This window comes from Acidisoma cellulosilyticum, from assembly GCF_020621385.1.
In the GTDB taxonomy this organism is placed as follows: Bacteria; Pseudomonadota; Alphaproteobacteria; order Acetobacterales; family Acetobacteraceae; genus Acidisoma; species Acidisoma cellulosilyticum.
Window position 1 is genome coordinate 226,160 of record NZ_JAESVA010000005.1, and the last position, 57,671, is coordinate 283,830.

Annotated in this window: 44 protein-coding genes, 2 tRNA genes and 1 pseudogene (2 of these 47 running past the window's edge); 20 read left to right on the top strand and 27 right to left on the bottom strand. The window is 61.8% G+C overall.

The genetic code is table 11. The features are described 5' to 3' along the window. Window positions 1-950, top strand: the 3' portion of a protein-coding gene (locus ACELLULO517_RS15990) for an outer membrane beta-barrel protein (protein ID WP_227308410.1). 397 nt of this gene lie to the left of the window's left edge; 950 of the gene's 1,347 nt are visible here — the last part of the coding sequence; the start codon falls outside the window, past its left edge; it ends in the stop codon at window positions 948-950. Window positions 951-1,022: 72 nt separating this feature from the next. Here the strand turns inward: ACELLULO517_RS15990 and ACELLULO517_RS15995 are convergent, their stop codons facing one another. The 5 genes from ACELLULO517_RS15995 to ACELLULO517_RS16015 all read right to left on the bottom strand — a co-directional run bounded on the left by ACELLULO517_RS15995 (window position 1,023) and on the right by ACELLULO517_RS16015 (window position 7,282). Next, on the bottom strand, window positions 1,023-1,625 hold the full coding sequence (locus ACELLULO517_RS15995) for a polysaccharide biosynthesis/export family protein (RefSeq protein WP_227308411.1): 603 nt from the start codon (window positions 1,623-1,625) through the stop codon (window positions 1,023-1,025). A 61-nt stretch (window positions 1,626-1,686) separates the two neighbouring features. Then, on the bottom strand, window positions 1,687-2,460 hold the full coding sequence (locus tag ACELLULO517_RS16000; RefSeq protein ID WP_227308412.1) for a transglycosylase SLT domain-containing protein: 774 nt from the start codon (window positions 2,458-2,460) through the stop codon (window positions 1,687-1,689). After that, window positions 2,457-3,551: a glycosyltransferase family 4 protein gene (locus ACELLULO517_RS16005; RefSeq protein WP_227308413.1), complete on the bottom strand. Its 1,095-nt coding sequence runs from the start codon at window positions 3,549-3,551 to the stop codon at window positions 2,457-2,459. Before ACELLULO517_RS16005 ends, ACELLULO517_RS16000 begins: the two co-directional genes overlap by 4 nt. Further along, window positions 3,548-4,999, bottom strand: a complete 1,452-nt coding sequence (locus tag ACELLULO517_RS16010) for a hypothetical protein (RefSeq protein WP_227308414.1) — start codon at window positions 4,997-4,999, stop codon at window positions 3,548-3,550. Before ACELLULO517_RS16010 ends, ACELLULO517_RS16005 begins: the two co-directional genes overlap by 4 nt. 6 nt (window positions 5,000-5,005) lie before the next feature. Continuing rightward, window positions 5,006-7,282: a GumC family protein gene (locus ACELLULO517_RS16015; protein ID WP_227308415.1), complete on the bottom strand. Its 2,277-nt coding sequence runs from the start codon at window positions 7,280-7,282 to the stop codon at window positions 5,006-5,008. 233 nt (window positions 7,283-7,515) lie between these two features. Between ACELLULO517_RS16015 and ACELLULO517_RS16020 the strand changes: the two genes are divergently transcribed. Further along, window positions 7,516-8,388: a glycosyltransferase family 2 protein gene (locus ACELLULO517_RS16020; protein ID WP_227308416.1), complete on the top strand. Its 873-nt coding sequence runs from the start codon at window positions 7,516-7,518 to the stop codon at window positions 8,386-8,388. 9 nt (window positions 8,389-8,397) lie between these two features. Here the strand turns inward: ACELLULO517_RS16020 and ACELLULO517_RS16025 are convergent, their stop codons facing one another. From ACELLULO517_RS16025 to ACELLULO517_RS16065, 9 genes are all read right to left on the bottom strand, one after another. Continuing rightward, complete coding sequence (locus ACELLULO517_RS16025) at window positions 8,398-9,531, bottom strand: glycosyltransferase family 4 protein (RefSeq protein WP_227308417.1); 1,134 nt, start codon at window positions 9,529-9,531, stop codon at window positions 8,398-8,400. Further along, complete coding sequence (locus ACELLULO517_RS16030; RefSeq protein WP_227308418.1) at window positions 9,528-10,106, bottom strand: hypothetical protein; 579 nt, start codon at window positions 10,104-10,106, stop codon at window positions 9,528-9,530. The genes ACELLULO517_RS16025 and ACELLULO517_RS16030 overlap by 4 nt, the downstream gene beginning before the upstream one ends. Window positions 10,107-10,200: 94 nt before the next feature. Then, a complete protein-coding gene (locus ACELLULO517_RS16035; protein WP_227308419.1) occupies window positions 10,201-10,470 on the bottom strand; it encodes a hypothetical protein in 270 nt (89 codons plus the stop codon). Between the two features lie 149 nt (window positions 10,471-10,619). Beyond that, window positions 10,620-11,462: a response regulator transcription factor gene (locus tag ACELLULO517_RS16040; RefSeq protein WP_227308420.1), complete on the bottom strand. Its 843-nt coding sequence runs from the start codon at window positions 11,460-11,462 to the stop codon at window positions 10,620-10,622. 169 nt (window positions 11,463-11,631) lie between these two features. Beyond that, window positions 11,632-12,498, bottom strand: a complete 867-nt coding sequence (locus ACELLULO517_RS16045; RefSeq protein ID WP_227308421.1) for a response regulator transcription factor — start codon at window positions 12,496-12,498, stop codon at window positions 11,632-11,634. A gap of 1,226 nt (window positions 12,499-13,724) precedes the next feature. Continuing rightward, window positions 13,725-15,146: an FGGY family carbohydrate kinase gene (locus ACELLULO517_RS16050; protein ID WP_227308422.1), complete on the bottom strand. Its 1,422-nt coding sequence runs from the start codon at window positions 15,144-15,146 to the stop codon at window positions 13,725-13,727. Continuing rightward, window positions 15,143-16,372, bottom strand: a complete 1,230-nt coding sequence (locus ACELLULO517_RS16055) for an NAD(P)/FAD-dependent oxidoreductase (RefSeq protein ID WP_227308423.1) — start codon at window positions 16,370-16,372, stop codon at window positions 15,143-15,145. The genes ACELLULO517_RS16050 and ACELLULO517_RS16055 overlap by 4 nt, the downstream gene beginning before the upstream one ends. Continuing rightward, the gene (locus tag ACELLULO517_RS16060) at window positions 16,365-17,774 is read right to left on the bottom strand and encodes an NAD(P)/FAD-dependent oxidoreductase (protein WP_227308424.1); all 1,410 of its coding nucleotides are present in this window, start codon (window positions 17,772-17,774) and stop codon (window positions 16,365-16,367) included. Before ACELLULO517_RS16060 ends, ACELLULO517_RS16055 begins: the two co-directional genes overlap by 8 nt. A gap of 80 nt (window positions 17,775-17,854) precedes the next feature. Beyond that, entirely contained in the window at window positions 17,855-19,336 is a 1,482-nt protein-coding gene (locus ACELLULO517_RS16065) for an amino acid permease (RefSeq protein WP_227308425.1), read from the bottom strand. Window positions 19,337-19,483: 147 nt separating this feature from the next. Here ACELLULO517_RS16065 and ACELLULO517_RS16070 point away from each other — a divergent pair, with 147 nt between their 5' ends. The 6 genes from ACELLULO517_RS16070 (at window position 19,484) to ACELLULO517_RS16095 (ending at window position 26,427) form a co-directional block, all read left to right on the top strand. Continuing rightward, window positions 19,484-20,416: a DeoR/GlpR family DNA-binding transcription regulator gene (locus ACELLULO517_RS16070; protein WP_227308426.1), complete on the top strand. Its 933-nt coding sequence runs from the start codon at window positions 19,484-19,486 to the stop codon at window positions 20,414-20,416. Between the two features lie 126 nt (window positions 20,417-20,542). Then, window positions 20,543-21,721, top strand: coding sequence for a Gfo/Idh/MocA family protein (locus ACELLULO517_RS16075; RefSeq protein WP_227308427.1), 1,179 nt, complete (start codon window positions 20,543-20,545; stop codon window positions 21,719-21,721). A 565-nt stretch (window positions 21,722-22,286) separates the two neighbouring features. Continuing rightward, entirely contained in the window at window positions 22,287-23,180 is an 894-nt protein-coding gene (locus tag ACELLULO517_RS16080; protein WP_227308428.1) for a LysR family transcriptional regulator, read from the top strand. A 136-nt stretch (window positions 23,181-23,316) separates the two neighbouring features. Beyond that, on the top strand, window positions 23,317-24,330 hold the full coding sequence (locus ACELLULO517_RS16085) for an aldo/keto reductase (RefSeq protein WP_227308429.1): 1,014 nt from the start codon (window positions 23,317-23,319) through the stop codon (window positions 24,328-24,330). 76 nt (window positions 24,331-24,406) lie between these two features. Then, window positions 24,407-25,147, top strand: a complete 741-nt coding sequence (locus ACELLULO517_RS16090; RefSeq protein ID WP_227308430.1) for an SDR family oxidoreductase — start codon at window positions 24,407-24,409, stop codon at window positions 25,145-25,147. Continuing rightward, entirely contained in the window at window positions 25,147-26,427 is a 1,281-nt protein-coding gene (locus ACELLULO517_RS16095; RefSeq protein ID WP_227308431.1) for a multidrug effflux MFS transporter, read from the top strand. Before ACELLULO517_RS16090 ends, ACELLULO517_RS16095 begins: the two co-directional genes overlap by 1 nt. 134 nt (window positions 26,428-26,561) lie before the next feature. On the opposite strand, the gene ACELLULO517_RS16100 is transcribed toward ACELLULO517_RS16095, so the two are convergent. Then, a complete protein-coding gene (locus ACELLULO517_RS16100; RefSeq protein ID WP_227308432.1) occupies window positions 26,562-27,614 on the bottom strand; it encodes an NAD(P)-dependent alcohol dehydrogenase in 1,053 nt (350 codons plus the stop codon). 1,005 nt (window positions 27,615-28,619) lie between these two features. On the opposite strand from ACELLULO517_RS16100, the gene ACELLULO517_RS16105 reads away from it, so the two are divergent. The 3 genes from ACELLULO517_RS16105 to ACELLULO517_RS16115 all read left to right on the top strand — a co-directional run bounded on the left by ACELLULO517_RS16105 (window position 28,620) and on the right by ACELLULO517_RS16115 (window position 32,513). Further along, complete coding sequence (locus tag ACELLULO517_RS16105) at window positions 28,620-29,645, top strand: GNAT family N-acetyltransferase (protein ID WP_227308433.1); 1,026 nt, start codon at window positions 28,620-28,622, stop codon at window positions 29,643-29,645. Window positions 29,646-29,826: 181 nt separating this feature from the next. Then, the gene (locus ACELLULO517_RS16110) at window positions 29,827-31,041 is read left to right on the top strand and encodes a multidrug effflux MFS transporter (protein WP_227308434.1); all 1,215 of its coding nucleotides are present in this window, start codon (window positions 29,827-29,829) and stop codon (window positions 31,039-31,041) included. 146 nt (window positions 31,042-31,187) lie between these two features. Next, window positions 31,188-32,513, top strand: coding sequence for an MFS transporter (locus ACELLULO517_RS16115; RefSeq protein WP_227308435.1), 1,326 nt, complete (start codon window positions 31,188-31,190; stop codon window positions 32,511-32,513). Between the two features lie 84 nt (window positions 32,514-32,597). Here the strand turns inward: ACELLULO517_RS16115 and ACELLULO517_RS16120 are convergent, their stop codons facing one another. Beyond that, window positions 32,598-33,062 carry a hypothetical protein gene (locus ACELLULO517_RS16120; protein ID WP_227308436.1) on the bottom strand — a complete coding sequence of 155 codons (465 nt, stop codon included), beginning with the start codon at window positions 33,060-33,062 and terminating at the stop codon, window positions 32,598-32,600. Between the two features lie 638 nt (window positions 33,063-33,700). On the opposite strand from ACELLULO517_RS16120, the gene ACELLULO517_RS16125 reads away from it, so the two are divergent. From ACELLULO517_RS16125 to ACELLULO517_RS16135, 3 genes are read left to right on the top strand one after another with little or no spacing between them, the layout of a single operon-like run. Next, a complete protein-coding gene (locus ACELLULO517_RS16125; RefSeq protein ID WP_227308437.1) occupies window positions 33,701-35,290 on the top strand; it encodes a sugar ABC transporter ATP-binding protein in 1,590 nt (529 codons plus the stop codon). After that, window positions 35,277-36,299 carry an ABC transporter permease gene (locus ACELLULO517_RS16130; RefSeq protein ID WP_227308438.1) on the top strand — a complete coding sequence of 341 codons (1,023 nt, stop codon included), beginning with the start codon at window positions 35,277-35,279 and terminating at the stop codon, window positions 36,297-36,299. The genes ACELLULO517_RS16125 and ACELLULO517_RS16130 overlap by 14 nt, the downstream gene beginning before the upstream one ends. A 41-nt stretch (window positions 36,300-36,340) precedes the next feature. Beyond that, window positions 36,341-37,297 carry a substrate-binding domain-containing protein gene (locus tag ACELLULO517_RS16135; protein ID WP_227308439.1) on the top strand — a complete coding sequence of 319 codons (957 nt, stop codon included), beginning with the start codon at window positions 36,341-36,343 and terminating at the stop codon, window positions 37,295-37,297. A 102-nt stretch (window positions 37,298-37,399) separates the two neighbouring features. On the opposite strand, the gene ACELLULO517_RS16140 is transcribed toward ACELLULO517_RS16135, so the two are convergent. Continuing rightward, on the bottom strand, window positions 37,400-37,573 hold the full coding sequence (locus tag ACELLULO517_RS16140) for a hypothetical protein (protein ID WP_227308440.1): 174 nt from the start codon (window positions 37,571-37,573) through the stop codon (window positions 37,400-37,402). Window positions 37,574-37,877: 304 nt separating this feature from the next. On the opposite strand from ACELLULO517_RS16140, the gene ACELLULO517_RS16145 reads away from it, so the two are divergent. Further along, window positions 37,878-38,132: a hypothetical protein gene (locus tag ACELLULO517_RS16145; protein ID WP_227308441.1), complete on the top strand. Its 255-nt coding sequence runs from the start codon at window positions 37,878-37,880 to the stop codon at window positions 38,130-38,132. Window positions 38,133-38,168: 36 nt separating this feature from the next. Here the strand turns inward: ACELLULO517_RS16145 and ACELLULO517_RS16150 are convergent, their stop codons facing one another. Further along, the gene (locus ACELLULO517_RS16150) at window positions 38,169-39,728 is read right to left on the bottom strand and encodes an ATP-binding cassette domain-containing protein (protein ID WP_227308442.1); all 1,560 of its coding nucleotides are present in this window, start codon (window positions 39,726-39,728) and stop codon (window positions 38,169-38,171) included. Between ACELLULO517_RS16150 and ACELLULO517_RS16155 the strand changes: the two genes are divergently transcribed. Further along, entirely contained in the window at window positions 39,715-40,560 is an 846-nt protein-coding gene (locus ACELLULO517_RS16155; RefSeq protein ID WP_227308443.1) for a DUF429 domain-containing protein, read from the top strand. The two genes, ACELLULO517_RS16150 and ACELLULO517_RS16155, sit on opposite strands and share 14 nt — an antisense overlap. Before the next feature lie 81 nt (window positions 40,561-40,641). On the opposite strand, the gene ACELLULO517_RS16160 is transcribed toward ACELLULO517_RS16155, so the two are convergent. Beyond that, window positions 40,642-41,286, bottom strand: a complete 645-nt coding sequence (locus ACELLULO517_RS16160; RefSeq protein ID WP_227308444.1) for a hypothetical protein — start codon at window positions 41,284-41,286, stop codon at window positions 40,642-40,644. A gap of 292 nt (window positions 41,287-41,578) precedes the next feature. Between ACELLULO517_RS16160 and ACELLULO517_RS16165 the strand changes: the two are divergent. Further along, window positions 41,579-41,892 (top strand): annotated as a pseudogene (locus ACELLULO517_RS16165) (IS3 family transposase); the annotation flags it as partial. Window positions 41,893-42,140: 248 nt separating this feature from the next. Here ACELLULO517_RS16165 and ACELLULO517_RS16170 read toward each other — a convergent pair. Then, window positions 42,141-42,217: transfer RNA gene (locus ACELLULO517_RS16170), tRNA-Arg, on the bottom strand. 55 nt (window positions 42,218-42,272) lie between these two features. Then, window positions 42,273-43,277 (bottom strand): alpha/beta fold hydrolase, encoded by a 1,005-nt coding sequence (locus ACELLULO517_RS16175; RefSeq protein WP_227308445.1) that lies wholly within the window; start codon window positions 43,275-43,277, stop codon window positions 42,273-42,275. Window positions 43,278-43,323: 46 nt separating this feature from the next. Here ACELLULO517_RS16175 and ACELLULO517_RS16180 point away from each other — a divergent pair, with 46 nt between their 5' ends. From ACELLULO517_RS16180 to ACELLULO517_RS16190, 3 genes are all read left to right on the top strand, one after another. Further along, window positions 43,324-43,527 (top strand): zinc-finger domain-containing protein, encoded by a 204-nt coding sequence (locus ACELLULO517_RS16180; protein WP_227308446.1) that lies wholly within the window; start codon window positions 43,324-43,326, stop codon window positions 43,525-43,527. 24 nt (window positions 43,528-43,551) lie between these two features. Next, complete coding sequence (polA, locus tag ACELLULO517_RS16185) at window positions 43,552-46,350, top strand: DNA polymerase I (RefSeq protein ID WP_227308447.1); 2,799 nt, start codon at window positions 43,552-43,554, stop codon at window positions 46,348-46,350. Between the two features lie 215 nt (window positions 46,351-46,565). After that, window positions 46,566-47,123, top strand: coding sequence for a hypothetical protein (locus ACELLULO517_RS16190; RefSeq protein ID WP_227308448.1), 558 nt, complete (start codon window positions 46,566-46,568; stop codon window positions 47,121-47,123). Window positions 47,124-48,312: 1,189 nt separating this feature from the next. Here the strand turns inward: ACELLULO517_RS16190 and ACELLULO517_RS16195 are convergent. From ACELLULO517_RS16195 to ACELLULO517_RS16220, 6 genes are all read right to left on the bottom strand, one after another. Then, a tRNA-Ser gene (locus ACELLULO517_RS16195) sits at window positions 48,313-48,402 on the bottom strand. Between the two features lie 79 nt (window positions 48,403-48,481). After that, complete coding sequence (locus tag ACELLULO517_RS16200) at window positions 48,482-49,399, bottom strand: IclR family transcriptional regulator (protein ID WP_227308449.1); 918 nt, start codon at window positions 49,397-49,399, stop codon at window positions 48,482-48,484. Between the two features lie 215 nt (window positions 49,400-49,614). After that, the gene (locus tag ACELLULO517_RS16205) at window positions 49,615-52,731 is read right to left on the bottom strand and encodes an efflux RND transporter permease subunit (protein ID WP_227308450.1); all 3,117 of its coding nucleotides are present in this window, start codon (window positions 52,729-52,731) and stop codon (window positions 49,615-49,617) included. Between the two features lie 7 nt (window positions 52,732-52,738). Further along, window positions 52,739-55,975, bottom strand: coding sequence for an efflux RND transporter permease subunit (locus ACELLULO517_RS16210; protein ID WP_227308451.1), 3,237 nt, complete (start codon window positions 55,973-55,975; stop codon window positions 52,739-52,741). Beyond that, window positions 55,972-57,186 (bottom strand): efflux RND transporter periplasmic adaptor subunit, encoded by a 1,215-nt coding sequence (locus ACELLULO517_RS16215; protein ID WP_227308452.1) that lies wholly within the window; start codon window positions 57,184-57,186, stop codon window positions 55,972-55,974. The genes ACELLULO517_RS16210 and ACELLULO517_RS16215 overlap by 4 nt, the downstream gene beginning before the upstream one ends. An 8-nt stretch (window positions 57,187-57,194) precedes the next feature. After that, window positions 57,195-57,671 carry the end of an efflux transporter outer membrane subunit gene (locus tag ACELLULO517_RS16220; RefSeq protein ID WP_227308453.1) on the bottom strand. It continues 1,044 nt past the right edge of the window, so 477 of the gene's 1,521 nt are visible here — the last part of the coding sequence; its start codon lies beyond the right edge, outside the window; the stop codon is at window positions 57,195-57,197.

The following is a 57,671-nucleotide window of genomic DNA, read 5'->3' on the forward strand; positions in this document are numbered from 1 at the left end:
ATCTCAGCTATTTTCAGCTTCCGAATGACGATTACACCAACTGGAATATCGGCATCGGCGGCGGCTATACCATCGCCGGCGGCCAGCTGAAGGCAAGCTATTCCCATTCCACCTATAATCAGCTTGGCACGCAGATCGGCATGGCCAGCTCGGACCAGCCGTCCTTGAACGTCACCGATACGGGCGAGATTTCCTACGATTTCAATCTCGGTCGCGTCACCATCACGCCCTCGATCGATTTCAGCGCCTATCGCTTCGGCGACATCACCACGAATGGTCAAAGATCGAGCCAGACCTATCTCAACCGGGATGTGGTGGCTGGCGGCTTGGTCACGCGTTACGAGCTGACGGGCGGCACCGGCTTGCTTCTGGTCGCGAGAGGCAGCGGTTCGAACTACATCGACCAGACGGACGGGCAGGTGAATAATGACTCGACCAGCGGCATGGTGCTGGCCGGGCTGGACTATCAATCCGAAAATGTCTGGCGTTATTCCTTTCTGGTCGGCGTCGAAACCACCTCCTTCGCGGCGTCGCAATATGGCACCTATACCGTGCCGGTTCTGTCCGGCCAGCTTGTCTGGACACCGACCCCGGTACTGACCTTGATCGGCAATCTCTCGCGTTCGGTCGAGGATACGGATGTCACCGGCAATGCCGGCTATGTCCAGACCCAGGGCAAGCTCGTCGGCGATTATGAGTTGATGCGCAATGTGCTGCTGGAAGGGCGGGTCAGCCTGCAGCATGTCTCCTATCTGCAGGGTGGTACGCAGATGAGCGAAACGGTGGGCGGCGGCGTGACCTGGCTTCTCAACCGCAAGATGCAGCTATCGCTGAATGACGACTTTACCAATCAGAACGCGCCCAGCAGCGGCACGGTCGTCAGCACAGGTCAGCTCAGCGGTGCCTATACGCAGAATATCCTGATGCTGACGCTGCAATTCGCCTTCTGAAGCGTCAGCATTCCGCAAAAAAGCCCGCGCGTTGGTAAACGCGCGGGCTTTTTTTGGGGCTTGCCGTTTCGCTCAGAAATAACGCTCGAAAACGGTCATGACATCCCCGGGCTCGATTTCCGCACCACGCGGCGCGCGCCCTTCGACGGTCTGGCCGTCGATCTTGCGCAAGACGGAGAAATCATTGGTCTGGGCGCGATAGGTAAAGCCGCCGGCGATGGCGGCCAGGGTCAGCGCCGTCATCCCCGGCTCATAGGGATATTGTCCCGGCTTCACGACTTCACCGAGAATGAAAACCGGTCGGTATTTGGAAATCTCGACCGTCACGCTCGGGTTGTTGAGGAGCTTCCGCTGCTCAAGATCGGTCGCAATGATCTGGGCCAGCTGGTCCGTGGTCTTGCCTTTCGCCGGCACGTCACCCAGCAATGGCACCGAGATATTGCCGCGGTCATTGATGGTGAAACGGCCCGTCAGCTGGGTCTGGCCAAAAATCACGACGCGGACTTCCTCGCCCGTGCCCAGCGTATAGGTCTTGGCCGTGGTCTGCGGCAGCGGCGCCAGGTCAGAGCCGGGGGCGCAGCCGGCAAGCGCCAGGCAGGCCGCAAGGCCGATCGCCGGCAAACGCAGCGGAACGCTGCGCGATGCGGACAGGATGGGAGAGAGAAGGGTCATCATGGCCACCGCCCGGTTCCAGTTTCGTTAGAGAGGTTGGGATTTGTATTGTAACCACGTGCATTCAATGCGCGTCACTTAGCATAATGGGGCGGGTCCCGAGGTGGCGCTTGGCCAGGCTCGCCTTTGGCGGGACTGCGAGCCCGCCCCAATTGCCGCTGAGATCCGGCTGGCTGGGGGCGTTTCCGCCGCCGCCCAGCGTCGCATTCCAGGCCGTCTGCAATTCCAGCAGCCGCCTATCCTGGGGGGAGAGCGCCGCAGCTTTGCCGCTGAGCATAGCCTCCACGCGTTGCCGGTAGGGTAAGGCGAGCGCCAAGGTTTGCGAATGATAGCGCCCGGCGGCCTCGGTCCAGTCGCCCGTCTGCTCATGCAGGGAGATCAGGAAGCGTGCCGCGTAATTGGCATTATGCGTCGGGTCGAAGGCATCCGCGATCGTCCGGAAGGCATTGGGATGGTACATCAGATTGATCTGCATGCAGCCGACGTCGATCGAGGTGATGCCCTGCGCCTGCGCTTGTTCCACCCAGCCGATGGCGGCGGCTTTGGTCGCGAAGAAATGGCTCTGATTATCGGCCTGCACGGTCCAGGGCCAGGGACGACGGGTCGACCCGTTGCCCACTGGCCGCCCGGACTCCACTTCCGAGATCGCAAACAGCAGTCCGGCGGGCAAGGTATATTGCGCCTCGGCCGCCTGAACGGCATCGCCGCAGACCTGGCTCGCATCCTCCTGCCTGTCCAGCAGGCCCGCCTGAGCCGTGCTGACGGCACAGGGTGCCGCGAGGGAGACGCCGGCCGATGCGGCGAGCACGGAGAGGAATTTCAACGAACGACGGGTCATGCCGCCCGGCGCCCGGCGACATCGCACAGCAGTCGGGCCGAGGCCATCCAGCTGAGTTTCTGCGCACGCTGCAGCCCGCGCCTGGAGAGATCGTCGCGCAGCCCAGGCTCATCCAGCATGCGTTCGACGGCGCCGACCAGCGAGGCAGGGTCGTCCATGGTGAAATACAGCGCGTCCTCGCCGCAAATCTCCTCGACCGCGCCGCCGCGCGTTGCGATCACGGGACAGCCGCAGATCATCGCTTCCACCGGCGGCAGGCCGAAACCCTCATAACGCGACGGGAAAAGCAGGCAGGCGGCATTTTCGTACAAGGCCCGCAGCTCTGCGTCACTGGCGCGGCCCAAATGGCAAAGCGCTGCCTGATCCGCCGTATCCTGGAAGACAGCGCGATTGGCGCCGCCCGTCATGGCCACCACCATGCCGCGCTGGCCGAGCGCTTCGACAACCCTGTCCAAGGCGCCGAGATTTTTATGCGCGGCACGGCTGCCGACGACGAGGGCGTAACCGCCTGGCGTCAGGCCATGGCGCGGAAGCACCGTCTCATCGGCGGGGATACGCTTGATATGGTCGGCGCCCTCGTAAATCACCGCAATCCTGGCGGGATCGATGCCGAGAGAGGCCGCGATTCTGTGGCGGGAAAATTCCGAAACCGTGACGATGCGCGTGCCCATGCGGGCCAGCGCATGTTGCAGGCTCTTATACCAGAGGCGGAATTTCCAGGAATAGGAATAGGGCGTGTCGAAGACGCCGGCATCATGGATGACGACAATCTGGCTGCTGCCGCCGAGCAGCGGGGCGGTATTGCCGAGATTGATCAAGGTGCCGCCACGGGCCGCCTGCGGCAGATCGATCTGCTCCCAAAGCTGTCCTTTGCGACGTCCGACGGAGCGGGTTGGCAAAAAACTGTCTGACGCATCGCCGGCCAAAGCCCCCTCAGCCTTCAGCGGCGGGGTGAGAAGGGTGGTCAAAGGCCATTCGCCGTTCTGCACCAGGCCGTCGATCGCGCGCACAATTTCCGAGGCGAAACGCTGCACGCCCGTCACCGGCTGGGACAAGTATCGTCCGTTGACATAGACGGGACCGGTCATCATGCGAAACTGCCTCCCTTGTTGCGGCTCTCAGCGAGAATCGCGGAATTTGATTGCTTTATCGTAAAATTTTTCACGGAACGGCTTTCCTGCAGCATGCGGGCTGCTGTGCCCGTGACGCAGCCAAGCTGAAGGTAGAAGGCGATGTCGCTGATCGTCGGTGCGGAAACAAGGGCTGCGGCCAACTGACCGCAGAGCGCGGCGCCGAAACCGTCCAAGACCGCATTGCCCGGATGCTCGTGGTTCTGGCGGCCCGCGCGGCGCATCAGCCCTGTTACCTGCCAGGCGAGCGCAAGCACCATGAGCAGGCCGAAGATCCCGCCATTGGCGGACAGGCCCGGGATAAGGCTGGACGCCCGGAAACTGCCCCAGCCCACGCCCAACCCGTCCGTTTGCGTCAGCGTGCCTATGGCCGCGCCATCAAGCCCGCTGCGCTCCTCATAGGACTCGCTGTCTCCCTTGGATAGGGTTGAAGTGACAACTTCGTTCACCGCGTTCTGGAGCGATGGCACAAGGATGAGAAGCGGACCGACGATGACGATGCCGGCAATCGCCAGCATGCTGCCTTTTTTGAGCAGGCGCCCGATGGCCGCCGTATTGCCCGATAGAGCAGCGAAAGCGATCATCATCGGAAAGCCGGCGACGAGGGTCAGAAGGCCGGTCGTGGAGGTGGAGAGGAGCATCGCGAAGATCGACAGAATGAGCAGAATATCGACCCGCATGATCCGCCGGCCTTTCGCATTCAGCCAAAGGCAGCAGAAAAACAGGCCGGAGAGATAAAAGGCGAGGGCGGCCGGTTCCGAGAAGGTCGCCTGAATGCGCGGCACCGGGCCCAGCGATTGGTCGACGATGGCCCAGTTGGGGTTGGAATAGACCAAGGCCGCCGGGAAGGGGACATGCGCCACGCGATAGGCAAAATCCCAGAAGGTGATACCGATCACCAGATAGCCGCCCAGCAGATAGGCGCGGAGCAAGGATAAGTGCCGGAAACCGGGGCGCGTCACCAAAAGTGCGGCGCAGATGGCGACCATCGCATAAAGCGCCAGATAGAGCGTCTGCGTGACATTGCCCGAGGTGAAGCTCAGCGGCACATAGCCGGGATCGAGCAAGTCGGGCCTTTGCGGCCAGACCATGATGCGGCCCTGAAAAGCCTGCGGCAGAAACAGGATGGAGAGGACGGCATAGACGAGAAGACCGATGAGCGGCGTCATCGTCCTGAGAACCTGGCCCTCGCCGCTGTAGCGCATCCCGAGCGCATATTGCGCGCACACATAGGTCACGAAGATCAGCCCGGGCACCAGCGCCGGCTGCAACCCGAAACTGCCGAACAGGAAGGCGGCGCCGGCCTCGAAAATGGCCGAGACGAAGGCGAGTTGCAGCAGCCGGACCGGATTGGTTGCCCAAACAAGTCCCAGCGGCAGCAGCACGATGCCGAGTAAGGTGATTCCCATGAACGGTCAGGCGCGCGACGTGTTGTAGCCTTCGTAGTGCCGGAAGGGGTAAGACATCCGCCCGCCGGCCAGAACGGCCTTCTTCTGATTGACCTGCGTCATCATGACACCCATCACCGGAATGCGGCTGTCACGCAGCAGGCGGATCGAATCCTTCACCGCATCGCGCGGCGTCTTTTCCCATTGCACCACGGCTATGGTTGCATCAACATTTTGACCGAGAACCAAAGCATCCGCGATCGGAAGCACCGGCGGCGTATCCAGGATGATCAGGTCATAGCGATTGCGCGCATCGGCCAGCATGGCCTGCATGCGGGATGATGCCAGCAATTCCTGGCTGTCGGACCGCACACGGCCGGCCAGAATGACGTCAAGATTGGCTTCGGGCTGCCTTATCATCCGGTCGCTATTGCCAATGCTCAGGCCGGAGAGAATTTCGCATAGCCCTGGCCCTTCCGTGAGGCCGAGATAGCCGGCAAGGGAGGGACGGCAGAAATCGCATTCCAGCAACAGCACGCGCCAGCCGGCCGCGGCCATATTCTGCGCCAGCCGCGCGGAGAAAACGCTCTTGCCTTCCTTCGGCAGGGAGGAGGTCACCATCAGCAGTTGCGGCCGCGCGTCGCCAAGGACCCGCATCTGACCGCGCAGGCGGTTGAGCGATGCCGTCATCGCGACCTCCGCCGCAGCCCCGCGCCCGCCGCGCAGAACAGGGCGCTTGCGGCTGACCGCGGGCAGCATGCCCAAAAGCGGCAGACCGAGGACGCTTTCGATCTCCTCGGGCCGGCTGAAGCCGCCGCCGAGGCGTTCGAGCAGGATGGCGATGCCGACACCGACGGCGACCGCCAGCATAAGTGCCACCGCCAGGATCCGCGTGCGCTTCGGGGAGGAGGGCCCGAGCGGAGGCTCCGCGCCGGATACCAGCGAGGCATCAGCCTCCTGAATGCCGGCGACATTGGCAAGCTGGGCCGCGCGGGTCAGGAAGCTTTCATAGAGGTTGCGTGTCGCCTGGGCCTGGGATTCGAGCGTATTGAGGCCAAGCTCCGCCGCATTCTCATTGCCGACCGCCCCGCGCAGCTGATCCAGCTGCGCTTGCAAGGTCGCCTTTTGGTCGCGGGCGGCCTTCACCTGCACGGCGATACTGCGCGTGATTGCGGCCATTTGGGTGCTGATTTGATTCTGCAAGGTAAAGGCGCGTGCGCGCGCCGACCGCAATTCGGGATTGGCCGCTCCGAGCGTGGAGCTGAGTTCCGACGCGCGGGCTGAAGCGACCGCCGATTCCTGTACCAGTTCCGCGATGACGGGCGACGCCAGCACCGCCGGCAGATCGGACGGCGACATATGACCTTTCAACGCCGCCTGGGCCTGGACAAGCTCGCCTTCCTTCTCGCTCAGATCGCGCGAGACCTGCACCAATTCCGTGCTGGTCGCATCAAGCTGCTGCCGGTTGACGGTCTGCTCCTGCGCACTGCCGCTGTTGTTCTGGAGCGAGGGTGATGCTTCCGCCAGACCATGGGCCACGCGATAGGCTTCGACGGCATTGTCCTTCTGCTGCACTTCCTGCGCGAGCGAGCCGATCTGACCCTGCAGCCAGTCATGGGCGCGTTGCATGGCCGCATATTTTTCCTGCACCTCGAAGGCCAGGAACTGCTTCGCAAGCTCATTGGCGATGCGGGCGCTGACGGTGGGGTCGAGCGTTGTCACGGCAATGCCGAGCAGCCGGGAATGGACCTGATTGGAGAAGCTCATCTTGCCGCTGAGAATGCTGGACGCGATCAATTCACGGTCGCTTTGGGTCAGCGGCGGGCTGATCACCGGTTTGGCGATGTGAAGATCGACCATCCATGTCTGGACAAGGCTGCTGAGCCCGCCGGCATGCGGCATGAATTCGGGATCTTTGGTCAGACCGAGCGCCTGCACGACGCCGAGTGCCAGTGATGGCGAGCTCAAAATATCGATCTGCGTGCGCATGAGGCTCTCGGTGTCCTCGGCATCATTGGAGATGGCCTGAAGGTCGCTCACCTGCGTGCGCTGAGGGGAGATGAGCAGCGAGGCCTGCGCGGTATATTGCTTGGGCATCCGCTGAACCAACAGGAAGGCGCCCCCGAGCCCGACGATGAGGGCGAGGACGATGATCCATAGACGCCGCCGCAAGACCGCCCCCAGGCGCCCGAAGGGCACGGCAATGGGTTCGATGGCGGCCGTCGGGTCAATGACGGGTCTGGCCGCGACGTGATGGCGCTGGCTGGCCTCGATAGGCGATCGCTGAAAATTCTCATCCTGCATAGGCGAACTTGTCCTGCTGCGCGAACCAACTGGTCGTCAATCTCTCCACATAGATTAGCATCGGTGTTTGAATTTGCTCGGTCATTCCTGTGGAGGAGAACGAAGGGCGCCCCTAATCAATTTGGCTAGATCGACCTGGCCAGAACGCTAGACTAGCCAAGTCGAAATTTTAGCTTTGCACGGGCGCCTTGGACTAGGATCGAGGTCCCGCTTTGCAGGCAAGGGAGTTTACGATGACGCTTAATCTTGTGATCGGAATTCCGACCGTCGGTCGCGCGGATGTCGTTCGCGAGATCTTGATCGGCATTCTGCGTCAGTCGCGGCGTCCGGACCGCATCATCGTCTGCGGCAGCAAGCCGGCCGATGTCGTGGGGTTGGAGACGCTGGCCGGTGTCGAGATCATGCTGTCCCGCCCGGGACTGCCTCGGCAGCGCAATGCGCTGATCGCGGCGGCGCCCGAGGCCGATGCCATGCTGTTCCTGGACGATGATTTCGTCATGGCCGCGGATTACGTCGCCGCGATCGAATGTGCGATGGCTGATGATCCGACCATCATGGTCGCGACAGGCCGGGTGATCGCGGACGGCATCGGCGGGCCGGGCCTGCGCGTGGCGGAAGCAGAGCAGGCCATTCGGGCGGATCGGGCTGATCAGGATGTCATCGCGCCTGTCTTCTCCGGCTATGGCTGCAATATGGCCGTAAGGTTGGCACCGATGCGCGCCCATGCGATCGCCTTCGATGAGCGGCTGCCGTTGTATGGCTGGCAGGAGGATGTCGATTTGTCGCGACGCTTGGCGGCCTTCGGCAGCGTCGTGAAGGTGGAGGCAGCGGTTGGCGTGCATCTGGGTGTCAAGATCGGCCGGAATTCGGGCTTGCGCCTGGGCTATTCGCAAGTCGCCAATCCGCTCTATCTCGCCGGCAAGGGGGCCGGCTATCCGCTCGGCCGCGCGATCCAGCATATCGGCCGCAATCTCGCGATGAATATCGCGCGGGCGGCGCGCCCAGAACCCTATGTCGATCGCCGTGGGCGCCTGCGCGGCAATTTGCTCGCTTTTTCTGATCTCATCCGCCGCCGCATGGCGCCGGAGCGCGTGCTGGAGCTTTGATCCGAAGGGTCAGGCAGCCAAGGCCACAGGGGCCAGCGGAAATTCAATCGGCTGATCGGCGCAGCCGCGATAGGCCGCGTCGGCGAGGCGGGTATGCAGCGCCTTGTCGTCGGCGAGGCGCCGCAAGGCATCGGCCGCTGCCGTCACATCGGGTTCGGCCCAGTGGCTGCCACGATAGACGGCGGCCGCGTCGTCCACGGGCACCAGATCGTAGGGCACCAGGATGCTGTTCTCGGTCGTTGTGAAATCCATGTTGCCGGACCAACCGGTTGCGACGACCGGCACGCCATGGGCCTGCGCTTCCAGCATCGGAAGCCCGAACCCTTCGGAGCGATGAAGCGATAGCAGCACATCCGCGCTTGCATAGAGCGCGGATAGCGCGTCTTCGGTCATGAACTCTCGGATGATTTCGATATTTGGTGCGCTCAGCAGGCCGCCAAGCTGCGCGTCGAAGGCCTGCAATTCCTCATCCTTCGCCGAAATTTTCAGCAGCAGTCGGGCGTCGGTCGATTGTCCGAAAGCAGCTACAAAGGCGCGTACCGCGCCTTCCGGATTCTTGCGCGACAGGCTGGACCGGCTGTCCGCCATGGTCAGCACGGTGAAGGGCGCACCGTCGATACGAAGGCGGGCTGGCTCCGGCGGCAGGTAATGCGGGACCACCTCGACCGGTTTCCGCATCATGCGCACCAGGCTATCGCGTGAAAAACGGCTCGGCGTCCAAATTTCGTGCAGGCTGTCGTCGCAACCGGCCCAATCCGGCGGCGGATCGGGCAATTCCCAGGCCCAATAGCCGATCCGATAGGCGTCGCGGGCATGCGGCATTACCGCGCCGATCAGGCTGGCCGTCTGCGGTGCGCCCGAATGGAAAATATAGGCCGTCGCTGGATCATGGGGCAGGCGATAGAACGGATTGCGCAGCCCGGGCGTCGCATCGACCATTGTGGCGTCGATCCCGAGGCGGCGCAGCGCCTGCCATTGCAGAAAGGCGCCGCGCGTAATGCCGTTCTGCTTGCCATAGGCGGCGACGATCGCCACGCGATCGAAGCGCCGTGGGTTGATCCCGGTGCCGAGCCTATGTTTGGTCCAAGCGGAGCAGCCAGCGAGATAGCCTTCTCTCAGGTAACGTTTCAGATTGCCGCTCATGCCTTGTCCTCCGTCCCGGTCGCGCTGGACGCGAGCCGCAATGCCGGTCTTCCGGCGCCGACACGCGCCGCGCCGCGCCGCGTGTTTCCGTCTGAACCGACCAGCGGGTGACGTCCCGACATCGCATTCCCGGTTAAGGATGCTTCCGGCATCACCCGTTCCTGTGACGGCTCGCCTTGCCGAACGGGCAAGGACTTCCGTGTATCCGGCCCGTCGGCAAGCAAAAGGTTGATGGGCGCGAAGGTGCCGCCTTGATGAGCGAAGGCGAAAGACGAAATGGCCAGATCTATGCCGGTCGACTGTCTGGAAAGATGGCCGCTGGCACCGAGACGAAGAGAGTTTTTGACATTCGCCATCTGGTCGCCTGCCTCATCCCCGGTCACCAGAATGATCGGCTGTTTAAGATCGGCCGCACGCAGAGCCGCAATATCCTGCGGCAATTGATCGCCCATCGTCTGGGCATGCAATACGATCAGATCGATCTCCAATCGGGCCCGTTTTTCGATAAGGCTGCCGATGTCGTCGAACGGTACTGCCAGGATCGGCGATGCGCCTTGCGAGAGTGCTTTGCTCATGCATTCTCGGGTCAATTGACATTGATCCACCCAGGCTACACGGATGCGTCCCGGCATCACCTTACCCAGGCTAATGGTCTTGTTGACATGCTCGTTATCCCAAAACCAGGCTTTGCAGGGCTGCTGTCTTTGCAACAGCTGCTATTGACGCATCGGGCTTTGCCGAAAATTCCCTGAATCGTTTACCGCCCATCATTGCCCAATCAGCGCTCTCGTCTTGCTTAAGATAGCTTTGGGAATAGAAAAATAGGCCTCCTTGAACAAGGCTTGGATCTATAATCACTAAAGGCAATAGTCCGTTGAAGGGACGAGCCGAATGGCGGAAGCCAGTATAAGCGGCCTTCGCCAGCACGCAGGCCAGCAAAGGGTAAAGCGCATCCGCATCGCCTGCTTCCCGGCCAGATATGCGGCCGGATCAGCGCAATGGGATGAGCGCCTGGATCAGCTTTTTACGGGATGGTTTTGAAAAGTGGTGGGCCGCCCCAGCGGCCCTGAGATCGTCGAATGACGGTCTTAGACGGCCGAGCGGGTTTCGCTCTCGGGGTACAGCTTCAGGGCATTGAAGGCGGCCTGCGTCCGGTTCGTGGCACCCATCTTACGCATGATATTCCTGATGTGAACCTTGGCCGTGCTTTCGCTCATACCCAATTCGTGGGCGATGATTTTATTGGCCTTGCCCTGCTGGAGCTGGGCCAACACATCCCGCTGCCTTGCCGTCAGACGGTAGGGCGCGTCCTGGGCGATTTGCGGGGCCTGCGCTGCGGTTGCGTCAGACAGAAGAATATCGAGCGGGGCAAAGGTGCCGCCGGACTGCACGAAGCGGATGGCGGAGAGCGTCATGCCAAGGCCCATGCTCCGGGTGGAGATGAAGCCACTGGCGCCGGCGCGAAGCGCGTCACGGATGGTGTTGACCTGATAGCTTTCTTCCAGATCGGACAGGACGATCACCGGAATGGTTTCGAGTGCTTCGCAAACCGTTGTGATTTCCTGCAGGGACGCGTCATTCGCGCGATGTGAATACAGTATGACGACATCGACGTCCGCATCATCAGTGGCGAGAAAATCCTCCACAGACGCAAAGGTCTGAACCGACAAATCTGGTTGCATATCCGACATGACTTTCGACAGGCAGTCACGTGTCAGGGCATAGGAATCGATCCAGGCAATAACGGTAGCCTGACCGCGGATCTGATCGGAGGATGAGCCGCTATCGTCCGAATGGGCAGAGTTGCTGAACAATGTTTCAGCAGTCGATTGCATCAGCTCCTCATTCGATTGGCTGGTTTGCGGAAAAACTCGATCGAATTGACGAAACGCTTGACCCATTAGCTGTCTCCATAAAAAAATGCTGGTCATACAATTAAGTGCACTAGCAGCATTTGCACTAGTCAGATTTTATGAATTAGCCTTCTGACTAGTTTGATTTTTGACATTGCCCGTTTGAGGAAAAGAGCTACCCCATTAGGCGTCACGGACTGGTGAATAAAGTTAACAAGAAGTTGATTTATTAACGAAATTGATAAATCTATGCGGATCTCTCTTTGAGAAAGTCCTCGGCGCCCATTGCAACTTTCGTGCGATTGGCGACGCCCATTTTTTGCATAATGTTACGAACATGGACTTTGACTGTGCTCGCGCTCATGCCGAGTTCCTCGGCGATCAGCTTGTTCGGCTGTCCCAGGCGGATAAGCTCCAACACGGCAAGCTCGCGCTGCGTGAACCGCCCGTTCTCTGTTGTCTTTCGGATTCCGTTGGTATTTGACGGTGCTCCTTCCATGAACAGGAAATCTCGCGGCACGAAAGTGCCACCGGAATGGACGAGGCTGATGGCCGAAACGACCATCTGCAATCCGGTTCGCCGGGTAAGAATGAAGCCCGCCACATTTTGGGATAAAACATGGCGCACCAAGGCAGGGTCAAGCGTCGATGCGTCTGACAGAACCACAAGGCGTGCCGCAGGATAGGCAGCATGCAGAGCTTCGATCGCATGAATGTCGACCGTCTCCTCTGCGTGCGAATAATAGACGACCAATTCCGGCTTTAATCCCTCCTGGCTGAGGCATTCTTCCAGGGATTTAACAGCGTGAATCATAAAACCTGGTTGAGCGACCATGACTGCATTGGTAATGCATTCGCGGCTTAGCCGGGCAGCATCGACCCAAAGCATGGACAAGGATGCCGCATCAAGCGACAGCGAGGATGCATGCTCGTCCAGCCCGATAGTATGATTCCGGATTCGCTCAGAATCGTCGGATTCCATGTTCACAGCATTGTATTCCTCAAACCAATTCCCGGTGGCCTCTCCCGGTAGGACGTCATCGGGAGAGCGCGGGAGCGTCATGTTCTTGCAGTCGCAGCCATCCTGCTGTTGCGCTTTCGGCGAAAGCCTCAAACGGGGCTCCTTTCATCCGCCTTGTCTTCGTCCTTAGGGCCAATCGGCCCTGAGACTTACACCTAGGATAGGGTTTTGGATGCAGGAGAGACGAAATTTTTTATGTGACCAGCCTATCCCTGGCTAAAAAGAGCCCCAGTGTGGCGGATTAAAGGCGTAAGCGTAAAAATTTATTGGCCTTCTCACGTCTAGCCAGAGGGATTGCCTTTTGAGCTAGTGCGAAAACACTAACCCTTTTGACCGATAAGCCTCAGGCATTATTATTTAACACAAATGTGTGAATTCTATTTTTTGGAATGCTGGCACTGACAAGATCGCAGAAATATTAGAGTCTGATTGCCAAAGTCATAAAAGAGATGATTGCAAAACTAAACGAACATACATGCGTCGTATGAGCGATATGCTTGTCATTTTTCCAAGAGACAGTGGCATGGTCTGTAATTCTCTCAATAAAAATGCCGAGTTTTTGATCGATTTTCGGTGTTTTTATTTTGGTTTTGTGAGGAATTTGAAGGCCAGATCAGGTGATTCGCACAATTATATTTAAAAGTTGAGATCAAGAGGCTGCGAACACCAAGCCGGCTCCGCAACCATGCCGTCAGACGCCACTGATTTATGGCATCAATTTGTTAATGCCGTCAGAAAGGCAGTGCCAATTCAAAAAATATCGGTGAACAGACAGGGATAACCTGCGACGGCGTCATAGAATTCCTTGTCTATCTATTGAAATCCTTCAAGAAAATATCTCTCGTTGCGGCGAGGGCTTGTGTTTGGCGCGCAAGCGGGTTCACCCCGTCGTGAGATATCTGTCCTGCCGTCCGGGCTGGAGAAACTTGGGCCGGGTGCATTGCGACGGTCTAGCTTGACGATTCGGATAGACGCGACCGCTGGCGGCAGGTGTCGTGCAAATTTCGGAATCAAATCCAGCATAATAGGCAGTGACTTGATTTTTTGTGATCGTCATCAAATTGGCGTGTGCTGATGGGGTTGCGGAATGATCGCGCTACAATCGGCACCGCGAATCGCAGGCTCGCAATGCCGAACGTGAATTGACAGTCCTGATAGGAGAGTTTGCCAATTCGTTTAGCTTTGAACTAAAGCACCTTGATAAAGTCGTGTTGCTTTTCTTGAAACGCGGCAACCAAAGAAACTGCACGCGCTGCAATTTCAGCCAGCGTGACGGCACCTTCGGCAATACCGCTTCGCCAGGCTCCCTGTCGCCAACCTTACCGTCGCCAGCCTTGGCTCCGGGAGACGGCATCGGCGAAGAGCGAGGTCCAGCCGGACCCTTCGCCCGTCTGCGGCGCGAACAGCCTGCCGCTGTCCCGCAAGACAAAGGGTTTGGTGATGTCGCGCGGGCAGGCGAGCGTCGCGCAGCCAAGCGCGGTCAATTCATCAAAATCCATGCGCAGGACGTCACGGTTCAGGACATCCGCCAGAAACTGGGAAAAGTAATTGCTCCGCGCAACGCCGCCATCGATGCGAATGGCACCGGCAATCGGCAATTGGCGGTCAATCTCCCGGATCACCTCCGCCGCGCGCAGCGCGACACCTTCCAGAACCGCTTGCACCATGTCGCGCCGCGTCGTGCCGCCCGTCATGCCGATCCAGACCGCGCCCGCGCTGCGGTCCCAATAGGGGCAGGCGAGACCGGAGAGGGCGGGCACGAAGGCGAGGCCGCGCGCGATCGCGGGCGGGGCGTCGAAGGCAGACAGCTCATCGAAATCGGCGAACAAGCCCAGCTGTCTTGCCCATTCCACGGCCGCGCCCGCGTCATAGACGCCGCCATCGACGGCATAGGTCGTCTGTCCCGCCAGCCGCCAGGCGGCGGTGGGCAATAGCCCGCGCTCGGGTCGTTTGACGATGGTCTGTCCAGTGACCGCCAGCGCGAAAGCCCCGGTCCCGAAGGTGATCTTGGCGTCACCCGGCACGCGACAGCCATGGCCGTACAGGGCCGCTTGCTGGTCCACGAGAGAGGCGCGGATCGGCCCCTGCGCGACCCGGCCGAAATCGCCGGCGCTGTCCTGGATCGCCGGCAGGCAGTCCATCGGCACGCCGAACAGATCGCACAGAACCGGGTCCCAATCGCCGGTTTCCAGATTCATCAGGGATGTGCGGGACGCTGTCGTCACATCCGTGACGAAGCGGTCCGTGAGATGATGGAGAAAAAAGGCATCCGTGGTGCCGAGGCAAAGGCGGCCGGCGCGATGCGCCGTTTTCACCTCAGGCAATTCCGTCATGAGCCAGGCGAGCTTGCTCGCCGAGAAATAGGGATCGAGCGGAAGGCCGGCCCGCGCCAGCGTCTCCGTCAGCGCACCGGCAGCCGTCAGCGCCGCGACCATCCCGGCCGTGCGATTGTCCTGCCAGACGATGACGGGCGACAGCGGCTGCTTCGTGACCTTATCCCAGGCAAGGCAGCTTTCGCCCTGGTTGGCGAGGCCGATGGCCTCAGCCTCGCCCGCCGCATCCAGACAGGCGCGAAGATTGGCGAGCAGTTCAAGCGGGTCATGCTCGACCCAGCCGGGCTGGGGGAAGCTCTGCTGATGCCGGACGGCGTGGACGATGCGCGGCGGCATCCCCGGTTCCAGCACCAAAGCGCGCGTGCTGGTGGTGCCCTGGTCCAGCCCGATGATCCGGGGACTGGTCATGTCAGGATCTCCGCGACGATGGTCCCGGTCAGATTCGCCAGATCCAAGGCGCCGATTGGGATCAGAATGCGCCGCTCCGGCAGGGCCGTGAGAGGCCTTTCGTACAGGGTGACGTCGCCGTGTCGCAGGCGCAGCCGCCCGGTGACGCCTTGCGCCACCCGCAACTCCAGCGTCTGCTTGCCCAGGGCCTTGCTGGGTGAGGTCAGGCGCTGCGGCAGGACCAGCTTCAGATTATCGCCGGCCCTAATCTCCAAGCTCGCCGATGCCGATGGCAATCGGCCTTCCAGATCGGCCGCCAGACAATGCGCGATGCGCTGTCCTTCCCGAAAACTCCAGCCAGCGGTCTCCACGGCGCGCAGGATATTGCCGGCCGCGAAATAGCGGGGGTCCGAGCAGCGGCCGAACTGATCGATCGCCGGGCCCTGGGTTGCCGGGTCCAGTGTCAAATGGCTGGCGCGGATCAGCGAGGCCTCGGGCAGAAACCGCCCGGTCAACAGCACGCCGTCACAGGCGATATCCCGCGTCGTACCGCCATCCGTGCTTTGGAGGGTGACGGCTTCGACGCGGTCAGTGCCGTGAATGGCCGTGACAGCGCATCCCAGGAACACCGGAATCCCCAGCAGTCGGGGCAGCAGCGTCAGCGGAAAGCGCGCCGTCGGGCGGGCATTCGTCTCGATGACGGCGGCAGGACGAATGCCGTGGGACCGACAGGTCGCGATCGCCGAGAGGCTGACAAGCTCGCTGCCCAGAATGACGGGGCGCCGGAAGGGGATCAGCCCTTGCAGGGCGATATAGGCTTGCAGCGCTCCGGTATTGAGGACGCCGAGCGGCCGGTCGCCGGACAGCAGCCTGGCCGAGCGCGGCGTTTCCCGCACGCCGGTCGCGATCAGCACGCGCTTCGCCTGCAAGCGTTGCCGGCCGTTCGGCGTGGCGATTTCCAGCACCCCATCGGGCAGAAGCTGCGTGACGCTATGCAGAAGGCGGATCTGCACACCGATCGCGCGGGCGTCGTCCGCCAGCCGTTGCGCATAGCTCGGCCCGGTCATGATGCGGCCGAATTCGCGTAAGCCGTAGGGCGGGTGGGCGCAATGGCGCGGTACGCCGCCGGCCTCGCTGTCCCGCTCCAACACCACGACCTGCCGCAGACCGCGTTTGCGCAGCGCGATGGCGGCCGAGAGGCCGGCCGGGCCGCTGCCGATGATGGCGACGTCGATCATCTCACGCATCGACCGAGCCGATCGCCAGAGGGGTCGTGAAACGGCCCTGGGTCAGGGACGCGATCCTGGCATGGCAATAGAAACCCTGGCAGCGGCCCATGCCCGCGCGGGTGCGGCGCTTCAGGCCGCTGCTATCGCCGGCGGGCAGCGGGCCCGTCAGCGCGGCCTCGATCTCCCGCTTCGTCACCAGCTCGCAATGGCAGACGATCTCGCCGTAACCCGGCCTGGTCCAGTCGCGCGCTTCATGTTCGGCCAGGACGGGCAGGGCAACAGTAGGCCAGATGGCGTTGGATTCCGGCCGTTTATGCGGGTGCCGCTCGTTATAAAGCTTGGCGACATGCTGCGCGATGCCGAGCGCGCCGGTCAGCCCGGTGGAGCGGATGCCGCCGGCGACGATCAGGTTGTGGGCCGCGTCATGGCGAATCTGATACTCGGAATGCGCCGTCGCGGGCCGCAGCCCGGCATAGGTGGCGGTGACAGGCATATCGGCCAGCGCCGGCAGAATGGCCTGCGCCTTCGCGATCAGCTGTTCCAAAGTCGCCTGTTCCACGGTCGCGTGGATGCGGTCCGCCTGTTCCTCCGCCGTCGGCCCGACCAGAAGATTGCCGAAGATCGTCGGCGTCAGCACAATGCCCTTGGTGCGTTCCGTCGGCACCGGCAGGATGATTGCGGAGAGCAGGCGCGCTGCGGCCTTGTCGAAGACCACGAACTGGCCCTTGCGCGGCCGGATGTCGAAGGTTCGGCCAACCTGCAGCCGGTCGTCCACCACGTCGCCCCAGAGACCGGCGGCGTTGATGACGGTCTCGGCCAAGACAGCGCCCCTATTGGTCTCCAGCGTCCAAGCCTGACCGTCGAAACGACCCGACAGCACTTCCGTCTCGCGCAGCACCGTCGCGCCATTGGCAATCGCCTGATGAAGATAAGCGAGCGGTGTCGACCAGGGGTCGATCAGGAATTCGCCCGGCACCAACAAGCCGCCGAGCAGAGTGCGGGATAGATGCGGCTCCCGCGCCAGCACCTCGGCAGGGCTGAGCGGGCGCACATCGGTGACACCATTCTTCCAGGCCTTGGCGGCGATCTGGTCGAGCTTGGACATCTCATCCTCGGTCCAGGCGGCAAGGATCGCGGTGCTTCGCAGCAGCGGCAGGCCCAGGCGCTCACGGATGTCGAGGAATTCGGCGTAGCCCGCCTGCATGCATTGCCATTCCAGGCTGCCGCTGGGCGCATCGAAACCCGTATGCAGGATGGCGCTATTGCCCTTGCTGGCGCCGGCCAGAATATCGGCGGCCTTCTCGATGACAATCACGCGCGCACCCGTCAGGGCGAAGCGGCGGGCGATGGCGCAACCCACGACACCGGCACCGATGACCGCGACATCCTGGCGATCTGCGGAGTGGAGATGACTGTTCATAGCGTCGATTCAATCTGGTGAGACAAGCCGATTGTCCAAGCCGCCTGAGCGTGACGGCCTGGACAATCGGGGCGGCAGGGTCAGACCTCGCCCACGGCCTTTTCTTCGGCCGCGATTTCCTGGGCGCGGGCGGCAACCGCGGCAGCACCGATCGGGGGACCGGGGAAATGCTTCCGCGCGACGCCGAACCAGACGATCGCCAGCAGCACGAGAAGACCAATGAAATAGCTGTCCAGAATATCATTGGGCGGGCGCGTGCCGATATAGATGATCACCAGGCCGCCAATCAGCCCGATGACCGCCAGCGGCTTGGAGAAGACACCGAGGCGGAAAGGCCCGAACTCGGTCCAGGTCTTGCCCTCGGCAAACAGCCCGGCCGCGATCGGCATCGTATAGGAGATATAGAGGAACATCGCGCAGCCCGCTGCCAGCGCCGCGAAGGCGGGGGAGTAGAGGGTCGCGGCGATCGACAGCACGGCCGTCAGCCAGATCGCCGGAACCGGCGTGCGGTGCTTGTGGCTGACCTGACGCCAGAACTTATGGCCGGGCAGACCGCCGTCACGGGAGAAGGCATAGACCATGCGCGAGGTCGAGGTGACACCGGCCAGCGCGCAGAGGTAGTTCGCCACCACGATGCCGATATACAGAATATCCTTCAGCACCGGATTGACGGGCAGGGCGGCCAGAAGGTTGAGGATGACGGCACCACCATCGGCGGCGGACTTCACCGGATCGGGCATGGCGAGGATGAAGGCAGCCGCCATCACCAGACCGAAGACTGCCGACCAGATAATGGCGTTCAGCATGCCCTTCGGCACATTGTGCCGCGCGTCGATCGTCTCTTCCGACGTATGCGCGGACGCATCGAAACCGGTGACGGTATAAAGCGGATAGAGCAAGGCGAGCAGGAACAGATAAAAGGGGTTGGCGCTATGCGGCACGATATTGCCGCCCGGCGCACCGGAATTATTGTGGAAACTCACCAGCCGCGACAGATCGATATGCGATGCGCCGAACAGCATGGCGAGCGTCAGCAGAATCGCCACGACCAGAATGAGATAGCCTGAGAAGTCGATCAGCTTCGTCGTCGTCTTGATGCCGAAGTGATTGAACAGGCCTTGCGACAGCGTGATGATGACGACGGCAATCGTCTGCTGCGCGAATCCCCAATGGGACGTATCGATACCAAAAATATTGCCGAGTATGAGGCCGATGAAAAGATTGTAGACGCCGACATTGACGGAGGCGATCACGAAGATCAGGCCAAGCATATTGAACCAGGCGGTGGCCCAGCCCCAGCCGCGTCCGCCCAGGATCGATGACCAGTGGTACAGCCCGCCCGCCGTCGGATAGGCGGAAGCGATCTGCGCCATCGACAGGCCGACGATCAGCGCGAAAATGCAACCGACGATCCAGCCGATGATGGTGGTGAAACCGCCGCCGGTGCTGAAGCCGACCTGGAAGGAGGTGATGCCGCCCGCCAGGATGCAGATAATCGAAAACGAAACGGCGAAATTGGAAAAGCCGCCCATCCGGCGTGACAATTCCTGCGCATAGCCCATTTTGTGAAGTGATTCCGCGTCCGCGGCAAGTATGTCCCTGTCCGAAGGGCTAGACATTGGTGCGACCTCTCAAAAGAAATGCATCTTCCAACAATAAAAGCTCTGATGATTTTGGAATTGTCTATATAATGCCAAGTCGTATCGAAAATGCGGCCAATCCTGACGGACGGCAACCTGTCGTCGCGCGAGCTTGACCGTTCGGTCATATCGAATCAGCAAATCACTGCCCGTTCAGTCATCTACTTGACACAATTCGGCAATGCAAGCTCCCTATATCTAAGCGGTGGGATTTTTCTGGAGCGGGTTTTGAGTCCGGTTGAGCGAAGAAACGCAATTCTTGACATGAGCCGTCTGGGCGAGAGTCTGGCGGTCGAGGAAATTGCCGGTCGCTTTGGCGTGTCTCGCGAAACCGTTCGCCGGGATCTCGCGCGTCTTGACGATGCCGGCTTGTTGCGCCGCGTTCATGGTGGTGCGGTTGTGCCGCGACCGGGCAACGAGCCGCCCTTTCAGGAGCGGCAGAAGCTGAACATGGAGGCGAAGCGGCGCATCGGCCTGACAGCCGCCGGGCTCTTCCAGCCGGGCGACAGCGTGATGATCGATACCGGCAGCACGACCGAGCAATTCGCGATCGCGCTCGCGGCGAAAACCGATATCACCGTCATCACCAATTCCAACCGCATCGCAACGTCGATCTCCGCGGGGGCAGGGCAAAACCGCATCTTTGTTCTGGGTGGCGCTTTCCGTGGCGATTCCGGTCAGATCCTGGGATCGCTCTGCATCGAGCAACTGGCGCATTTCAACGCCGATCATGTCGTGCTCGGCGTCGGTGCCCTCGGCGCCGATGGCCGGGTCATGGATTACGATGTCGATGAGGCTTCCTTGGCGCGCGCCATGATCGCAAGGGCACGGACAGTGACGATTCTTGCCGATCGTTCCAAGTTTGATCGTCAGGCGCTTATCACGGTTTGCCGGTTTGAAGCGGTGACGCGGCTGGTGACGGACCTGGCGCCCTCAGGTGAGCTGGCGGAGATGCTGACCTCGTCCCGGGTGGCGGTCATCGTGGCGTCTGCGGAGGATTAGGTCGGGCAGCTAGGTGCAAGACAGGCATCCCAAGACGGGCATCGCAAGACAGGCATCGTTGAACAGCGACTTGCCGCGGTCGGGAATTCATTGGACGATCCGGGAAACGTTCAAGGAACAAGAAGAATGGTTTCTCCCGGCACCGTTTCACGCCGTCTCCGTCTGGGTATGGTCGGTGGTGGCCCCGGCTCGCTGATCGGACCCGTGCATCGTATCGCCGCGCGGTTGGATGACCGTTTCGAACTCGTCGCCGGAGCGCTCTCCTCGGACCGCGATCGTGCGCGTCAGGGGGCGGCCGAAGTGCATATCGCGCCCGACCGCAGCTATGACACATGGCAAGCGATGGTGGCGGCCGAGGCCGCACGTCCAGACCGCATCGACGTCGTCGCCATCGTCACGCCCAATCACTTGCATCACGGTCCCGCCAAAGCCTTCATGGAAGCGGGCATCGATGTGATCTGCGACAAGCCGCTGACGCTGAATACGGCGGAGGCCGAGGATCTGGTCAGGGTGCAGCAGCAGACCGGCCGCATTTTCGGCGTCACCCATACCTATGCCGGCTATCCGATGGTGCGGCAGGCCCGTGCCATGGTCGCGGCCGGGGCGATCGGCCGCGTGCGGCTGGTCAATGTCGAATATGTGCAGTCCTGGCTGACGGAGCCGCTGGAGGCAACGGGCAATAAGCAGGCGGGCTGGCGCACCGATCCTGCCTTCTCAGGCGCCGGCGGTTGCGTGGGCGATATCGGCACCCATGCCTATCATCTTGCCAGTTTCGTCAGTGGCATGCTGCCGGACGCGATCTGCGCCGATCTGACGGCCTTCGCGCCAGGCCGGAAGCTGGACGATAATGTCCATATCCTCATGCGCTATGGGTCAGGCGCGCGCGGGATGATCTGGGCCACACAGGTCGCGCCGGGCAATGACAATGGCATCCGGGTGCGTATCTATGGGGAGACGGGCGGCATCAGTTGGTTTCAGGAGCAGCCGAACGACCTGCATTTCACCCGCTTCGGGGAGGCGCCGCAGCGCCTGGGCCGCGCCGGTGTGATGCTCGGTGGTATTCCGCGGCCTTATGAGCCAAGGGCGGCGGTTGGCCATCCGGAAGGGTATCTGGAGGCTTTCGCGCAGCTCTACACCGATATGGCCGAGCAGATGACGGCGCGAAATGAGGGCCGTGCGGCAGCGCCGGACAGCCTGCAACTTGCCACCATCGGTGAGGGGCTGATCGGCATGCGCTTTATCGATGCCGCCATCGCATCGAGCGCCCAGGGCGGGACCTGGGTCAGCCCGGACAGCGCGCGTTAAACCGGTGGAGCAGGCGAGGGATCTTTCGTTTTGCGCAAGCCACGCGTGTTTTCACGCGATCCGCGCCAGGCGTGAGAGAAATGTCGATGTCAAAGCAGAGGGTTAAGCCCGGCGAAGGATGAACCGACAACGGGCCGGGCGGAAAGTATTTCGAGCCTCAAATGAGACTAGATTTACCCTTGGTTAGCTATTACCGTAATGGTGCCGCGGCGACGCCACTGACTAGGTAAGTCGTCGTAACTCTGAACTGGGTGCGGGGAGGGCCGCAATCTCTCCCCGCCGCGGCGCAACAGGATTTTTCATGTTGACGATGCAACTTGAAAAAAACTTTCCAGAAATATATGACAGATCGTTTCTAGATAAAATCTTTTGATGGAAAGCCATTTTGTTTGCCGTTTTTTTGACGCTAAACGACATCAAATATGAATAATGCCGATACGATTCAGCGATATCGGCGTTCCTCTTCCAATCATATATCTCTTATTAAGGATTACCGAAGCTCGACCTGCTGTATGGTCTCATTTATCTGATATGAGTCTCTCAGAATTATATCTGAGGTTCATGAATGAGACGTGAGGAGTTGGTCGACCTCAATGCCTTCCTAACGGTCGCCGAGGAGCAGAGTTTTACGCGCGCCGCTGCCAAGCTCGGCACCTCCCAGTCATCGCTGAGCCATACGATCCGGCGGTTGGAAACGCGCTTGGGCGTGCGCCTGCTGACCCGCACCACGCGGAGCGTCGCGCCGACCGAAGCCGGTGAACGGCTGCTCGGCACGCTCAGGCCGGCGCTGGACAGCATCGGTTCTGAACTCACCTCGCTCAGCGACTTGCGCGACAAGCCGGCCGGGACGATCCGCATCACGACCTCCGAACATGCGACGACGAGCGTGCTTTGGCCAGCGCTGGAGGCATTTCTGCCGCATTATCCCGATATCCATGTTGAGTTGAGCGTCAATTCCAGCTTCACCGATATCGTGACGGAGCGCTTCGACGCCGGCGTGCGGCTGGGCGAAGCCATTGCCAAGGACATGATTGCGGTGCGCATCGGTCCTGCCTTGCGTATGATCGTGGTCGGCGCGCCGTCCTATTTCGCCAAATATCCGATCCCGCAGACGCCGCATGATCTGGCGGATCACCAATGCCTCAACTTTCGTCTGCCGACGTCTGGCGCCCTCTATGCGTGGGAGATGGCGAAGGACGGGCGGGAGTTGCGGGTGCGCGTGGACGGTCCGCTGGTCTTCAACAATATCAGCATGGTCATGCGCGCCGCACTTGCCGGCTTCGGTCTCGGCTTCGTTATGGAGGATCAGGTCAAGGCCCAACTCTCGGACGGAAGCCTGATCGCTGTGCTGGGAGATTGGTGCCCGACCTTCCCCGGTTATCACCTTTATTACCCCAGCCGCCGGCAACCCTCCGCCGCATTCGCGCTTCTGGTCGACGCGCTGCGCTATCGCGGCTGACGCCTGAGCCGGTTGAGCCCATTCATGAATAATGGATATCGTTTCATGCGGTTTCAGCTGTCTAATGAATGAACGAGGCATCCTCTATTGTCCGAACCTGGGCGGTTTTGTGCCGCGACGGTAAGGAGACGAGACGATGCAGACGCGTATACTGGGCAAAAGTGGGCTTGAGGTCTCGGCCATCGGCTTCGGCTGCATGGGGCTCAATTTCAGTTACGGCCATGCGCTGAGCAATGCGGAGAGCATCACGCTCATCCGGCAGGCGGTGGAGCGCGGCGAGACCTTTTTCGATACCGCCGAAGTCTATGGGCCTTATACCAATGAGATGATCGTGGGTGAGGCGCTGGCCCCGATACGCGATCAGGTGGTGATCGCGACTAAGTTCGGCTTCAATATCGTGGACGGCAAAATGGCGGGGATCGTCGACGGCAAAATGGCCGGGCTGAACAGCCGTCCCGACCATATCCGGGCGGTCGCGGAGGCGTCCCTGGAGCGTCTCGGCATCGAGGTCATCGACCTTTTCTATCAGCACCGCGTCGACCCCGAAGTGCCGATCGAGGATGTCGCCGGCGCGGTGAAGGATCTGATCGCTGCCGGCAAGGTGCGGCATTTCGGCTTGTCCGAGCCCGGCGCCCAGACCGTTCGCCGCGCCCATGCGGTGCAGCCGGTGGCCGCCTTGCAGAACGAATATTCGCTCTGGACGCGTGGCCCCGAGAGCAACGGCATTCTGGAAGTCTGCGAGGAATTGGGCATCGGCCTCGTGGCCTATAGTCCGCTCGGCAAGGGCTTTCTGACCGGTGCGATGGGCGGTGACGCCAAGCTGAGCGAGGGCGATTTCCGCCGCATGCTGCCGCGTTTCACGCCGGAAGCGATGGAGAAGAACCAGGCGCTGATCGCTCTGCTGAAGACCCTGGCGGCCGGGAAGGGCGCAACCCCGGCGCAATTGGCGCTTGCCTGGCTTCTGGCGCAAAAGCCCTGGGTCGTGCCTATTCCCGGCACGACCAAGCTGCACCGCCTGGAAGAAAATATTGCGGCTGCCGATATCCTGTTGAGCGCCGATGATCTGACGGCCATCAATCAGGCGCTCGCCGCGATAGACGTCGAAGGTGAGCGTTATCCGGCTCATCTGATGGCGACCACCGGCCGCTGAATTAAAGTGCGGCTGAAAGCCCAGGCACCAGTCATGGTGCTTGGGCTTTCATGTTCAGACAATAAAGGAAGCAGTCATGACACAGAATATCGAAGGCAAGGTCGTCGTCATTACCGGCGCCAGCAGCGGGCTGGGTGAAGCCGCCGCTCGGCTGCTGCACGCCCAGGGCGCGAAACTCGTCCTCGGCGCTCGCCGGCTCGATCGGCTTCAGGCGCTGGCGACCGAACTCGGCCTGCCCGAAGGCGCGGCCATCGAAACCGATGTCACCGACGCAGCGCAGGTCAAGGCGCTGGTGGATGGCGCGGTCGCCCTGCATGGCCGTGTCGATGTCATCGTCAACAATGCCGGTCTGATGCCGCATTCCCTGTTGGAGCGCGGCAAGATCGAGGATTGGGACAGGATGATCGACGTCAATATCAAGGGCGTGCTCTACGGCATCAACGCCGCCCTGCCGCCTATGATCGCGCAGAAAAGCGGCCAGATCATCAATGTCTCCTCAGTCGCTGGGCACAAAGTTCGTCAGGGCAGCGCGGTCTATGCCGCCACCAAAGCCGCTGTGCGTATGCTCTCCGAAGGGTTGCGCATGGAGATGAAGCCCCATAACATCCGCACGACCATCATTTCTCCTGGCGCCGTGACATCCGAACTTCCTGCAAGCGTGACCGATCCGGATGCCGCCAAAAACGTCCAGGCTTTCTACGACGCCTATGCCATTCCGGCGGATAGCTTCGCCCGCGTCGTGTCCTTCGCCATCAGCCAGCCGGCCGAGGTCGATATCAACGAAATCCTTTTCCGTCCCACCGCACAGGAATTTTGATGTCTGCAACGCCGGGTTCTGACACTGATGGCAGTCAGCTTGATCTGACGACTATCGCTATCATGCCCGGCGATAAGGTGGAGGTCGCAAAGCACGGGTTGCGCGTGCTGGCGATCCTGAGCGCGCTGATGGGCTTCGCCTCGATATCGACCGATCTTTATCTACCGGCGCTGCCGAGCATGGCGCGGGCCTTGCGCGCCAGCCCCGGTATGATGGAACTGACGATTTCCGGCTTTCTGGTTGGCTTCAGCCTGGGGCAATTGCTGTGGGGGCCGATCGGCGACCGCTACGGCAGGCGCATGCCGATCGTCGCGGGGCTTGTCCTGTTCATCATCGGCTCGGTCGGCTGCGCGCTCTCGGATAGCGCCTGGATGATGGTGAGTTGGCGTGTCGTCCAGGCGGTTGGCGCCTGCGCCAGCGTGGTTCTGGCCCGCGCCATCGTGCGGGATCTGTATGAAGGCGCGCGAGCCGCGCAGATGCTGTCCACACTCATCACCGTCATGGCGATCGCGCCGCTGCTGGGACCCATTCTCGGCGGACAGATTTTGATCTTCTCGTCCTGGCCGACGATCTTCTGGCTCCTTGGCGTCATGGGCGCGCTGACGCTCGCCGCTGTTCTGACGCTGCCGGAGACGCTGGCGCCCGAACGGCGCAACCATCAGCCGCTGGGCCGGGCGATGCTGCATTATCTGACGCTGGTGCGACGGCCGCAATTGCTGGGCTATGCCGGGGCGGTCGGCTTCTATTACGGCGGCTTGTACGCCTATCTGGCCGGCACGCCCTTCGCCTATATCACCTATCACCATCTGCGCCCTCAGCTTTATGGGCTGGTCTTCGGCACCGGCATCATCGGCATCATGGCGACCAATGTCATCAATGCGCGGATCGTCGCGCGCTTTGGCGGCACGCGCCTGATGCGTATGGGCACGGCGGTCGCGGCTGTGTCGGCTCTGGTGATCGGCCTTGACGCCTGGACCGGTTGGGGCGGTCTGGCCGGGCTCGCCTTGCCGCTCTTCGTCTTTATCGGCATCGCCGGCTTTATCGTCGCCAACGCCATCGCGGGCGCGCTGATGCAATCGCCGGAACGTGCGGGTACCGTGTCGGCTCTGGTCGGTGCGATCCAATATGGCAGCGGTATCATCAGCTCTGGCCTCGTCGGGGCCTTCGCCGATGGCACGCCCTGGCCCATGGGCGGCGTCATTCTGCTATGCGGCCTCGGCAGTCTGGCCTGCGCCTGGCTGCTTGTGCCGGCACCGGGAAAGATCCGCGCCACCGTTTGAAGCGGCGATGCGGTTGCCTCATCAAACCGCGCCTGCGGTCATGCCGGCACCATATAAAAAGCGGCGGGGCTGCCTGTCGCAAGCGACCCCGCCGCCGTTCAACGATAGATAATCAGAGCAGTGTCAGCCCGGCTTCAGGCGGCTGCGGGCAGGGACGCCATGTCGATGACGAAGCGGTAGCGCACATCCGCCCGCTCCATCCGCTCGAAGGCCGCATTGATCTCATCCATGCGGATCATCTCGCAATCCGGCAGGATGCCCTTCTTGGCGCAGAAATCGAGCATCTCCTGCGTCTCGGCGATGCCACCGATGGGGGAGCCCGCAACCCGGCGGCGGCCCATCAGAAGCGGGACCGTGCTGGCTTCGTCCAGCGGACCGACCTGACCGACCAGGACCAGCGTGGCGTCGACATCAAGCAGCCAAGTATAAGGTGTGATGTCGTGCTTCACCGGCACGGTATCGATGATGAGTTCGAAGCGGTTGGCCGCCGCTGCCATGGCGCCAGCGTCGCTGGAGACCAGGAAGTGGTCGGCCCCCAAGGCGCGGGCATCGGCTTCCTTATCGGCGCTGCGGCTGATGACCGTCACATCCGCGCCGAGACCGACGGCGAGCTTCACCGCCATATGACCGAGGCCGCCGAGGCCGATGACACCGACCTTGCTGCCCGGACCCACATTCCAGGTGCGGAGCGGCGAATAGGTGGTGATGCCAGCGCAAAGCAGCGGCGCCGCGCGGGACAGGTCCATGCCTTCCGGCAAGCGGAGGGCGAATTCTTCCCGCACCACCAGTTGCTTGGAATAGCCGCCGCGCGTGATGTCACCCGTGATGCGGTCCGGGCTGTTATAGGTCTGGGTATTGCCGACGCGGCAAAGCTGTTCCTCGCCCTTGCGGCACTGGTCGCAGCTCATGCAGCTATCGACCATGCAGCCGACCGCGACATGATCGCCGACCTTATAGGTCGTCACGTCGCTGCCGATTTCGATGACGCGGCCGACGATCTCATGCCCCGGCACGATCGGATATTGGCTCCAGCCCCAGTCATTGCGGGCCTGATGCAGGTCGGAATGGCAGATGCCGCTATACAGCACCTCCATCACGATATCATTCGCGCGCGGGGCGCGGCGGTCGAAGCTGAAGGGCTCAAGAGGAGTATCGCAGCGAAGCGCTGCATAGGCTGACGTTTTCATAGATCTTCCCGAGTCTGGTGTGGGTGCGATGGCACCCTTGGCGTGCTTGCGGTTCAGGCTGGTGACTTTGCCTTGCCGGCTGGCATGACATGATCGGAGAATTGACCCGGTTCTTATACGGAGGGTTCCTCCGTTTATCAAGGGGGGTTAAGCTCGCCTGGCCAGTCTTTACGGTGCTGGCGCCGGACATAAGGTTTATCCGCTCGGCTAGATTGTCAGCCTAAGGCCCGAGGCATTAGCCATTATAATCTGCATGAAGCTATGCTCAGAATTCATGAATGCTGCCCCGGCGTTTTAATCTCTGCCGTCGCGTCATTGTCGGGACCGTTCGGGAACCGCGCGTCTATCGTCCAAGGACCGGTGCAGAATGGGTTTCGAGAACCGATAAGGCGCCTCATTCAGACGAGGTCAGATTTTTCATCATGAATCATTTCGAATACTGTCCGTTTTACTGATTCATTACACAATAAATCGGATATCCGGCAATATGACTGACGTAATGTCCAGATTGGACGCCAGGGCAGGGACCCGATGCGGTTTAGGCTAGGTCTGGTCCTGCTCGCTTAGCCGCGATCCGAAGGGGCGGCTGCCGCCTTGCGAAGGGCCAGCGCGCTTGACCCGATCGATCCTCGTCCGGCCCATTTCTGATCCAATAACAATCGCTTATTGATTTCGATCGGAAACGAGATAGCGTCGATCAGGGAATTCGAAGTGGGACTGTCATTTCCCGGATGAGATGAAGGGGATGTTGTGTTACAAACCAAGCGCCCCTTGTCGGTCAGCAACCTTTCTTTTGCCCCTTGGTTAGAAATCCTTAAGTGGCGCCCCAATCGGGGGGTAAACTTGACTCAACACTTAGCCCTGGCGGTGGGTCTAATCCTAAGAGAGGATGCATTTTCATAGGGGGTTACTAACTCTGGTTGCGTAGCCTTTAGGCAGGACGCCGCTTATATTTCTCTCAGCATGAAGGCCAATTGAGGCAGTTGCTGAGACAGGAATTGCGGAATGTCCCAGACATTGACGGCGGAAGCGCCAGCATTGCGCCTTGGCGGCAAGCCAGCCAGTGAGGGGAAGACGGTGAGGGTGCTTCAGCGGTCCGACCCGGTTATGCCGAATGCGACGATTTTCCATGAGCCTTGGTGGTTGGCGGCGGCAAGCGACGGCGCCTATCGGGAAGCGTCGGTCACCGTCGACAATATAATCACCGCGCGTCTGCCTTATCTGCCGCTACGCAAGTTCGGCGGGCAGACAGCGTTGGTCATGCCCGCGATGACGCATGTCCTGGGCCCGTCCATTACCCCTGACCTGCCGGGCGGGGAGGTCAGCCGCGCGCTCCGCGAATTTTCGCTATGCAGTGAATTGATCGAGCAACTTCCGAAGGCGTCCCATATCTGGTTCGCGATGCACCGGAAGGTAACAAACACCCTCCCTTTCGAGGCCGCCGGCTTCGATCTTGGCGTGCGATTCACCTCCGAGATTGCACCCGATAAGCGCGACGTAATCTGGCGCCGGATGCGGGACAAGACCCGCAACGTCATTCGCCGCGCCGAAGAAAATCTGACGGTGGAGCCGATTGAAGACGCGACCGTGTTTTTTGAGTTCTACAGGGAAAATCTGCGAAGCCGTGGCCAGTCCAGCAACTATGATCTCGATCTTTGCCGGACCGTGATGCAGGCCTGCATCGACCGTCAGCGCGGCCGTATCATCGCGGCCGTCGATCAGACAGGCGCCCCACAGGCGGCCATTTTCACGGCTTGGGACGATGAGGCCGAATATTACCTGATGTCGACCTATGCTCCCAATTCCGGCAATGGCGCGACCAGCCTGCTGATCTGGGCAGCGCTTCAGGTTGCGGCGGCCGAAGGGCGGGTCTTCGACATGGACGGGGTGCATTCCAACAGCAATCGCCTGCTCATCACCGGATTCGGCGGTACGCTCAAACCCCGCTATCTGGTGAGCACGAGCTCACCCTTATTCCAGGCGGCGCAATTCCTGAAAAAGACGACCCTGGGGCGCCTTCGCGCCGGTTAGACCGCCCGGATCGCGCGCAAAGCAAAGTAAAGGGAAGGGTGCTGCCGATAAGCCGCAGCCAGAACTTCGCGTAAAACGCGCGCCGGCCGATTAGCCCATAAGAATAGAGCCTCTGCTGGACAGGCCAGGATTGATCGGCGATAGAAAGGCCAAATCCCGACAGCAAAATAGGCCAGACCGCATGCGCATTCCGCCGCAATCACCGCTATTCGTCATTCTGCTGGGCGCTATGTCTGCCATGCCGCCCCTGGCGACGGATCTCGGTCTGCCGGCGCTTGGGCATATTGCGACGGCCTTTCATACGACAGCAGGCTTGAGCGGATTGACGATCAGCCTGTTTATGGCGGGGTTCGCGGCGACGCCGCTGATCTATGGCCCGCTCTCCGACCGCTATGGCCGCAAACCGGTGCTCATGACCGGGTTGCTGGTCTTCGCACTGGCCTCGCTGCTCTGTGCCTTGGCCCCTTCGATCGAAACGCTGCTGATCGCCCGGCTGCTGGAAGGCGCGGGGGCCGGGGCCGGAATCACCATGGCCTTCGCGATCGTCCGCGACCTTTTCTCGGGCAACGCCGCACGCACACGCTTGTCCATGGTGACGGTCGTCATCAATTTCGCGCCTGTCATCGCGCCGAGCCTGGGGGCGGCCATTCTTGCTCTCACCGATTGGCGCGGCATCTACGCGGCCCTGGCCGTCATCGCCTTCATCGTCGTGGTGGTGAGTTTCTTCGGTTATGGGGAATCCCGCGATCCTGAGACCGTCGGCTCATCCGGCAGTCTGATCTCAGGATACCGCCGTCTGCTCGGTAACCGCGCTTGCGTCGGGAATTTCCTCGTCTACGGCTTCGGGTTCGGCAGCGCCTTCGCCTATATTTCGGGGTCTTCCCTCGTGCTTATCGGCCTCTATCACGTCACCCCGGCGCAATATGCGCTGCTCTTCGCCTGCACGGCGCTCGGTATCGTTTTTGGTGCGACGATCAATGGCTGGCTGAGCGCACGCGGCGCGCATCATCTGCCCATGCTGCCGATGGGGATTGGCTGCCTCATTCTCGTCACGGCGATTTTGACAGCGCTTTCATTGACCGGCTCGGTGCGGCTTACGGTCGTCATGCCGCTGTTCTTTCTGGTGACCTTCTGCTTCGGCATTATCGCGCCCAATGCCAGCCACGGCACGCTCGATCCGATCCCCGAGGTCGCGGGTGTCGGCGCAGCCGTTCTGGCCTCCTTCCAGATGATCTGCGCTGCGGTATCCAGCGCAATCGCATCGCTGCTCTTTGTCGAATTCGGCCTCGCGGCTATCGCGACCGTCATGCTCGTCTTCGCCATTGCGGCGGGGCTCGCATGTCTGGTCGTGCCGCGCCAGGGCAAGCCGCATACGGTGGAGGCTGCCGGCGCCTGAGCCGGCCGTGCCTGAGTTGGCTCAGATTGACGACGCATAGGGGGCTTTAAGGACACGCAGATCGCCGGCGCTGGATTTTTTCGGCGCTCGCGCCCATTCTCCTCGTCAAGCCCGGGCAAGCGGGCAGCGACAGGGGAAGAACCAGGATGGCCAATTTTGCCGGAACCGCCAGGCCCTTGGCGGTCACTACCGCATCGCCGCGCATAAAATCCATTCAGCGCTGGGCGCTGAGCCTTCTGGTGCTGAGCGGCGTGATCAATTACGTGGACCGCGCGACGCTGGCCGTCGCCAATATCTTCATCCAGCATGATCTGCATATCTCGGTCGGCAGCATGGGCGTGCTGCTCTCTGCCTTTCTCTGGGCCTATGCTTTTTCGCAGTTGCCGGTAGGCGGTCTGATCGACAGGCTGGGGCCAAGGCTGTTGCTCGGTCTCGGCATGTTCCTGTGGTCGCTTGCGCAATTGCTGGGCGGTGTTGTCGGCTCCTTCCAGGAATTCATCATCGCCCGCGTTCTGCTGGGCGTGGGGGAGGCGCCGCAATTCCCCTCCGGCGCGCGCGTCGTGCGGGACTGGTTCAATATCCGCAGTCGCGGAACGGCGAGCGGGATATTCAACTGCGCGTCCTCGCTCGGCAGCTTCGTCGCAGTGCCTTTGCTTACCTTCCTGATGCTGACCTTCAACTGGCGCTGGATGTTCATCATCATGGGCATCGTCGGCATCATCTTTGCGCTGATCTGGTGGATGACGCATCGCGACCCCTTGCAGGTTGATCTGACGCCGGCGGAGCTTGCCTATCTCACGGAAGGGGATGAGACCGGGCATGTGCAGCGTGCGACCTGGGCGGATTGGAAGTCGCTGTTTTCCTATCGCACCACCTGGGGGCTGATGGCCGGTTATTTCGGCACGATCTACGCCTTGTGGATCTTCACGGCCTGGCTGCCGTTTTATCTGGAGCATGACCGGCATATAAGCGTGTCCAAGACCGGTCTGCTTGCCTCGATCCCCTTCTTCTGGGGGGTGGTCGGCGGGTTGCTCGGCGGCTGGATCACGGATTTCCTGGTGCGCCGCGGCGTCTCGCCCATGGGCAGCCGCAAATATCCGATGCTGGTCGGGCTGGTCGGCATGGCAGTCTTCACCGGCCTTACCGCTATCGCGCCCAGTAATACGCTGGCGCTCGTCTTCATTTCCTGCGTGTTGTTTCTGTCCTATATTTGCAGCAGTACGGCCTGGGCGATGGCGGCGGTCGCGGCGCCCAGCAATTGCACGGCCTCCCTTGGCGCCATCCAGAATTTCGGCGGCTATTTCGGTGGCGCGCTGGCGCCGCTCGTCACCGGGATGATCGTGCAGCGCACGGGTGGTTTCGCGCCCGCGCTTTATGTCGGTGCGGCCATCGCCCTGGTCGCGGCACTGCTTTATGGCGTGATGGTCGGGAAGCCAATTACCTTGCGGCAGGGGGTAAGGTCTGACGCGTGAGCGGGCAGGCCGGCCGCTACCCGCAGGGCCTTTCGCCAAGCGGGCCGTCAAGGCTAGTCCTTGGCAAGCATAATGGCCGCAGTGCTACTGTTTGTAGTGGTGGATGATCTCATCCTCGCGTGGCGCTGTATTGCCAGGATGGGGCGGCGGGTTGCTCGGTGGCGCCTGAGGGGCTTCCTTCATCAGCGCCACCTGCAGCGTTTCGAGTATCGTTTGCGGCATCGGTTTGGGCAGGCGAAAGGTCAGCGTCGCGCCCGATCCGAAGGTGACGGACATCGCGAGCGCTTCGGGTTCTTCGGGTATCGCCAAAAACTCGACCCAGGACGCATTGAGGGCCTTCAGCGCGTGATTGCGCAGCTGCTCATCCCGGTCGAAACCGAGGCCCAGGCCGGCGGCGCGCGCCAGCAGGGGGGCTTCGCCGGTGGGCAGCGTCAGCCAAAAGGTCTGACCGGAAGCTGCTTCGACTTGCAGTAGTAATAATCTTTCTGGTTCAGAAATTTTAATATCGACAACTCTAACCAAGGAAATCCCTGGAACCTGTGCGTTCATCGTTTTCTCGAAATTACCCTTTCCATCAGATACTCTTAACCTCATTGCCTGAACAGGTTCTTTGGGTCTAGTCCGCGGTAGAGCTTGCCGAAGGCAAGGCCTGGGCGCGGCTGGACTGGGCGCGGCCGGCCTGGGCGGGGCCGGCCTGCGGTGGGTCAGTTGAAGCGCTGGGCGCTGATATTCCACTGGACGCTCCATTCCCGACAGGCTTGGACGGTATGGCAATCATCGCGGCGAAGTTGAGTATTCAAAGAAAGACGGCGTCTGGACGACAATCCAGGGCGCGCAGGTTGACCCTGCGATCTGGGCAAGGCCGCGCCTAGCCGGCCGCGCCTAGCCGGCCACGCCCCGGCCCCTGCAGCCAGCCGGCCAGGCTTTTATCAAAACCTGACAGATTCTTGGGTAAGCCGGTTCAGGCCGTTGCCGGCATCTTGAATTTCATAGGACCCGGTTTATAGTATCCGTAACGAAAACGAGAACCACATAAACGCTGCCAAACGGCCGTTATCGGACTGTCGCAGGCGGCAATTGGGCAATTGGGATGCGAATGAGCCGTTGCGGCGTCTGTTCTCCGAGCCTGGTCTGCGGCGGCGATTGGAACTTGGCTGCGCGCGCCTCCGATTTTGGCGTGATCGGCAGTGTCGATCTGGCAACAAATGCTGGGTGCTGCCGGCGTGACTGACCCGGCGGCCAGGCATTCCGACGCCCTCTTGGCTTGCGTCGCGGTCTCCAAGCAGTTCGGTGACGTGCAGGTGCTGTTTGATGTTTCCATCGCGCTGCATGCCGGTGAAGTTCATGCCTTGATCGGCGAGAACGGCGCCGGGAAGTCGACGCTCATGAAGATTCTGTCGGGCTATCTGCCGCCGACCGGGGGGGAAATCGTCTTCGACGGCGCGGCGCGGCAATTTTCATCCAGTGAGGCCGCGGAGGACGCCGGAATCGTCCTCATCCACCAGGAATTCAATCTGGCGGAGCAGTTGACGGTCGAAGCCAATATCTTTCTCGGCCGAGAGATCAAGCGCGGCTTGTTTCTCGATGTCAAAACCATGCGTGCCCGTGCGCAGGCGCTGCTCGCCGCCCTTGAAACCAAGATCGATCCGACGGCGCGGGTGCAGGATCTTGCCGTGCCGGACAAGCAAATGGTGGAAATCGCCAAGGCCCTGGCACGGGACGCGCGGGTGCTGATCCTGGATGAGCCGACGGCGGTGCTGACGCCCAAGGAATCTCTTGTCCTGTTCCGCCAGATCGCCCGGCTGAAGGCCCAGGGTGTCGCCATTCTTTATACCTCGCACAAGCTCGACGAAGTGAGCGCCATTTCGGACAAAATTACCGTGCTGCGGGACGGGCGCCATGTCATCACGGCGCCTGCCGCGGACCTTACCGAACATGACATGGCGCGCCAGATGGTCGGCCGTGATCTGTCCGAGCTATTTCCACCCAAACTGCCACCGATGGTTGCGGAGACGGTGCTGGAGGTCGCGGGGCTGTCGGTTCCCGGCTATGTCACGGATGCCTCCTTTCATCTGCGGCGCGGCGAAATCCTCGGTTTTGCGGGTCTGGTGGGGTCCGGGCGCACCGAACTCATGGAAGGGCTCATGGGCCTGCGCCCTTCCGAAGGCGCGGTAAGCGTCATGGGCAAACCTGTCCATATTCGCAGTGCTGCGGATGCCGCGCGCCTCGGGCTTGCCTATCTAACGGAGGATCGCAAAGGCCGCGGTCTGCTATTGCGCAGCAGGATGCGACCCAACCTCACGCTGCTCGCCCTCGATCGTTTCTCGCGCATCCTGATCGATGAGGCGGCGGAAGATCGCGCGCTGGACCAGGCAATCCGCGAATTCGACATCCGTGCGCCGAGCCGGACGGTCGCCGTCGGCAATCTTTCGGGCGGTAACCAGCAAAAATTGCTGCTGGCCAAAACCATGCTGATCGAGCCGGAGATCGTCATCATCGACGAACCGACGCGCGGTATCGATATCGGCACGAAGCAGCAGATCTACGGGTTCGTGCAGCGGCTCGCGGCCGCAGGCAAAAGCGTGATCGTCATCTCCTCCGAAATGGCAGAGGTCATCGGCCTCAGCCATCGGGTGATGGTGATGCGCCTGGGCCGGATCACGGGGGAGCTGGAGGGTGAGGCGATCGGGGAGGAAAGCATTGTTCGCTATGCGATGGGACTGGACAGCATGACCAAGGATCATCGGGCGGAGGATAGGCTGCATGCCGCGCGCTGATCCGTCCTTGCCCGCAGCGGCCAATCCACCCGGAAGGGGACCCAAGCTCAGGCTCAATCTCCATCTTCTCGGTCCGCTTCTGGCTTTGATCCTGCTGGTCGTTCTGGGGGCCTCGCTCAACGGCAATTTCCTCAGCCCCGCGAATATCGCGAATGTGCTGGCGCGGTCGTCCTTCACGGGCATCATCGCTGTGGGCGCAACCTTCGTGATCACCTCCGGCGGGCTTGATCTGTCGGTCGGGTCGATGGCGGCCTTTCTCGCCGGGGTCATGATCATGGTGATCAACGCGCTGGTGCCGCAATTCGGTGTCGGCTTCGGTGTGATCGCCATCGGCATGGCGGTGGGCCTGGTGCTCGGCGCCTTGGCCGGCGTGGGCAACGGCTTGTTGATCACGCGCGGACGGATCGAGGCCTTCATCGTGACGCTCGGGACGATGGGGATCTTCCGCTCCCTCGTCACCTTCCTGGCCAATGGCGGCACGCTGTCGCTCAATTTTGATGTGATGGATGCCTATCGGCCGGCTTATTACGGCACGGTCGCCGGGATCCCGGTGCCGGTGATCGTGTTCGCGCTCGTCGCGATCCTGGGTGAGCTTGCAATGCGCCGCACGCCGTTCGGCCGTCATTGTTCGGCGATCGGCTCCAACGAGCAGGTGGCCCGCTACTCGGCCATTCATGTCGATCGTGTGCGATTGCTGACTTATGTGCTGCAGGGTGTGCTGGTTGCGGTGGCGACGCTGCTTTATGTGCCGCGTCTTGGCTCTGCCTCCAGCACGACCGGCGTGTTGTGGGAACTGGAAGCGATCGCCGCCGTCATCATCGGCGGCACGACATTGCGGGGTGGCTATGGTCGCGTCTGGGGTACGGTCATCGGCGTCGTCATCCTCAGCCTGATCGACAATATCCTGAACCTTACGAATGTCGTCAGCCCCTATCTCAATGGCGCCTTCCAGGGCGTCATCATCATTCTGGCCGTTTTGCTGCAACGAAGCCGGAGAGCGACCAGCTAGACGAAGCCCAAAGGGCTCATCATTTCAGGGAGGATAAAACGATGCGTTTTCGACATATGCTGATGGCGGCGGCCGCTGTGACGGCTATGGCACTCAGTCCGTCCGCCTTCGCCCAGGACAAGACCTATACCATCGGTGTCTCGGTGCCTTCCGCCGATCATGGCTGGACCGGCGGCGTGGATTACTTCGCGCAGCAGACCATCGCCTCGCTCAGCAAGACTTACCCCAACCTCAAATTCGTGCTCGCGACCGCCGGCGATCCCGGCAAGCAGGCGTCGGATCTGGAGGATATGGTCGCCACCCGCAATATCGACGCCTTGGTCATTCTGCCCGGCGATCCGGATGCGCTGACCTCTCCCATCATGCGGGTCAAGAAGGCGGGCAAGTTCGTGACGGTGGTGGACCGCAAGCTGTCGCAGCCCGGCGTCGAGGATCTGTATGTCGCGGGTGACAATCCCGGCCTTGGCCGCACGACGGGTGAGTATTTCGTGTCGCGCTTCCCTGACGGCGGCAATATCGTGGTGCTGCGCGGGCTGCCTATCCCGATCGACAAGGAGCGGGTGGATGCCTTCAATCAGGCCATCGCCAATAGCAAGATCAAGGTTCTGGCCAGCCAATTCGCCAATTGGAACCGAGACGACGGGTTCAAGGTGATGCAGGACTTCCTGTCGCGTTTCCCCAAGATCGATGCCGTCTGGGCGCAGGATGACGACACGGCCATCGGCGCGATCGCCGCCATCAAACAGGCGCATCGTGAGAATCAGATCTGGGTCGTGGGCGGCGCGGGCATGAAGCAGGCCATCAAACAGGTGATGGATGGCAGCAAGCTGGTGCCGATCGATGTCGGTTATGACCCCGGCATGGTCGGCACTGCGATTGAGTTGACGGCTCTGAAGTTCGAGACGGGCCTGCCGATGCGCGGCAGTTTCATCGTGCGGTCGCCGTTGATCACACAGGCGAACGCGGCGGAATATTATCACCCCGACTCCCCGTACTGATCGTCAGGGTCGCCCGAGGGGCTGCAGGCAGCGCCTGCAGCCGAAACCGCTTGGTTTTATGTCTGATGTCCGGCGTGACTGGGCGCGCGCCGGGTCAGGAAATCAGGACTGCTCCAAGACGCCGTGGGGCAATTCGATCTCATGCTCCTCACCGGTCTGTTCGCCGTCCAATATGCGAACCCGCGCCCGGGTCGCGGACAGGATGGCGGTGATCGAAGCCATGACCGTCGATTCCTGTTCGGTAATCACGATCTCGTCGCCCACTCTTTTGAGCATGCCTATCGACCTCTGCCATTTTCATTGGTTGGGTGGTTGGAATTCGTTCAAGGGGATAGGCAAGGCGCGGATAATACGCGGCCCGGGCTCTCACGACAATCGGTCCGACGTCCGTCACCGGATCAGTCAGTCGGGGACCGCCGAGTGCCGCTCTCAGCGATGGAATTTGCGGTCCGCCATCACAATCGAGCAATCGAGACCGATCCACGCGCCTAACCGTTCCCTGTCTCGCGGCAAGCCGGCTAGGGTCAAACGGATCGGATCGGCTGTCATCAACCCCAGCCGATGGCGTGGAGGGATGATAATGGCCTGGAAACGAACAGCCTTTCTATTGGCCGCCGCGTCGCTGGCGGGATGCGCGAGCGCGCAAAGGGCTTCGCTGCCGGATGGCCGTCCGGGCTATAAGGTGAGCTGCAGCGGCATCCAGCACACGCTGGCCGATTGCGACGCCAAAGCGGCCAAGGTCTGCCCGACCGGCTATGACATCGCCTCGAAGGATCTGACCACGACCGTGCTGAACCCCTTCCAGCGGTCAATGCTGGTCAGTTGCCGGATGTAGTTGGCCCTGGCTGACCGATGCCGCACCTGAAAGCGCTCAGGTAGAAGCCACCGTCCCGTTGGCAGGGTTTTGCTCTTCGACGGCATCGATCTTGCCCTCGGAGAGGCGGACGATCCGATCCGCGCCCGCCCCCTTCGCCAGAGGCTCGCCGAAACCAACCGGCATCAGATGCGTATCGAGGAAGGATTTCGACAGTTTCGCCATCGGCAGGGATTTCGTCACGCCGAAGACCGCCGCCGCCACACCCTGCGTGGCCCCCGCGAAGCGGCCGAGTGCCGAGATGAACCCCAGCGCCGCGCCCACGCCCAAAGCCTCTTTCGATCCGGCAAAGGCAATCGCGGCGAAACAGGTCAGCAGCATCAGCGGCTCCCAGACGCTCGCGACCGTCGAATAGGCGTTGGAAAGGCTTGTGGAGCGCATGATACGCGACTGAAAGGCGAGGAAATTCTGCGCCCATTGAATGAAGCTGGCGCGTTCGCCCGCCATGGCGCGGACCACCGGAACCAGCTGCACCAGATCATAGACGAAGGCGAGGACGATGATGTCCATCCGTTCGCCTTCGTAAATCGCGCGGAACTGGCGCCATCCGAAGACGGCGGCGATGACCGACAGCAGAAGTCCCAGAACCATGGCAACGGCGGCGGCCTGTAACTGGAAAAACGCCATGACCACGGCCGCGACCAGGCCGTTGACGAGCGCGACGCCCCCCGAGATGGCGAAATGCACCATGTCGCTGCGAAACTTGGCGATGCTTTCAAGCTGCGTCGCCAGAATAACGGGCGTCGATTTGCGGAAGGCATCCGCGGGCAGACGCATGGCGCGGTCCACCAATGCGGCTTGCAGATCAAGGCCGGAACGGGCTTCCAAGCGCGACAGGGCGAATTTCTGCCCCATCTGAAACAAGGCCTGACAGATCAACGCGACCAGCAGGGCCGCGATCGGCGCGCCGCCGATTGTCACTTGCCCGTCCTCGGGCGCGAGGGTGCCGGCGATCAGGTTGAGAAGCAGGCTTTTGCCGCTGCCCGGCGGCCCGCTGATGGCGACGATCTCACCCGGCTGGCTGATCTCGAAGGTCAAGCCCTGCAGCAAGGGAATGCCGTGCGCGTCGGTCAGCGTGACTTTGTCCAGCGCGACCGTTCCCGCCAACCGGCCTCCGCTTTCCTGCGATGCGCTCTGGGGCATATCGGCTTTCAATACGTCTTGAAGACGAACGACCGCGCTCGACGCCGATTGCAAGGCAGCACCCGCCCCGGTCAGCCGGTTGAGCGGGTTGGCAAACAGTTCGGCAAGCATCTGAAAGGCGACCAGATCGCCATAGGTCAGGCGGGCATGGATGATCTCAAGCGCGCCGATGCCCAATACCACGAGGCTCATTCCGTGCTGCGTGAAGACGGTCACGCATTCGAGGATGATCTTGAGCCGTTCCGAGGCCTGTTCCGCATTCGCAAGGCGCAGGCGCTGGTCCATCAGCCGGTCGAACAGCATGCCTTCGTCGCCGCTGGCCCTTGCTTCCTCAAGGATACCCATGGCCTGGATATCGGTGCCATGTTCCGCATTTCTTTCTTGAAGAGTGAGCGCGGCGATGGACGTTTTCATTGGCTTCGATTCTGCCTGGACCGATAATGCGAAGGCGCCCGGTGCCATCTGCGCTGTTGCGATGGACGGGACTAGTCCGATCGCCTTTTACCCTCCTCAACTAGCCTCCTTCGATCAAGCCTTGGCCTTCATTCAGCAAGTGCGCTCCAAGGATGGCGTCACTTTGATGGCGCTCGATCAGCCGACGATTGTCCCCAATGCCACGGGTATGAGGCCGGTGGAGCGCGCGGCGGCTTCGCTGATCTCCTGGCTTGGCGGCGGCGTGCAGCCGTCGAATACTGGCCGTGTCGGCATGTTCTGCGCGGATTCGCCTGTCTGGCGGTTCCTGTCCGAACTGGGCGCTTTGGAAGACCCGGAGCAAGCCCGGATTGCGACGCAAGGCACCTTCATCATGGAGGCCTTCCCAGCCATATCACTGGCCTCTTTCGAGGCATCCTTCTTCGGCCGGCTCTCTGGCCCACGCTACAACCCGGATCGGCGCAAAACCTTCCGGCTGGCAGATTGGGGCAGAGTGGCTCGCGCTGCCGGGGCGCAGGCCGAAGCCCTGGGCTGTGCCGATCTGGCCGCCTGGTGCCGTGACGCGGCGGCTATTCCTCAGCCGCGCAAGGCTGATCAGGATAGGTTGGATGCGGCGCTTTGCACGCTCATTGCCTTTCGCTGGCGGCGTATGCCGCGGTCTGACTCGCTGCTGCTTGGTGATTTGCGAACGGGTTATATGGTCCTGCCGGCGAGCGAGGATGTGCACGCGAAACTGGCGATCGCTTCGGCACGCTTCGGCGTTCCCGTCGACGGCAGATTAATATGCCCAAGTACAGGTTGGCCCCGCTCATGACAGCCTTCGCAAAGGCCGTGTCAGAGGCAGCAGCTTTCACCGGCTTCTTTGCTCATCCGATATGAGGAGGTAACTGAGGGCTCAAAGTGCATTTTTCTTGTGGTTAAGTTCGTCTGCTTTATATTCAGCGAGACCGGCAAGGTGCCAATACGTGAGTGTCCAGTAAGCGGCGTCTCGTCCGCTTTCAAGTTCGCCTTCCTTCATGGACAGCGTGATCTGGACAATATCTGTGCTGAACAAGGTGTCCCTGAGCGTGGTATCGGCGGGTTCGCGCCCAAACCATCTCCCTGCCGCGACGGTCTCACGGCCAGGGCCGTACAGATCGGACAGGAGCGAGGATAATTCCCTGTAGCGTGTCATGACACTATCGGTCTCTCCGGTCATGCCCGCAGCATAGACACCGAAGAGCTTATCTCTAAATCCAAGAAATAAGTCGATTTCATTGGTATCATCGGGCGCATCCGGCAACTTCACATTCCCGCAGCTGATGCCATCATCGCGAATGTCTTTAGCATTACAGTTGTTGTATCCCGAATCGTATGCGCCGCCGTTCTCGAGATAAGTGACGTCGTCAGCACTCATACCCCAGGTCAGCCCGAATGGCGCCTTATCGTTCTGTGGAGCGGCGGTGGGTTGTTGGGCACTCGTCTGTCCAATCGGTAGCAACACTGACATCGTCAGGCCAGCAAGGAGGACTTGTCGGCGCAGCAGCGTCGTTCGGGTCATGAGAAGGCCCCTTTGATTACGACCGGCTTACCAGACGAAGCTAGCGGCCAATTCCAAAGATTGTAATGCCGGGCAAAATGTTGGGCGAAATTCATACTATCCCTGACACTCCGATAAACTCCTGCGAATGTGGCATTTGATACCCACAACATAGCTAAGACGACGTCTATTCGCATCCAGTCATTTACTTTCCGATGGGTTGTCAAGGCTTACTCCGTTCATCGGAATCGTTCCAATTTAGTATAATGCTCGAGGTCAGGGAGGAAACTCTCTTAGCGGCTTTTATTTAGCGATCGCTTTTGCTCTCGACTGCTGCGACCGATAAGCCACGAGCCATGTTATGACAACGGTGGGCATCATGGGCGAAGACATCCGCGACTTCATGGTCACGGATGTCGAGCGGCGCTTCAGTCGTCTCAATCGCTTGCCGCGGACTATTGAATGGCTGACCGACAACGGCTCCTGCTACATGGCGGCCGACACGCGTCGGTTTGCGCGCGAGATCGGCTTCCTTCCTTTGCGGACGCCGATTGGAAGCCCGCAATCCAGTGGATGGCCGAAGCTTTCGTGCGAATCTTCAAACGCGATTATGTGGCGTTCAATCCCTAGCCAGACGCCGCGACCGTCATCCATCTTGACCGTTGAGCGGGAAGCCCCGATCGATCAGTGCTTGTGCTGACGCTGTTAAATCGTCGCGATTGGAAGACATCAGCTTGATTAGGAGAAGATGGGAGGTAGAGAGCAAGGCCAATGGAGCTTCGCCGCGCTAAAAGGGCAACGCTCGCCTCGCCACCTATCTGCTACCTAGCTTCTTTAGCTCGGTAACGTCCTCGGGCTTAACGCATTGAAAACGCTGGCGGACCCGGCGCGATTCGAACGCGCGACCTTTGCCTTCGGAGGGCAACGCTCTATCCAGCTGAGCTACGGGTCCATGCCCTAAGGCGTGTGCCAATCCCTTAGCCGGATCGGGCGGTCATGAAAAGGGGTCAGGACGTCGGCTGACCCGCAATCCAGTCCCGCGCCCGTTTGTCCGCGCCGGACGGCAGCGGCGCCTGGGGATCCTGCAGCCAATGGGCGATATCCGCCGTCACCGCCGGTCCTTCATGGTCGCGCTGCAGCAGGTGATAGCCCTTCGGGTAGAAGGCGAGTGTCACCGACAAGTCCCCACTCCGCGCCGCCGCGCGCCAGGCGGCCGTCATCGCCGGTTTCGGCACCAGCTCATCATGCCCGCCATACAGGAACAAAGCGGGCGCGTTGATATGCCCAGCCCCCGCCAGGGCCTGGTCCATCAGGTCGACCAGGCCCTTGACGGTCGAGACACGGGTATCCGTCACCGTCAGCGGGTCGCGGGACAGCCGCTCCCAGGCCGCGTCATTATCCGTCGGCACCACGCCGGTACCGCCGCCGGTCAGGCGCATATTCGGCACGGTATGCTCGGCCAGCCAAAGCGTGGACCGATATAAAAGGTTCATCTGCTGGCGGCCCCAGACAGCGGGGGAGCTGAAGACATAGCCATCCACGGCCGGTGCTTCAGGGCTGGCAGCCAGCGCCAGCAGCACGGCGCCGCCCATGCTTTCGCCCATCAGATAAAGTTTCGCGTCCGGGTAATCCTGCCGCACGGACAGCGTCATGGCGCGCGCGTCGCTCAACATCTGTGGCGTGCCGGGCCAATAGCCGCGGCCGGGCGTGGCCCCGAACCCACGCTCATCCGGGGCGATGACGGCGATGCCCTGGGCCGCCAGCAAGGGTCCCGGCGCCTCCCAGGCGTCGCGACTGTCATCGATGCCGTGTAGCGCCAGCACAACGATCGCGGGCGCGCCGGCCGGCAGCCACTCCCGATACGGCAGGCGCGCGCCGTCCGCCATGGTGAAGGCCCCGTCCGTCACCACCGGCGGCTGTGGCGGCGCCTCGGCCACCACATGCGGCGGCGCGCAGCCACCAAGAGCCAGCGCGAGGCTGAGGACGAGGGCAGGGGGGATGGTTCGACGCACCCGGCATGGCTATCATCGGCCCGTCCTGCACCAAAGGGGAAAAGAGATGAGCCAGACGATGTTGAAGCCGATCGAGGTCGAGCAGGTGAATGCCCATGTGGTGAGCTGTGAGGGCTCGGGCGGTCAGCTCGGCCATCCGAAGGTCTTTTTGCGCCTGCCGCAGTATCTCGGTGGCCCGGCCGAGGCGGTCTGCCCCTATTGCTCGCGCCTCTTCATCCTCAGCGGCGACGCTGTCCCTGAAGGACATTGAGCCGCGTCCCAGGATAGTCAGACCATGAGCGATACCGCTGCCACGCCGCTGCACCTGATCCTGATCGACGGATCGGGTTTCATTTTCCGCGCCTACCACGCCATTCCGCCGATGAACCGGCCGGACGGCACGCAGGTCAATGCCGTCTACGGCTTCACCAATATGCTGGCGCGGCTGCTGAAGGATCATGTCGGCACGCATTTCGCGGTCATCTTCGATGCCGGGCGGCTGACTTTCCGCAACCGGCTCTACCCGGACTACAAGGCGCATCGGCCGCCGGCGCCGGACGACCTCATCCCGCAATTCGCCCTCGTGCGGCAGGCGACGGCCGCCTTCGGCGTGCCGGGGATCGAGCTTGATGATTGGGAGGCCGATGACCTCATCGCCTCCTACGCCGCCGAAACGCGGCGGTTGGGCGGGCGCTGCACCATCGTCTCCTCCGACAAGGATCTGATGCAGCTCATCGGCGACGGCGTTGATATGCTGGACCCGATGAAGCAGAAGCCCATCGGGGCGGCCGAGGTGATGGAGAAGTTTGGCGTGACGCCGGACAAGGTCATCGACGTGCAGGCGCTGATCGGCGATTCCGTCGATAACGTGCCGGGCGTGCCGGGCATCGGCCCCAAGACGGCGGCTTTGCTGATGGCCGAATACGGCTCGCTGGATGCCATTCTGGCGGCCGCACAGGACGGCATGAAAGCCTCCAAGCGGCGGGACGCGCTGGTGGAACATGCCGAGGCCGCGCGGATGTCCCGCACACTGGTGGAACTCTGCGCCACCGTCCCGCTGCCGCGGCCGGTCGAAGACCTTGCCGCCCGTGATTGGCAGCCCGAGATGCTGCAACCCTTCCTGATGGAACAAGGGTTCCGCTCCATCGCGACCCGGCTCGGCATGGACGGCAGCAAACCCGCCGCGCGTCCGAAACCGGCTGACAACGCGGATCGCAGCGCGCCCTTCGGCGCACCCGCGCCGCAGCCCGAATCCCGTGCGGCGACCAATCCGGAAAAAGCCGGTTTCGGTCCCTATCAGGCGATCAGCACGCGCGAGGCTCTGACGGCATTCCTGGCGGAAGCGACCAAAGGGGGCATCATCGCTGTGGGCGTCGAGACGGACGGTGTCGATGCCATTCACGCGGCCCTGGTGGGTATCGCGCTCGCCATCGCGCCCGGTCGCGCGGTCTATCTGCCCTTCGGGCAGGATCTGCTCGCCGGACCTGGGCTCGCGGCGGATGAGACCATCGCGGCTCTGCGGCCGCTGCTGGCCGATCCCGGCGTGTTGAAGATCTTCCACAACGCGAAATTCGATCTGGCGGTGCTGGAGCGCGCCGGTATTCCCGCCGGCACCGCGCCGCTGGACGACACGATGCTGATTTCCTATGCCCAGGACGCCGGCCGGCACGGCCATTCGGTGGCCGAACTGTCGGAACTCCATCTCGGCCATACGCCGATCGGGTTCGAGGGCGCGACCGGCACCGGCCGCGCGCGTCTTAACTTCGGCGCCGTTCCTTTGGAACAGGCCACGGCCTATGCGGCGGAGGACGCCGATCTGACGCTGCGGCTGTGGCATGCGCTGAGGCCGGGCCTGCGCGAGACCAAATCGCTGTCGCTGTACGAGTTGATGGAGCGGCGACTGGTGCCGATCCTGCTGGCCATGGAGCAAGCCGGCGTCTCGGTCGATGCGAACGAGCTGCGGCGACTCTCGGCCGATTTTTCCGAGCGCATGGCCGCACAGGAAGTGGAAATCCATAAGCTCGCCGGCAGGACGTTCAATCTCGGCAGCCCGAAGCAGCTGGGCGAGATTCTGTTCGATGAGATGAAGCTGCCCGGCGGCAAGCGCAGCAAGACCGGGGCCTGGGGCACGGATGCCTCCGTATTGCAGGACCTGGCCGAGCAGGGGCATGAACTGCCCGAGCGCCTGCTGCAGTGGCGCCAACTGGCGAAACTCAAATCCACCTATACCGATGCCCTGGTCGAGGAGATCGACCCGCAGACGAAGCGCGTGCATACGCGCTTCGCCATGGCGGCGACGACCACGGGGCGGCTGTCATCGACCGATCCCAATCTGCAGAATATCCCGATCCGAACGGAGGAAGGCGGGCGCATCCGCCGCGCTTTCGTATCCGAGCCCGGGCATCTTCTGGTCAGCGCCGATTATTCGCAGATCGAATTGCGCCTGCTCGCCCATGTCGCTGATCTGCCGGTACTGCGGGAGAGTTTCCGCAACGGGGAGGATATCCACGCCCGCACCGCGTCCGAGGTTTTCGGCGTGCCGATGGCGGGGATGGACCCGCTGACGCGCCGCCGCGCCAAGGCCATCAATTTCGGCATCATCTACGGCATCAGCGCCTTCGGTCTGGCGCGCCAGTTGCAGATCGAGCCGGGTCAGGCCAAGCGCTATATCGAGGCCTATTTCGAGCGCTATCCCGGCATCCGCGATTATATGGAGCGGACCAAGGTGGAGGCGCGCGACAACGGCTTCGTGCTGACGCCCTTCGGCCGACGCTGCTGGATCCCCGGCATCGCGGATAAGAACGGCGCCCGCCGGGCCTATGCCGAGCGTCAGGCGATCAACGCGCCGCTGCAGGGCGGCGGTGCCGATATCATCAAGCGCGCCATGGTGAAGCTGCCCGCGGCGTTGCAGGAGGCCGGGCTTGCGGCGCGCATGCTGCTGCAAGTGCATGACGAGTTGATGTTCGAAGTGCCGGAAGCCGAGTCCCAGGCGACAGCCGTCATTATCCGGGATGTCATGCAAAACGCCGCGGAATTGAGCGTGCCCTTGGTGGTCGAAACCGGGATCGGCCGCAGCTGGGCGGAGGCGCACTGAGGCGCGGGCTGGTCAGGGCAAAACCCTGGCCAGCCGCCGCGATCGGGCATGAAACATGCTGGATGCGGAATAACACCAAATTGTACGATTAATGTCACCTAGACCCAAATGGGTCTTGCTTATGAGATTTTTTCCAGTTTTTGACAGCTTTGTGATTGTGCGCTGCGCCATTCAACCGCTAAATAAAAAGTAATGGATGGTATGCGGGTAGCCAGATGGCGACGGCTAAAATTTCAAACTGCGTATGGTGTGAGACCTCTGTTCGGGCCGACGCGAAGTTTTGCCTGGAATGCGGGCTGGAAAGCCCGGTCCTGAAGGTTGAAGCCGCGGCGCAGGGTATGCGCCGCAAGCGCAAAATTGGCGGACGTGGTCTTGCTCTCGCCGTGGTCGCCGTGCCCCTCATGCTCTCCGCCGCCTATGCCGCCCGCGTCAGCAATGTTGGTGATGCTATCACGGCGCCAGCAGCCAAACTGGCGGCTGCCGCGCCCGCCACCCTCGCTGACCCGCTGCAGCGCTCCGTTTGGACGGATGGCGTGAAATCGGTGCAGACCGCTCTCAACAGCCCGAACTTCGAGCAATTTGCTAATAGTTTCGTGAGCGTCAGCGACGGTCGGGTCGTCTCCTTCTGCGGCGCTGTGCCGAGCAGCAACCTGGGCCAGCAGCGTTTCGTCTCTGTCTTTGGGCAGCGCTACTCGACCGTGCTTGAAGGCAATGACAGTTCCTTCGACGTGCTTTGGAACCGGGTCTGCGCCAATCCCGTCAAACAGGCTTAATCTCCGACGACGCCAGGCCAATCGTAATTAGCGTCGCAATATTTGCGCAGAAAATATTGCGCAGAGCTCATTTTTATTACATTAAATCGAAAATATTAAAAGATTTGGTGGGGTAATTATTATCGATTTCCCCACAGTGATTGTATTTTTAGAGCCTGCCAGGTTTTAACAGACAATGCGTCATCCGCGCATTTGTTGCGCGGACCTACCCGCCGCGGCGCCCAGACGGCCGCTTGCCTGTACAGGCGGTTAGATGCCCGGCATGAATCTCGGCCGGACAGGCCGCGCACGACAGATTTTTGGGCGTTTTCAGCTAGAGTCCGTCAGGTTTAGGTGGAAACGACCCCTTGCCCCGTCATGGCCGGGCTTGACCCGGTCATCCAGTCCTTGGGCGCCCCAACGAATGGATGCCCGGCTCTGGGGCCGGGCATGACAATATTAGGGACAAGCTTCAGTTAAAATCAGACAAACTCTAAATCTTACGAACTCAGGCGGCGTCGCGCATCGGCAAAACGCGTCGCGTCCTCCGGTTGGGCCGTCCCTGCAGGCGGTGAATGGCTGAGCGTACCGGAAGCGGAGCTGTCATTGCAATTGTTGATTTATCAATGTTAATGGGTGCAGAGACAGCAAGACAAGAGATACGTTGTCAACGCATCATAATTAACAGGCGTTGTGTTAACGACGATACGCGAAAAAATAAGCTTACGCCATTCGTAGGATACGGGCTTGCTGAGACCGCGCCTGCCGGGAACGCGACTTGCCTTATCAAAGCCCGTCGGCCTCCTCCCCCCAGCGGGCAAAGGCGTTCAGGTCCAGATCGAAGAGATTTAAAGGCTCACCCGATCGTATGGGTCTCCATATCGTCCAAGGTTTGGGGGCGCGCATAAAACGCGGGGACAGAGGGCGCGATAATGCCGCCCATCTCCGTCTCGCCCTGCATTATCTCAGGCGTCCGGTCGAGAGTGATGGACCCGAGAGGGCGCTGACGAGAGAGACGCCCTGGCGGCAGAGATTGGCGAAAGAACCCTGGTTTCACGGCACAGACACGCTATTTGCGCCGCATGGCCGCAGGTTCAGGGCGCCAAGGTGAACAAGCCCTGCGTGTCAATGAGGTATGGCCGGCGCGCAAAAGGGCAGCGACCGGACCGTCGCCTTAAGCCAAGGATGTCATTCAAGCCCTGGGAAGCCCTGGCGGAGAGGGTGGGATTCGAACCCACGGTACGCTCACACGCACAACGGTTTTCGAGACCGCCCCGATCGGCCACTCTGGCACCTCTCCGCAGGGAAGCGGCTTATAGGAAGGTTTTCGGGCCTCCGCAAGCGGGCAGGGGGAAAATCTCCCCTGCCTTGACCGCCTGTCAGGCCATCACGTCGTAAGGCGCATAGGCCGGTTCAGCGGCCGGCTGGGTCAAGCTGTGATCGCTCATGGGATCGACCGCCGGCAATGCCCGGTCCTTCGCGAAGCTGATCGGCCCGAAGGGGCGCCAGCCGACGCGGGATTCGACACGGGCGGTCGCTTCCCGCACCGCATCCGCATAGATGTCGAAGGATTCGCGCACCCGCATTTCGGGCATGATGATGCTGATCGTCATCTCGGCAAGGCCCGAGGCATTGGTGATCGGCGCCGCGATACAGGCAATGCCCTCATCCGTGCCGCTGAGCTGGCTGGCATAGCCAAGACGCCGGGCTTCGTCGCAGAGGGCCACGAATTGCGCGGGATCCAGCGGCGCCCGACCGGTCGCGGAGGGGACGGCGTTCTGGCGGAAAATCTCCAGCTGTTCGTGCTGCGGCAGGTGAGAGAGGAAGAACCGGCCCGAGACACTCCAGTTGATCGGCACGCGGGCGCCGATGCGGGACGAGACGCGCAGGTTGCGGGATGCCTCGGCCATGTCTTGGATCACGACGAAACCCTCGTGCCGGACGCAGATCTGCACGGTCTCGCCCAACTCATCGGCCAGGCGGCGCATTTCGGTCCGCGCCTCGCGGAGCAGATCGACATTGCGGCCATAGGCGAGGCCGTAGTGATACATGCGGCTGCCGAACCAGACGGCGCCGGCCGGGTCCCGTTCCAGCAGCCCCGCCGTCACCAGCGCATCGACCACGCCATAGATTGTGGAAACCGGGGCACGGATCGCCTTGGCGAGATCGTAGGCGGATGTCGCCTTGCCCTCCACCACCAGCCGATCCAACACCTGGGTCGCTCGCAACAGCCCGCTCATGCGGGATCGCGGCGAGGCTGCGGTCTCGTCCGCGAATGGATTGACGGCGCCGTCCATGGCTTACTCCTCTCCGCCGCGCTGTCCCGAAGGTGACGGGATGCCGACGCTTAGTCGCGCTCGGCAAAGTCGCCGGGCTGCCCAGATTATATATGGCAATAAATAGGCAGAGAGTGGCGTGAGGGCAAGAAACCAGATTTCCCGTCTGGCGTGCATTTCAAAAACCCTAGTTATTCTCTAGGGAATTTTGCTGCAATGCAACATGCGGTCAGACGCTAGGCATTCGCCGGACGACGTCGCCGCCAAAAGCGGAACTGCCATTTATGCTGCAACGCAACATAAATTACGGGCGTCGTGTACAGCGTCAGCGCCTGTGAGATGATCAAGCCACCGATGATGGCAAGCCCTAACGGTCGTCGATATTCGTATCCAATACCGAACGAAAAGGCGAGCGGCACGGCGCCCAGGATGGCAGCCAGCGTCGTCATGATAATGGGGCGGAAGCGTGCGACCGCAGCTTCCCTGATCGCGTCGATCGGGGACAATCCGCGCTTGCGTTCCGCCTCCAGCGCGAAATCCACCAGCATGATGGCGTTCTTTTTGACGATGCCCATCAGCAGAAAAATGCCGATCAGCGCGATGATGGTCAAAGGCGTATTGGTGGCAAGCAGCGCCAGCAGCGCGCCGACGCCGGCGGAGGGCAAGGTGGACAGGATGGTGATCGGCTGGGTCAGGCTCTCATACAGCACGCCGAGCACGATATAGATGGCAAGGATGGCCGCCAGCAGCAGCATGGGTTCGGAATTCGCTGATTGCTGGAACAGCTGCGCATTGCCGGCGAAGCTCGTATGGATATCGGCCGGCATATAGATATCGGCTGCCGCCTGTTCCACGATCGCTTCGCCCGAGCTGATCGCATTGCCGGCTTTGAGGCTGAAGCTGACGGTCGCTTCCGGGAACTGGCCCTGATGGCGCACGGTCAGCGGTGCGGTTGATCGTTCAAGATGCGAAAAGGCCGAGAGCGGCACCTGCGTCCCGGAACTGCCCGGCACATAGACGCGGTCAAGCTGCGACGGATCGATCTGCAATCCCGGTAAGGCTTCCAGCACGACCTTATACTGATTGCGCTGCTCGTAGATGGTCGAGATTTCCCGCTGCGCGTAGCCGTTGTTCAGCGCGTCGTCGATCTGCTCCATCGTCACGCCCAGGCGCGACGCCTTTGCGCGATCGACGACCACGTTCACTTCCGGGCTCGCCTTATCCTGATCGCTTGAAATATCGGTCAATTGCGGAATGGTCTTGAGCTTGTCTTCCAGCTTCAAGGCCCAGGTTTGCAACTCGTCAAGGTCGCTGCCCGACAGCACGAAATCGTAGTCGCTCGCGCTCTGCCGGCCGCCGGTGCGCAAATCCTCCTGCGGGATAAGGAAGGCCTGAATACCGGGAATGCGGTTCAGCTTGGTGCGCAGCCGGGCGATGACCTGATCCGAGGTCACATGCCGCACATCGATGGGCTTGAGCGAAATGAACATCGTCCCGCGATTGAGCGACGAGAAGCCGTTCGCGACGCCGATGCGCGACCCCACTTCGGCGATCGCCGGGTCTTTCTGAATGACGGCGACAACGCGACGCTGCAGCTTTTCCATCGCCTTGAACGAGATGGAGGGCGCGGCGATGGTCTGGCCCATCAGCAACCCCGTATCCTCATTCGGCAGAAAGCCCTTCGGCACGATGATATAAAGCCAGACGGTAAACCCGATGGTCGCCAGCGTGACGAGATTCATCAGGATGCGGTGGCGCAATACCCAGTTCAGGCTGCGGCCGTAACCGTTGACGATGCGGTTGAAGGTGCGGTCGAAGGCCGCACCCGCCCGTCGGCCCCAGGATCGGCGCGCAGGTGCGGCGTCGTCCGGGCGGTGCCGCGGCATGAACCAGGCGCAGATCATGGGCGTCACGGTCAGCGACACCACGGCCGAGACGCTGACGGCGATCACCAGCGTCATGGCGAATTCGTGGAACAGCCGGCCCATGATGCCGGGCATCAGGAACATGGGCGAAAAGACCGCGATCAGCGACAGGGTGATGGACAAAACGGTGAAGCCGATCTGCCCCGCACCGCGCAGGGCCGCGCGCATGGGCGACATGCCGCGTTCCACATGGGAATGGATATTCTCGATCATGACGATCGCATCATCGACCACGAAACCGACCGAGATGGTGATGGCCAGAAGCGAGAAATTGTCGATCGTGAAGCCTTCGAACCACATGCCGGCAAGCGTTCCGGCGATCGACAGCGGAATGGTGATGCCGGCCGCGATCGTCAGCACGGTGCGCTGCAGGAAGATAATGACGACGGCCAGAACCAGCATCACGGTGCCGAGCAGGGTGAACTGTACGTCGTTCACGCTCGCGCGGATCGTCGTCGTGCGGTCGGTCAGGATGGTCGTGTGAATGCCGCTCGGCATCAGCTTCAGAATGCCGGGCAGCATCGCCTTCACGCCGTCCACCGTGTCGATCACATTGGCACCCGGCTCCTTGGTGATATCGAGCAGAATGGCGGGCTGCTGCCTGTTCCAGGCGGCTAGCCGCAAGGTCGCGACGCTGTTGATGACATTGCCCAGGTCGCGCAGATGCAGCACGCCGTCCGTGCTTTTGGCCATGACCAGATTGCCGTAATCCGTCGCGTCCTTGATCTGGCTATTGACGGTGAGCGTGTAGTTTTTCGTCGGCGTTTCGATATTGCCGGTCGGCTGCACCACATTGGCGTTGCCGATGGTCTCGCTGATCGTTTCCGGCGAAAGCCCGGCCAGCGCGACGGTCGTGGGGTTCAGCTGCACGCGCACGGCCGGCTTGTCGGCACCGCTTTCGGTGACTTCCGCGACGCCCGTGGCCTGCGCCAGACGCTGGGCCAGGATGGTATCGACCGAGTCAAAAATCTGGGCGATCGACAGCTTGTCCGATGTCAGCGCAATCGTCATCACCGGCGCGTCGGACGGATTGAACTTCCGGTAATAGGGCGCGCTCGGCAGGTCAGACGGCAGATCGGCTTCGGACGCGTTGATCGCCCCTTGCACGTCGGCCGCCGCCGCGTCGATGTTCCGGTTAACGTCGAAGATGCAGATGATATTGGTGGAGCCCGTGGAACTGACCGAGGTCAGTTCGTTGACGCCCGGTATCTGGCCCAGATGCCGCTCCAAAGGGGCGGCGATGGAATTGGCCATCGTCTCGGGGCTGGCACCCGGACGGCTGGCGAAGACGACGACGGCCGGCAGATCGACATTCGGCAGGGACGCGACCGGCAGGAACCAATAGGCGACCGCGCCCGCGATCAGCAGGCCGATCGCCAGCAGCATGGTACCGACGGGCCGGCGGATGAAGGGGGTGGAAAGCGACACCTGGGGTTCAGCTCGGCTGGCTTGCGGCACGCCTGCGGCCGCTTGGGGCGAAGCGGGCGCGCAGACCCTCGAAGGCCAGATAGATCACCGGCGTCGTATACAGCGTCAGCAGCTGGCTGAGGATGAGGCCGCCGACGATGGTGATGCCCAGCGGGCGCCGCAATTCCGCGCCCGCGCCGCCTTCCAGGATCAGCGGCAACGCGCCCAGAAGGGCGGCCATGGTCGTCATCATGATCGGCCGGAAGCGCAGCAGACAGGCTTCCAGAATGGCCTCGGCCGGCGTCTTTTTATGCGCGCCCTGCGCCTCGATCGCGAAGTCGATCATCATGATCGCGTTCTTCTTCACGATGCCCATCAGCAGCACGACACCGACCAGCGCCACGATCGAGAGATCGTTGCCGGTCAGCATCAGCGCCAGCAGCGCGCCGATGCCGGCGGATGGCAGGGTGGAGATGATGGTGATCGGGTGGATCGTGCTTTCGTACAGCACGCCGAGCACGATGTAGATGACGACGACGGCGGCCAGGATCAGCCAGGGTTCGGACGCGAGGGAGCTGTTGAACTCCGCCGCGTCGCCCTGATAGCTGCCGGCGATTGTGGATGGCACGCCAAGCTCGGCCTCGGCGCGGCTGATCGCCTGCACGGCCTGGCCGAGGGAGGTGCCGCTGGTCAGGTCAAAGCCGATGGTCGCGGCCGGGAACTGCTCGTCATGCAAAATGGATAGCGGCGTCAGGGTCCGTGTCACCGTCGCAAAAGCCCGCAGCGGTATCTGGGAGGAGGTGCTGGTGCTGGTGCCCGTCGATTCCGTGGTCGTCGCGGTCTGCGTGTTGGAACTGCCGGAGCCGGTGGCCGTGCTGGAACCGGTCGAACTGTTCGAGGCATTGGCATTGGCATTCGTGCCGCTGCTGCCGCTGTCGACATTGCCCGGGAAATACAGCATGTCGAGCAGATCGGGGTTGGTGGCGAAAGCCGGGGCCACTTCCTCGATCACGCGATACTGGTTGGTCTGGCCGTAGATGGTGGAAATCTGCCGCTGGCCGAAAGCATCGTCCAGAATGTCTTCCACCGTCTGCATATTCACGCCGAGGCGCGCGGCCTGGACGCGGTCGACATTGATGGAAATGCCGGCGCCGTCATTCTGGATGTCGCTGTTGACATGCTCGATTTCGGGCAGGGTTTCCAGCTTCTTGACCAACTTCGGCACGAAGGCGGAAAGCTCCGTCGAATCCGTATCGGTCAGCAGATACTGATAGGCCGTGCGGTTGACGCTGGTGCCCAGATTGATGTCCTGCACCGGCACGAAATAGACCTGCAGGCCGGGCAAATCGGCGACCGCATCCTGCAGCTTGGCGATGATCGCCTCGACCCCCGGACGGTTGCCGATAGGCTTCAGCGTGATCGTCACCTGTCCGGAATTGGGCGTCGAATTATCGGTGCCGGTGCCGACATTCGAGACGACATTCACGACCCCCTCGACGGACCGGAATTCCTTCGCCGCCTGGTTCTGCAGCTTGACCATGGCGGGGATCGAAATCGTCTGGGACGCTTCGGTAATGGCGATGACCGAGCCGGTATCCTGCGTCGGCAGAAAGCCCTTCGGCACCGCGATATACAGCAGCACGGTGCCGACCAATGTGCCGACGGCGATCAGCAGCACCAGCACCTGACGGCGCAACACCCAGATCAGCGTCACGCGATACAGGCCGAGCAGGCGGCTGAAGCCGGCCTCCGCCATGCGCGCCGGCCAGGCAGGCTTGTTTTCGGACGCCGGCTTCAGGATGCGTCCGCACATCATCGGCGTCAGCGTCAGCGAGATGACGGCCGAGACGATGACCGCGACCGACAGCGTGACGGCGAATTCGTTGAACAGCTTGCCGACGACGCCGGTCATGAACAGCAGCGGAATGAAAACGGCGATGAGCGAGATGGTGAGCGAGATGATGGTGAAGCCGATCTGCTTGGCACCGCGATAGGCGGCTTCCAACGGCGGATGGCCTTCCTCGATCAGGCGGACCACGTTCTCGATCATGACGATGGCATCGTCGACCACGAAGCCGGTCGCGATGGTCAATGCCATCAGCGACAGGTTGTCCAGGCCGAAGCCCAGAAAATACATGATACCGAAGGTGCCGATCAGCGACAGCGGCAAAGCGACGCCGGGAATGATCGTGGCACGGACCGATCCCAGGAACAGATAGATCACCAACACCACCAGCAGCACGCTGATCAGCAGCGTGAACTGCACGTCGCGGACGGAGGCGCGGATCGTCGTCGTGCGGTCGCTGACCAGCGTCACCTTCACGCCGCCGGGCAAAGTCTGCTCCAGCTTCGGCAGCATCGCCTTCACGGTATCGGCGGTCGCCACGATATTGGCGCCCGGCTGCCGCTGGATGGACAGAACCACGGCCGGCTGGCCGTTGTAGCGGACATCCGTCTGCTCGTTTTCCATGGCCGTCACGACGGTCGCGACATCCCGCAGGCGCACCGGCGCGGCGTTGCGGTAGGCGACGACGAGGTCGGAGTAATCGCGCGCGGTCTCCAACTGGTCGTTGGCACCGACGGTGACCGCCTGGGACGGGCCGTCGAACCCGCCTTTGGACCCGTTCTGGTTGGCGTTGGTCACGGCACTGCGAAGGTCTTCCAGCGACAGGCTATAGGCCGCCAGCCTCGCCGGGTCCGCCTGAATGCGGAAGGCCTGGCGCAGCCCGCCCAGCACCGTCACCTGGCCGACACCAGTGATCTGGCTCAGCTTCGGCTGCAACAGCGTCACGGCGTCGTCCGCCATGGTGTAAAGCGGCACGTTCTTCGAGGTCAGCGCGAAGGTCACGATCGGCGTATCGGCCGGATTCACCTTGGCATAGACCGGCGGGTAAGGCAGCGAGGTCGGCAGCGTGCCGGCCGAGGCCTGAATGGCCGCCTGCACGTCCTGCGCCGCGTCATCGATATCGCGTGTCAACGCGAATTGCAGGACGATCTGGCTGAGCCCCTGGCTGCTGGTGGACGTCATGCCGGCCACACCCTGGATTTCGCCGAACTGACGTTCCAAAGGCGCGGTGATCAGATTGGCGACGGTATCGGGACTCGCACCCGGCAGCTGCGTCGTCACCTGAATGGTCGGAAACTCGACCTCGGGCAGGGAGGAGACCGGCAGCTGCATATAGCCGAGTATCCCCGCCAGCAGCACGGCGACTGCCAGAAGGGAGGTCGCGATGGGCCGCGAAATGAAGGGAGAGGAGACGCTCACTGCGCGGTCGCCGCCTTGTCCGCGCCCTTGGGTCCCTGATCGCCCTTGCCTTGAGCGGCCTGATCGGTCACCGTTTTCGGCGTCACGACCTTGACCTTGGACCCGTCGCTGAGACGCGACGCGCCGTCGAGCACGACCTTGTCGCCGGCCGCGAGGCCGCTTTGGATCACGGCCAGCTTCTCATTCTGCTGGCCGAGCGTGACATTGGCCTGTTTCACGGTGTTATTCGGTTGCAACACATAGGCGAAGCTTTGGGTGGGGCCGGTCTGGACGGCGGCCGGCGGCACCGTCAGCGCGTCCTTCAGCACCTTGACCGTCAGATGCGCGGTCACGAAACCGCCCGGCCAAAGATGCTCGTCGGTATTCGGGAAATAGGCCTTGAACTTCACCGTGCCGGTCGAGCTGTCGACCTGATTGTCGATGACATCCAGGGTCGCGGTTTCTTCCGGCCCCGATCCGTCGCCTTCCGGCACCACGGATAGCGGCAGGGCACCGGCTTTCGACGCGTCGATGATCTGGGGCAGATCCTGCTGCGGCAGGGTGAAGACGACGCCGATCGGCTCGATCGTCGTCAGCGTGACGATCCCTGAACTGCTGCCGGCCGAGACGATATTGCCGATATCGACGTCGCGCACGCCAAGCCGCCCGTCGACCGGCGCGGTGATGGTGCAATAGTCGAGATTGGTTTGCGCCAGTTCGATCGCGGCCTTGTCCTGGATGATCAGGGCCTTGGTCTCGTCCACGGTCGCGCGCTCGTCGTCCGCGGTCTGCTGCGAGATGTAGGAGGACCCCGACAGTTTGGCGTAGCGGGTCAGGTCGCGCAGCGCGCCGGCCAGCGTCGCCTGATCCTGCGCCAGCTTGCCGCGATCCTCGTCCAGCGTCGCCTGATAGGTGCGCGGGTCGATGACGGCCAGCACGTCGCCCTTCTTGACGTTCTGCCCCTCGGTGAAATTGATCGAGACGATCGGCCCGGTCACCATCGGGCTGATGGTGACCGTATTCGATGCCTGCACGGTGCCGATGCCGGTCAGCACCACCGGCACGTCCTGCTTGGTGACCGGGACGACCGTGACCGGTGTCACGTCGTTCGGGCTGGACTTGCTGCGCCGCTGGGCATGGGCCTCAGGCCCCGCGAGCGTCAGCGCCGTGGCGCCGAGAAGGGTGAGCAGAAGGGCGCGCGCAAGACGCTGGCCGTGCTTTTGGTCCGTCATGGTCAGGCTCACGGAATGATCGAGGGGTTGATGGCAGGCACGGGATGGGCCGTCGCGGGCGCGCTTTGCTCCCAGCCGCCGCCCAACGCCTTGAACAGCGCGACATAGGCTTCCAGCCGGGCCAGCTGAACGGTCACCAGCGTATTTTCATCGGTCAGCTGGGTCTGCTGGGCGGTGATGAGCGTCGTGATATCCGCCGTTCCGGCATTGAGCTGCGCGCGAGAGACGGTGGTCGAAAGCCGGGCCTGCTGCACGGCCTGCTGTTGCAGGTCTTCCTGCTGCTGGCTGTAATTCACCTGCGTCAGCGCCGTCTCGACATCGGTATAGGCCTGCAGCACTGCCTCCTGATAGGCGGCGGCGTCTTCCTTGGCGAGGCCGCGATCCTCGGCCACTTGCCCCGACAGCGCGCCATTGTCGAACAGCGTCTGCGCGGCGCTGGCGGCGGCGTTGATGACGAGCGATTGCGGGGAGAGCAGACCGGCGAT

Excerpts from the sequence above, each read along its gene's own strand:
- ACELLULO517_RS16010 (WP_227308414.1), bottom strand. The coding sequence starts at position 4,999 with ATGGGAATCACCTTACTCGGCATCGTGCTGCTGCCGCTGGGACTTGTT.
- ACELLULO517_RS16155 (WP_227308443.1), top strand. The coding sequence starts at position 39,715 with ATGGACGTTTTCATTGGCTTCGATTCTGCCTGGACCGATAATGCGAAG.
- ACELLULO517_RS16025 (WP_227308417.1), bottom strand. The coding sequence starts at position 9,531 with ATGAGCGGCAATCTGAAACGTTACCTGAGAGAAGGCTATCTCGCTGGC.
- ACELLULO517_RS16160 (WP_227308444.1), bottom strand. The coding sequence starts at position 41,286 with ATGACCCGAACGACGCTGCTGCGCCGACAAGTCCTCCTTGCTGGCCTG.
- ACELLULO517_RS16060 (WP_227308424.1), bottom strand. The coding sequence starts at position 17,774 with ATGAACAGTCATCTCCACTCCGCAGATCGCCAGGATGTCGCGGTCATC.
- ACELLULO517_RS15995 (WP_227308411.1), bottom strand. The coding sequence starts at position 1,625 with ATGATGACCCTTCTCTCTCCCATCCTGTCCGCATCGCGCAGCGTTCCG.
- ACELLULO517_RS16120 (WP_227308436.1), bottom strand. The coding sequence starts at position 33,062 with ATGAACGCACAGGTTCCAGGGATTTCCTTGGTTAGAGTTGTCGATATT.
- ACELLULO517_RS16100 (WP_227308432.1), bottom strand. The coding sequence starts at position 27,614 with ATGAAAACGTCAGCCTATGCAGCGCTTCGCTGCGATACTCCTCTTGAG.
- ACELLULO517_RS16190 (WP_227308448.1), top strand. The coding sequence starts at position 46,566 with ATGGCGACGGCTAAAATTTCAAACTGCGTATGGTGTGAGACCTCTGTT.
- ACELLULO517_RS16030 (WP_227308418.1), bottom strand. The coding sequence starts at position 10,106 with ATGAGCAAAGCACTCTCGCAAGGCGCATCGCCGATCCTGGCAGTACCG.
- ACELLULO517_RS16085 (WP_227308429.1), top strand. The coding sequence starts at position 23,317 with ATGCAGACGCGTATACTGGGCAAAAGTGGGCTTGAGGTCTCGGCCATC.
- ACELLULO517_RS16095 (WP_227308431.1), top strand. The coding sequence starts at position 25,147 with ATGTCTGCAACGCCGGGTTCTGACACTGATGGCAGTCAGCTTGATCTG.
- ACELLULO517_RS16150 (WP_227308442.1), bottom strand. The coding sequence starts at position 39,728 with ATGAAAACGTCCATCGCCGCGCTCACTCTTCAAGAAAGAAATGCGGAA.
- ACELLULO517_RS16080 (WP_227308428.1), top strand. The coding sequence starts at position 22,287 with ATGAGACGTGAGGAGTTGGTCGACCTCAATGCCTTCCTAACGGTCGCC.
- ACELLULO517_RS16005 (WP_227308413.1), bottom strand. The coding sequence starts at position 3,551 with ATGATGACCGGTCCCGTCTATGTCAACGGACGATACTTGTCCCAGCCG.
- ACELLULO517_RS16135 (WP_227308439.1), top strand. The coding sequence starts at position 36,341 with ATGCGTTTTCGACATATGCTGATGGCGGCGGCCGCTGTGACGGCTATG.
- ACELLULO517_RS16050 (WP_227308422.1), bottom strand. The coding sequence starts at position 15,146 with ATGACCAGTCCCCGGATCATCGGGCTGGACCAGGGCACCACCAGCACG.
- ACELLULO517_RS16075 (WP_227308427.1), top strand. The coding sequence starts at position 20,543 with ATGGTTTCTCCCGGCACCGTTTCACGCCGTCTCCGTCTGGGTATGGTC.
- ACELLULO517_RS16065 (WP_227308425.1), bottom strand. The coding sequence starts at position 19,336 with ATGGGCTATGCGCAGGAATTGTCACGCCGGATGGGCGGCTTTTCCAAT.
- ACELLULO517_RS16070 (WP_227308426.1), top strand. The coding sequence starts at position 19,484 with ATGCGGCCAATCCTGACGGACGGCAACCTGTCGTCGCGCGAGCTTGAC.
- ACELLULO517_RS16020 (WP_227308416.1), top strand. The coding sequence starts at position 7,516 with ATGACGCTTAATCTTGTGATCGGAATTCCGACCGTCGGTCGCGCGGAT.
- ACELLULO517_RS16110 (WP_227308434.1), top strand. The coding sequence starts at position 29,827 with ATGCGCATTCCGCCGCAATCACCGCTATTCGTCATTCTGCTGGGCGCT.
- ACELLULO517_RS16105 (WP_227308433.1), top strand. The coding sequence starts at position 28,620 with ATGTCCCAGACATTGACGGCGGAAGCGCCAGCATTGCGCCTTGGCGGC.
- ACELLULO517_RS16215 (WP_227308452.1), bottom strand. The coding sequence starts at position 57,186 with ATGACGGACCAAAAGCACGGCCAGCGTCTTGCGCGCGCCCTTCTGCTC.
- ACELLULO517_RS16130 (WP_227308438.1), top strand. The coding sequence starts at position 35,277 with ATGCCGCGCGCTGATCCGTCCTTGCCCGCAGCGGCCAATCCACCCGGA.
- ACELLULO517_RS16115 (WP_227308435.1), top strand. The coding sequence starts at position 31,188 with ATGGCCAATTTTGCCGGAACCGCCAGGCCCTTGGCGGTCACTACCGCA.
- ACELLULO517_RS16180 (WP_227308446.1), top strand. The coding sequence starts at position 43,324 with ATGAGCCAGACGATGTTGAAGCCGATCGAGGTCGAGCAGGTGAATGCC.
- ACELLULO517_RS16040 (WP_227308420.1), bottom strand. The coding sequence starts at position 11,462 with ATGACCAGCATTTTTTTATGGAGACAGCTAATGGGTCAAGCGTTTCGT.
- ACELLULO517_RS16015 (WP_227308415.1), bottom strand. The coding sequence starts at position 7,282 with ATGCAGGATGAGAATTTTCAGCGATCGCCTATCGAGGCCAGCCAGCGC.
- ACELLULO517_RS16200 (WP_227308449.1), bottom strand. The coding sequence starts at position 49,399 with ATGGACGGCGCCGTCAATCCATTCGCGGACGAGACCGCAGCCTCGCCG.
- ACELLULO517_RS16140 (WP_227308440.1), bottom strand. The coding sequence starts at position 37,573 with ATGCTCAAAAGAGTGGGCGACGAGATCGTGATTACCGAACAGGAATCG.
- ACELLULO517_RS16055 (WP_227308423.1), bottom strand. The coding sequence starts at position 16,372 with ATGCGTGAGATGATCGACGTCGCCATCATCGGCAGCGGCCCGGCCGGC.
- ACELLULO517_RS16000 (WP_227308412.1), bottom strand. The coding sequence starts at position 2,460 with ATGACCCGTCGTTCGTTGAAATTCCTCTCCGTGCTCGCCGCATCGGCC.
- ACELLULO517_RS16145 (WP_227308441.1), top strand. The coding sequence starts at position 37,878 with ATGGCCTGGAAACGAACAGCCTTTCTATTGGCCGCCGCGTCGCTGGCG.
- polA (WP_227308447.1), top strand. The coding sequence starts at position 43,552 with ATGAGCGATACCGCTGCCACGCCGCTGCACCTGATCCTGATCGACGGA.
- ACELLULO517_RS16090 (WP_227308430.1), top strand. The coding sequence starts at position 24,407 with ATGACACAGAATATCGAAGGCAAGGTCGTCGTCATTACCGGCGCCAGC.